This is a genomic window from Halomonas stenophila, assembly GCF_014192275.1.
Classification (GTDB): Bacteria; Pseudomonadota; Gammaproteobacteria; order Pseudomonadales; family Halomonadaceae; genus Halomonas; species Halomonas stenophila.
In genome coordinates, this window is the sequence record NZ_JACHXR010000017.1 from 1 (window position 1) to 49,391 (window position 49,391).

46 protein-coding genes, 2 tRNA genes and 1 other RNA gene are annotated in these 49,391 nt (G+C 67.1%); 32 read left to right on the plus strand and 17 right to left on the minus strand.

Annotated features, from left to right (window positions below):
• Positions 1-181, minus strand: a 181-nt coding sequence (locus tag FHR97_RS18720; RefSeq protein WP_246404131.1) for a pyruvate kinase, incomplete at its 3' end; no start/stop codon positions are given.
• Positions 182-567: 386 nt separating this feature from the next.
• On the opposite strand from FHR97_RS18720, the gene gap reads away from it, so the two are divergent.
• Positions 568-1,590: a type I glyceraldehyde-3-phosphate dehydrogenase gene (gap, locus tag FHR97_RS18725; protein ID WP_183385321.1), complete on the plus strand. Its 1,023-nt coding sequence runs from the start codon at positions 568-570 to the stop codon at positions 1,588-1,590.
• Positions 1,591-1,659: 69 nt separating this feature from the next.
• On the opposite strand, the gene FHR97_RS18730 is transcribed toward gap, so the two are convergent.
• On the minus strand, positions 1,660-2,427 hold the full coding sequence (locus FHR97_RS18730; RefSeq protein WP_183385322.1) for a M15 family metallopeptidase: 768 nt from the start codon (positions 2,425-2,427) through the stop codon (positions 1,660-1,662).
• Between the two features lie 704 nt (positions 2,428-3,131).
• Between FHR97_RS18730 and FHR97_RS18735 the strand changes: the two genes are divergently transcribed.
• From FHR97_RS18735 to FHR97_RS18745, 3 genes are all read left to right on the plus strand, one after another.
• On the plus strand, positions 3,132-3,989 hold the full coding sequence (locus FHR97_RS18735) for a hypothetical protein (protein WP_183385323.1): 858 nt from the start codon (positions 3,132-3,134) through the stop codon (positions 3,987-3,989).
• On the plus strand, positions 3,986-4,897 hold the full coding sequence (locus FHR97_RS18740) for a hypothetical protein (protein WP_183385324.1): 912 nt from the start codon (positions 3,986-3,988) through the stop codon (positions 4,895-4,897). Before FHR97_RS18735 ends, FHR97_RS18740 begins: the two co-directional genes overlap by 4 nt.
• Positions 4,898-5,133: 236 nt before the next feature.
• Complete coding sequence (locus FHR97_RS18745) at positions 5,134-5,865, plus strand: hypothetical protein (RefSeq protein WP_183385325.1); 732 nt, start codon at positions 5,134-5,136, stop codon at positions 5,863-5,865.
• Between the two features lie 32 nt (positions 5,866-5,897).
• On the opposite strand, the gene FHR97_RS18750 is transcribed toward FHR97_RS18745, so the two are convergent.
• The 6 genes from FHR97_RS18750 to smpB form a co-directional block, all read right to left on the minus strand.
• On the minus strand, positions 5,898-6,095 hold the full coding sequence (locus FHR97_RS18750) for a tyrosine-type recombinase/integrase (protein WP_343065635.1): 198 nt from the start codon (positions 6,093-6,095) through the stop codon (positions 5,898-5,900).
• Positions 6,096-6,245: 150 nt separating this feature from the next.
• Entirely contained in the window at positions 6,246-6,689 is a 444-nt protein-coding gene (locus tag FHR97_RS18755) for a hypothetical protein (protein ID WP_183385326.1), read from the minus strand.
• A gap of 9 nt (positions 6,690-6,698) precedes the next feature.
• Positions 6,699-7,598 (minus strand): DUF6731 family protein, encoded by a 900-nt coding sequence (locus FHR97_RS18760; RefSeq protein WP_183385327.1) that lies wholly within the window; start codon positions 7,596-7,598, stop codon positions 6,699-6,701.
• Between the two features lie 456 nt (positions 7,599-8,054).
• Positions 8,055-8,276 (minus strand): DUF1654 domain-containing protein, encoded by a 222-nt coding sequence (locus FHR97_RS18765; RefSeq protein ID WP_183385328.1) that lies wholly within the window; start codon positions 8,274-8,276, stop codon positions 8,055-8,057.
• Positions 8,277-8,432: 156 nt separating this feature from the next.
• Positions 8,433-8,812, minus strand: a transfer-messenger RNA (tmRNA) gene (gene ssrA / locus FHR97_RS18770).
• A gap of 42 nt (positions 8,813-8,854) precedes the next feature.
• A complete protein-coding gene (gene smpB / locus FHR97_RS18775; RefSeq protein ID WP_183385329.1) occupies positions 8,855-9,346 on the minus strand; it encodes an SsrA-binding protein SmpB in 492 nt (163 codons plus the stop codon).
• A gap of 128 nt (positions 9,347-9,474) precedes the next feature.
• Between smpB and FHR97_RS18780 the strand changes: the two genes are divergently transcribed.
• Complete coding sequence (locus tag FHR97_RS18780) at positions 9,475-9,909, plus strand: type II toxin-antitoxin system RatA family toxin (protein ID WP_183385330.1); 435 nt, start codon at positions 9,475-9,477, stop codon at positions 9,907-9,909.
• The gene (locus tag FHR97_RS18785) at positions 9,899-10,222 is read left to right on the plus strand and encodes an RnfH family protein (RefSeq protein ID WP_183385331.1); all 324 of its coding nucleotides are present in this window, start codon (positions 9,899-9,901) and stop codon (positions 10,220-10,222) included. Before FHR97_RS18780 ends, FHR97_RS18785 begins: the two co-directional genes overlap by 11 nt.
• Before the next feature lie 7 nt (positions 10,223-10,229).
• Here FHR97_RS18785 and FHR97_RS18790 read toward each other — a convergent pair whose 3' ends face one another.
• Entirely contained in the window at positions 10,230-10,652 is a 423-nt protein-coding gene (locus FHR97_RS18790) for an outer membrane protein assembly factor BamE (RefSeq protein WP_183385332.1), read from the minus strand.
• A 72-nt stretch (positions 10,653-10,724) separates the two neighbouring features.
• Between FHR97_RS18790 and fur the strand changes: the two genes are divergently transcribed.
• Entirely contained in the window at positions 10,725-11,171 is a 447-nt protein-coding gene (fur, locus tag FHR97_RS18795) for a ferric iron uptake transcriptional regulator (RefSeq protein WP_183385333.1), read from the plus strand.
• A gap of 80 nt (positions 11,172-11,251) precedes the next feature.
• Here the strand turns inward: fur and recN are convergent, their stop codons facing one another.
• Positions 11,252-12,925, minus strand: a complete 1,674-nt coding sequence (gene recN / locus FHR97_RS18800; protein WP_183385334.1) for a DNA repair protein RecN — start codon at positions 12,923-12,925, stop codon at positions 11,252-11,254.
• A 223-nt stretch (positions 12,926-13,148) separates the two neighbouring features.
• Here recN and grpE point away from each other — a divergent pair, with 223 nt between their 5' ends.
• The 3 genes from grpE to dnaJ all read left to right on the plus strand — a co-directional run bounded on the left by grpE (position 13,149) and on the right by dnaJ (position 17,060).
• Positions 13,149-13,769 carry a nucleotide exchange factor GrpE gene (gene grpE / locus FHR97_RS18805; RefSeq protein WP_183385335.1) on the plus strand — a complete coding sequence of 207 codons (621 nt, stop codon included), beginning with the start codon at positions 13,149-13,151 and terminating at the stop codon, positions 13,767-13,769.
• Between the two features lie 131 nt (positions 13,770-13,900).
• Positions 13,901-15,829 carry a molecular chaperone DnaK gene (gene dnaK, locus FHR97_RS18810; RefSeq protein ID WP_183385336.1) on the plus strand — a complete coding sequence of 643 codons (1,929 nt, stop codon included), beginning with the start codon at positions 13,901-13,903 and terminating at the stop codon, positions 15,827-15,829.
• 91 nt (positions 15,830-15,920) lie between these two features.
• On the plus strand, positions 15,921-17,060 hold the full coding sequence (gene dnaJ / locus FHR97_RS18815) for a molecular chaperone DnaJ (protein ID WP_183385337.1): 1,140 nt from the start codon (positions 15,921-15,923) through the stop codon (positions 17,058-17,060).
• Positions 17,061-17,126: 66 nt separating this feature from the next.
• On the opposite strand, the gene FHR97_RS18820 is transcribed toward dnaJ, so the two are convergent.
• Positions 17,127-18,068, minus strand: a complete 942-nt coding sequence (locus FHR97_RS18820; RefSeq protein ID WP_183385338.1) for an HNH endonuclease — start codon at positions 18,066-18,068, stop codon at positions 17,127-17,129.
• A gap of 371 nt (positions 18,069-18,439) precedes the next feature.
• On the opposite strand from FHR97_RS18820, the gene FHR97_RS18825 reads away from it, so the two are divergent.
• A complete protein-coding gene (locus FHR97_RS18825) occupies positions 18,440-19,342 on the plus strand; it encodes a DMT family transporter (RefSeq protein ID WP_183385339.1) in 903 nt (300 codons plus the stop codon).
• On the opposite strand, the gene FHR97_RS18830 is transcribed toward FHR97_RS18825, so the two are convergent.
• From FHR97_RS18830 to corA, 4 genes are all read right to left on the minus strand, one after another.
• On the minus strand, positions 19,320-20,069 hold the full coding sequence (locus FHR97_RS18830) for an ABC transporter ATP-binding protein (protein ID WP_183385340.1): 750 nt from the start codon (positions 20,067-20,069) through the stop codon (positions 19,320-19,322). The two genes, FHR97_RS18825 and FHR97_RS18830, sit on opposite strands and share 23 nt — an antisense overlap.
• Entirely contained in the window at positions 20,063-21,133 is a 1,071-nt protein-coding gene (locus FHR97_RS18835; protein ID WP_183385341.1) for a FecCD family ABC transporter permease, read from the minus strand. Before FHR97_RS18835 ends, FHR97_RS18830 begins: the two co-directional genes overlap by 7 nt.
• Positions 21,123-22,250 carry an ABC transporter substrate-binding protein gene (locus tag FHR97_RS18840; RefSeq protein WP_183385342.1) on the minus strand — a complete coding sequence of 376 codons (1,128 nt, stop codon included), beginning with the start codon at positions 22,248-22,250 and terminating at the stop codon, positions 21,123-21,125. Before FHR97_RS18840 ends, FHR97_RS18835 begins: the two co-directional genes overlap by 11 nt.
• A gap of 213 nt (positions 22,251-22,463) precedes the next feature.
• Positions 22,464-23,429, minus strand: a complete 966-nt coding sequence (gene corA / locus FHR97_RS18845) for a magnesium/cobalt transporter CorA (protein WP_183385343.1) — start codon at positions 23,427-23,429, stop codon at positions 22,464-22,466.
• A gap of 158 nt (positions 23,430-23,587) precedes the next feature.
• On the opposite strand from corA, the gene FHR97_RS18850 reads away from it, so the two are divergent.
• The gene (locus tag FHR97_RS18850) at positions 23,588-23,869 is read left to right on the plus strand and encodes a DUF2218 domain-containing protein (RefSeq protein WP_183385344.1); all 282 of its coding nucleotides are present in this window, start codon (positions 23,588-23,590) and stop codon (positions 23,867-23,869) included.
• Positions 23,866-24,774: a DMT family transporter gene (locus tag FHR97_RS18855; protein ID WP_246404132.1), complete on the plus strand. Its 909-nt coding sequence runs from the start codon at positions 23,866-23,868 to the stop codon at positions 24,772-24,774. Before FHR97_RS18850 ends, FHR97_RS18855 begins: the two co-directional genes overlap by 4 nt.
• Positions 24,775-24,780: 6 nt before the next feature.
• Here the strand turns inward: FHR97_RS18855 and FHR97_RS20185 are convergent, their stop codons facing one another.
• On the minus strand, positions 24,781-26,712 hold the full coding sequence (locus tag FHR97_RS20185; protein ID WP_221187873.1) for an MBL fold metallo-hydrolase: 1,932 nt from the start codon (positions 26,710-26,712) through the stop codon (positions 24,781-24,783).
• A gap of 132 nt (positions 26,713-26,844) precedes the next feature.
• Here FHR97_RS20185 and dapB point away from each other — a divergent pair, with 132 nt between their 5' ends.
• The 4 genes from dapB to greA all read left to right on the plus strand — a co-directional run bounded on the left by dapB (position 26,845) and on the right by greA (position 32,800).
• Entirely contained in the window at positions 26,845-27,648 is an 804-nt protein-coding gene (gene dapB, locus FHR97_RS18865; protein WP_183385345.1) for a 4-hydroxy-tetrahydrodipicolinate reductase, read from the plus strand.
• Between the two features lie 243 nt (positions 27,649-27,891).
• Positions 27,892-29,037: a glutamine-hydrolyzing carbamoyl-phosphate synthase small subunit gene (gene carA, locus FHR97_RS18870; RefSeq protein ID WP_183385346.1), complete on the plus strand. Its 1,146-nt coding sequence runs from the start codon at positions 27,892-27,894 to the stop codon at positions 29,035-29,037.
• 59 nt (positions 29,038-29,096) lie between these two features.
• Positions 29,097-32,327, plus strand: a complete 3,231-nt coding sequence (carB, locus tag FHR97_RS18875; protein ID WP_183385347.1) for a carbamoyl-phosphate synthase large subunit — start codon at positions 29,097-29,099, stop codon at positions 32,325-32,327.
• Positions 32,324-32,800: a transcription elongation factor GreA gene (gene greA, locus FHR97_RS18880; RefSeq protein ID WP_183385348.1), complete on the plus strand. Its 477-nt coding sequence runs from the start codon at positions 32,324-32,326 to the stop codon at positions 32,798-32,800. The genes carB and greA overlap by 4 nt, the downstream gene beginning before the upstream one ends.
• 114 nt (positions 32,801-32,914) lie before the next feature.
• On the opposite strand, the gene yhbY is transcribed toward greA, so the two are convergent.
• Positions 32,915-33,241, minus strand: coding sequence for a ribosome assembly RNA-binding protein YhbY (gene yhbY, locus FHR97_RS18885; protein WP_183385349.1), 327 nt, complete (start codon positions 33,239-33,241; stop codon positions 32,915-32,917).
• Between the two features lie 182 nt (positions 33,242-33,423).
• Between yhbY and rlmE the strand changes: the two genes are divergently transcribed.
• From rlmE to pnp, 15 genes are all read left to right on the plus strand, one after another.
• A complete protein-coding gene (gene rlmE / locus FHR97_RS18890) occupies positions 33,424-34,077 on the plus strand; it encodes a 23S rRNA (uridine(2552)-2'-O)-methyltransferase RlmE (RefSeq protein WP_183385350.1) in 654 nt (217 codons plus the stop codon).
• A gap of 220 nt (positions 34,078-34,297) precedes the next feature.
• On the plus strand, positions 34,298-36,277 hold the full coding sequence (ftsH, locus tag FHR97_RS18895) for an ATP-dependent zinc metalloprotease FtsH (RefSeq protein ID WP_183385351.1): 1,980 nt from the start codon (positions 34,298-34,300) through the stop codon (positions 36,275-36,277).
• A gap of 94 nt (positions 36,278-36,371) precedes the next feature.
• Positions 36,372-37,238 (plus strand): dihydropteroate synthase, encoded by an 867-nt coding sequence (folP, locus tag FHR97_RS18900; protein ID WP_425486107.1) that lies wholly within the window; start codon positions 36,372-36,374, stop codon positions 37,236-37,238.
• Positions 37,231-38,580, plus strand: coding sequence for a phosphoglucosamine mutase (gene glmM, locus FHR97_RS18905; protein WP_183385352.1), 1,350 nt, complete (start codon positions 37,231-37,233; stop codon positions 38,578-38,580). Before folP ends, glmM begins: the two co-directional genes overlap by 8 nt.
• 147 nt (positions 38,581-38,727) lie before the next feature.
• Positions 38,728-39,477, plus strand: coding sequence for a triose-phosphate isomerase (gene tpiA / locus FHR97_RS18910; protein WP_183385353.1), 750 nt, complete (start codon positions 38,728-38,730; stop codon positions 39,475-39,477).
• A gap of 4 nt (positions 39,478-39,481) precedes the next feature.
• Positions 39,482-39,844, plus strand: coding sequence for a preprotein translocase subunit SecG (gene secG, locus FHR97_RS18915; RefSeq protein ID WP_183385354.1), 363 nt, complete (start codon positions 39,482-39,484; stop codon positions 39,842-39,844).
• Between the two features lie 24 nt (positions 39,845-39,868).
• Positions 39,869-39,955, plus strand: a tRNA-Leu gene (locus tag FHR97_RS18920).
• Positions 39,956-40,075: 120 nt separating this feature from the next.
• Positions 40,076-40,152: transfer RNA gene (locus FHR97_RS18925), tRNA-Met, on the plus strand.
• A gap of 221 nt (positions 40,153-40,373) precedes the next feature.
• Positions 40,374-40,835, plus strand: a complete 462-nt coding sequence (rimP, locus tag FHR97_RS18930; RefSeq protein WP_183385355.1) for a ribosome maturation factor RimP — start codon at positions 40,374-40,376, stop codon at positions 40,833-40,835.
• A 40-nt stretch (positions 40,836-40,875) separates the two neighbouring features.
• Positions 40,876-42,369 (plus strand): transcription termination factor NusA, encoded by a 1,494-nt coding sequence (gene nusA / locus FHR97_RS18935; protein ID WP_183385356.1) that lies wholly within the window; start codon positions 40,876-40,878, stop codon positions 42,367-42,369.
• 28 nt (positions 42,370-42,397) lie between these two features.
• Positions 42,398-44,959: a translation initiation factor IF-2 gene (gene infB / locus FHR97_RS18940; protein WP_183385357.1), complete on the plus strand. Its 2,562-nt coding sequence runs from the start codon at positions 42,398-42,400 to the stop codon at positions 44,957-44,959.
• 18 nt (positions 44,960-44,977) lie between these two features.
• Complete coding sequence (gene rbfA / locus FHR97_RS18945) at positions 44,978-45,382, plus strand: 30S ribosome-binding factor RbfA (protein WP_183385358.1); 405 nt, start codon at positions 44,978-44,980, stop codon at positions 45,380-45,382.
• Entirely contained in the window at positions 45,382-46,311 is a 930-nt protein-coding gene (gene truB, locus FHR97_RS18950; protein ID WP_183385359.1) for a tRNA pseudouridine(55) synthase TruB, read from the plus strand. The genes rbfA and truB overlap by 1 nt, the downstream gene beginning before the upstream one ends.
• 88 nt (positions 46,312-46,399) lie before the next feature.
• Positions 46,400-46,669: a 30S ribosomal protein S15 gene (gene rpsO, locus FHR97_RS18955; protein WP_183385360.1), complete on the plus strand. Its 270-nt coding sequence runs from the start codon at positions 46,400-46,402 to the stop codon at positions 46,667-46,669.
• 331 nt (positions 46,670-47,000) lie between these two features.
• Positions 47,001-49,133, plus strand: coding sequence for a polyribonucleotide nucleotidyltransferase (gene pnp / locus FHR97_RS18960; protein ID WP_183385361.1), 2,133 nt, complete (start codon positions 47,001-47,003; stop codon positions 49,131-49,133).
• Positions 49,134-49,391 lie beyond the last annotated feature (258 nt).

Sequence of the window (49,391 nt, forward strand, 5' to 3'; positions counted from 1 at the left end):
CGATCTCGCGCACCGCGGCGAGCCGGCGGCGGTGGTCGTCCGCCGAGCCGTGGGAGAAGTTGAGGCGCACCACGTCGACGCCGGCGGCGATCATCTGCTCGAGCACGCCCTCCCGGTCGCTGGCGGGACCCAGGGTGGCGACGATCTTGGTGCGACGGACGGGGATGGGGCGATGAGTCATGCCGGGCTCTCCTGTGGAATGCGGGCTCGCGCGGGCGGCCGAGCGTGGCCGGTCGCGGGGCTGCCTGACAAGATACGCTATTGATCGTGATATTACTAAATTTCAGGGCTGAGACGAAGGTCTAGTGTCCCGGCGAAGAGACGGTGGTCCCGGCATATAACCCTTTTATGTCAGTATGATAGGCAATTCTTCCTGGCAGTGGGATCAATGAAAATGTTGTAAAATTACGAAATTCACCTTGTCTCCGGCGTCATCGTGGGCCACATTGTGGGGCAAATGAGCCGTCGGCCCGCCCCGCGGGCATGTCGGGACGCTTCGGTGCCCTGCCGTTCCTCGGCTCAGTCCATCCCACAAGACGGCAACGTCTGGATCGAGAGGAAGACATCATGACGCTCAAGATCGCCATCAACGGTTTCGGTCGCATCGGTCGCAACGTGTTCCGCGCCCTCTACGAGGGAGGCTACCGCGAGCGCGTGCAGGTCGTCGCCATCAACGATCTCGGCGACCCGGCGCTCAACGCCCACCTGCTGCGCCACGACACCGTCCACGGCCACTTCCCCTTCAAGGTGGACCACGACGAGCGCAGTCTCACCGTCGACGGCGACCGCATCGAGATCATCTCCGAGCGCGACCCCGCGCGGCTGCCCTGGAAGGACCTGGACGTGGACCTGGTGATGGAGTGCACCGGGCTGTTCACCAAGCGCGATGACGCCGCCAAGCATCTCGAGGCCGGTGCCGGCCGGGTGCTGATCTCCGCGCCCAGCCCCGATGCCGATGCCACCGTGGTCTATGGCGTCAACGAGGACGTGCTCAAGCCCGAGCACAAGGTGGTCTCCAATGCCTCCTGCACCACCAACTGCCTGGCGCCGGTGGCCAAGGCGCTGCACGAGACGGTGGGCATCGAGAACGGCCTGATGACCACGGTGCACGCCTACACCAACGACCAGAACCTCTCCGACGTCTACCACAAGGACCCCTACCGGGCCCGCAGCGCGACCCATTCGATGATCCCGACCAAGACCGGGGCCGCCGCCGCGGTGGGCCTGGTGCTGCCGGCGCTCGCCGGCCGCTTCGATGGCCTGGCGGTGCGCGTGCCGGTGATCAATGTCTCGCTGGTGGACCTGACCTTCAATGCCGGTCGCGAGACCAGCAAGGACGAGATCAATGCCATCGTCGCGGAGGCCGCCCAGGCGTCACCGGTGCTCTCGGTGAATGCCCAGCCGCTGGTCTCCATCGACTTCAACCATGACGCCAACTCCTCCACCTTCGATGCCAACCACACCCGGGTGAACGGCAAGCTGGTCAAGGTCATGGCCTGGTACGACAACGAGTGGGGCTTCTCCAACCGCATGCTGGATACCGCCCTGGCCATGCAGGCGGCCTGCGACGGCAAGCGCCACGCCGCCTGACGCGCCAGCCGCGTCTCGCCGGGAACGACGCCGGGCCACGCCAGTGGCCCGGCGTCGTCGTGTCGGGGGTCAGAGCTGGCGACGCCAGCGGCTCTCGATGGTGTCCAGCTCCGCCGGACCGTAGCGCGCCATGCCATGGCTGCCGTAGTGGGCCCACAGCTGGTCGCCGAGGTCGAAGTGCCACCACTCGCTGGGCAGGTTGGTGAAGCCCTGGGCCCGCATGGCGTGGTAGAGCCGGCGGCGGTTGTCGCGGGCCCGGCGCTGGGCCGCATCGGGGGCCTCCAGGGCTTCCAGGGCTTCCAGGGCTTCCAGGGCGGCGGTATGGGAGGCCGGCAGGGCCTCGTCGAACAGGGTGCCCATGTCCAGCGGCAGGCCGTCGGCATCACACAGGGTGACGTCCACGGCGCCGCCGGTGAGGTGGGGGCTGGGGCGGTCGGGGGCGCGGCTCGGCTCGGCCACGAACTCCCGAGTGCGGGCATCGAGCTCGCCCGGGGTGAGTTCGGGATGGTGCTCGTGGAGGATGTCCTGGAGCGTCTCGAACAGGTACTGCTGCACCCGCCAGGGACGCCAGCCGTCCAGCACCAGCAGGCTCAGGCCGTCGGGCAGCGCCCGGGCCACGGCGAGCAGGCGGTGATAGACGGTCTCGCGCACGTAGCACTCGTTCACCGCACCGGGAACGCCGAGGCGCGCATAGGCCGGATAGGCCTTGAGCGGTGGCGGTGCCAGGCCCACCGGCACCAGGGGCTCGTCGCTGCCGGCGATGGACAGCCGGCCGACCGCCGCCCAGTCGGGTTCGGCATGGCGGGGAATCGCGGGAAGGGGCGTGGCGCTGGACATGGGGCCTCGGCGTCTGGGTGGGCGACTGGGCTCATTATCGTGCCGGGAGCCACCGGATGGCCAATGGCAGGGTCCAGCGCTCCGCAACGGCTGGTGGGCTCGATGGCCGGGTGGGCGTGATCCCGTCGACCGTCGGATGGGGCCGGCGGGCATGGAACCCCTGAAGGTCGAGACAGTGCCGACACGGGGCGGCGAAGCGGTCCAGCACCAACGAAAGAAGCACCCCGCAGGGTGCTTCTCTCGTCGACTGTTTGGTGGAGGCGGCGTCTCGTGAAAACCCGCCACAGTGCGCTGATTAACAAGAGAACGTGAGTTTTCGATCTTCCGAGATACCCCCAAAAGCACCCCCGCCAGAACGTTTCTACCTCCTCAGCATGCCGTCACCGGGGGAGGCCGCGCAATCCCTACATCCCCTTGTGGTGCTCGCCGCTGCTGCCCTCTCGGCCGAGATAATCCACCACCTTGAACCTGCTGACTAATAGGGCGAATCTAGGCACATTGGCCGGGTGTCCTGTTGGGAGTCGTTCGACTGATGCCTACAGACAACGGCAACAGCCGGATCCTCGACTTCGCCGTGGAGGCCAAGACCAAGTTGTAAGTCCATTGCCGGGCCAAGGCGGCGGCGCGATGCACTGAGTAGCTACACTGACTACCAACCACATAAGAAAATCACACCAAGGGAACCGACAGCAGGGAAGATACTGATGACTATCACTGTACTAAGGGAGCACGACTATCGCGGTTCGGCACCGGGTGCCGTGGTGGCCGATGGGCAATCTGCCCACACCCACATCGCCCTACTGCAGGTGGCGTCTCATCTCCCTCCGCTTCAGGGCTATGTGAAGTTCTATCCTAACCTCCTGCCCAATGGTGCTCCGCATAGAGGATTGGTCAATGAGATTGTGGGCCATCTCATGTCGACCCGACTGGGTGTGAAGGTGCCGGACAGGGCCGGCCTGATCGTCCTCCCCGCGCGACACCTGGCCAGTCTGCCCAAGTGGATCGCCCACAACGACGCCGACCAGCCCCTGGTTGGGTGGTGGAGTCAGGATATGTCCTTTCCCTCGCTCAAGGGGTACTTCCGGCTCGATGGCGACACCAGAGCATGGACACCAAAGGAATGGGCACTGCTGGAGTCCGCCAGGCAGGAACTGGTCAACAGTGACCAGGTGCATGCGATCATCGCCCTTGATGACCTACTTGCTAATGTAGATCGCAACATCGGCAATCTGCTGCGCAAGGTGCAAGGTCAGTATCTGCTGATCGACAACGGCAAATGCTTGACCGGCGAGGAGTGGCACCCAACCCAGTTGGTGCCTGGCCAGTCATACGACAACAAGGTCGCCATCTTCACCCAGCCAGACTCGGCGCAATTGCCCTTCCGCCATGCTACGTTGAAAGCACACGATGAAATGGTGCAGCATCTCAACCCTGCGCTGCATGAGCTGATGCCTTGGCTGAACATGGCCGTTAAGCCGCCTGAGGCCAGCGCTATCGAGACATTCATTCGCCAACGCGCGGCGCCTGGCCGTTTCGCCCAAGAAATGGGGCTAGTGATATGAACACCGTCAATCGGCTACTCGAGCACCTGGATGACGCTCCCACGGCGTCACCAGCCGCCTTGACCCGAGGCCGCTGGTTCAACATTCGGCTGAAGCCGGACCTCATGTCAGGCGAGCAGTTCAACGTAGGGGTGGGTTTCATCGACCATACCGAGACCCTACATACCCGGTTTACCGACGACCTCTCTCGTCTGCGCTGCTTCTATGATGACCGGATCGACATAGATGATATGGGCCTGCTGGTCGAAATGGCCGCCTCTCAGTTCGACCGCGCCGTCTTCGAAACACAGCTTGCCGAAACCGTCAGTCCGCAACTCGCTTTCAGCTCACCAGGCTACGCTGCTGGCGCCAGCGTCGACGATATCCTGCAGACCTTCTTCGATCAAACGGTATCGTTGGTGCCGCCCCTTACTGAGCAGGCCCAGACAAAGCGACCCTACTTCCGGGGGCTGAATAACGATGCCGTGCGTCACAAACTGCGCGACTGGATGGTGCACCAGCACAGTGAGCTGGCTAAGCGTCTGTTCCCTGATGACGCAAGCATCACCGTTCGCGCCGATGATGGTGGCCGTACAGAAGAGCACATCATAGACTTGCCGCTCAGGGCTCCGGGCCAACTGGCCGGCAGCATTGTCTCCGCCTATTGCAGTAGCATTCAGACGGCCGAGCTGCGCTTGCTTCAGTCAGCCTTGTCTCTGAACACCGCAATGCGCCACCTCAAGAACGAGCGTTACGGGATGTTCGTGCTGCGTCCGGACAAGGACAGCGGGATCGACCACAAGGTACTGAGTCGTTTCGACGACATGATCGACGAAAGCGTCTGGAAGCTGCATGATGCCGGCGTTTACGTTGGCATTGAAAGCTCTATCCCTGACCTCGGTAACGACATCGTGAAGTGGGCTGCATAAACCAAGACGACAACGCCATCTCAGCGATTCGCCACCACCAAACCCGCCCACGGGTTGCTTGTATCTGCGGGCGCGGGTGCGTGCCTGGCGGCTGAAGATAGCCCCCAGGGTCAGGGGCTGGGGTCGGCGGTCCATGCCGGGTGTCGCCTCGCGCCAAATCATGAGCGTTTTGTATATAGCTGAGGTCGACACTAGAATTGATTATGACAAGAACATTGCATGGAAGCTGGGGGCTCATGAACCGCACGCTCTTCTTCGTGGCAATCGCCACCACGCTGATGACATCGGGACTATGGTTCTGGCTCTTCGAGGACACGCCGCCTGGCGAGCTGACGACCAAAGAGGTCGTGCCGTTCGCCACCTACTTCGGCGGGATCATGACCCCCATCATCGCCTTCCTCTCACTGATGGCCTTCCTGCGGACGCTTGGCCAGCAGCAAGAACTTATGGCCCAGCAGGAGGAGCATCTGAAACAACAGCAGTCCCAGCTCGTCGCTCTGGAAAATGGGGCGAAAAAGGCGGACCTGTTTCAGGTGATTGATCGGCTCGATCAGGACTTCGAGAAGCTGACCAAGGACAAGGTCATTCGGTTGAGCCGATTGCAAGGCGCTGATGTGGCGACGGTCTATGACTTGCTCAACGAAGTGGGGGAAACTAACTGGAAGGGGGCGATACCCGACCGCAGTAAGTTCGGCGAGTTCGGCGATAGAATCATGGGCTCCTTTGAAGAGTCGAAGCCAGATGTCCTCGAACCGCTGAGCATTTGGAGGGTGGCATACGTGGCTGCTTCGATGCTGATTCAGCTTCGCCTTTATCTCGATGAGCACGACAGGATTGCTGGCAGCACCGCGCTGACCGAATACTACATCAGCAAGTATCAGGTCGCCTATTACCATCTCGCGGACAAACACTATCTGGAAGTGGAGGATATGCCGGATGCGATTCAGAATGGGCCACATCTCCAGTGACAGTATCGTCTCGCGAGATCGCGCCGTAGGGGCTATTCGATCTGGCAACAGTCGAGTATAGAGGGTATCCAGTTCGCGTAGATCCGTGCAGTGGTGACGACGCTGGTGTGCCCCATCTGGCGCGAGACCCAGGCCAGGGGTTCGCCGGCGGAGACCATCATCGAGGCGTAGGTGTGCCGGGTCTGGTACGGCCGACGGTAGCGGTCGCCGGTCGCCGACGGCACCAGCACCCTGCAGCTCCCCGACGGCGGAACGCTCCGCGCTAGGGGGCAGGGTGTGGCCGTGGGTCTCAAGGCATTCGTGCAAGCCGGGAAGCTGCAGGGCGAAGCCCCGGCGCTGACGGATGTGACGGTGGAGGTGTGAAACCTCCCTAGTTTTCTTTATCCAGCTCGTTTTCTCTTGGGCTGCTTTAAAACTGCTGAAGATGCCATCGTCACGCGGCGAATCGCCAATAACGAGAAAACGAGCAAGCCGATGACTAGGGGGGTGAATATCATGGTGCTGGCTAGCGGCTTGAAGAAGCCTAAAAGTCCAGCAAGGCATAGAAAGAGGGAGCCATCTATAGCAATTGCAAGGTATCTCATGAAGTCATCATGATAGCCCGTCTCTTTCAAGCTTTGTATTTTTTCTTGGTTTGATAGTATGAGTGATTTTATTGTTACAGAGAACGCGGAGAATATGCCGCCAAGTGTAATGACGGCAGAGAAGAATGAGGTCTCTTTAGGAAGCGAGACTCCGTAGTAGGCTAAGCCGTATGCGCCTGCAAAGGCTAATACCCCCATTATATATGGGTGGCGTCTCTCCCATGTTAGCGACTGGAACATTGCTGCTCCCTACCTTGTGTAGCCATTTCGGTGCCAACTTGAATATACTCGAAAAAGAGCGTTCCAGCGGTCCTCAATATCCATTCGATAATCATCGGTGCTGACTGCTACGCCAATTTCTTTAGTTAGCTTTCCGCCTAAGAGATCTATGATCTCAGGCTTGTCACCATCGACAGGACCCTTGGTCTCCAGCTTTTTAATTGCTTCAGGTCGGCGTTGGCCAAGGTTCTTAACAAATTCTGCTACAGTTTTCGCAGTGCCGTTAAGTGCTGCACCACGACGGCGGCCGTCCACAGATATGTTGATGTCAAGTATTGTTCCATCGAGTTCTTCTGATGCACGGTAAGCATGTGTTAGTGCGGCATTACCTTCGAAGCTGTCTCTGGAGACTTGGGATGTGTCGATCTTTACCTCGACTCTCTGGAGGGACCTTTGTTCACGAAACTTTCGCTCAAAGTCTTCGTCAAGCTTCACGTTTAAGGTGTAACAGCCATTCGCTATGAAGTCATTCAAATATTCCTGGATTGCCGAATGGCGAGGACCATTTTGTGCGTATTGGATTGCCATGCAGCTTGTTGCTGGGTCGTACAGTACCGCCGTGTCTTCCCCTGGTGCTCCGCCATCATAGTCAATCCCGGTCAATGGGGAGTCTATATCTGCCTGTCCGGGACCATGGCCATCCCGGAAGTTCATCACGTTAAACAGCCTGATCTCTGGATTACTGTCCAGTCCTGGGATATCTCGCCCTAAGGCTAACCTCTCCAGACGAAACCTTCTCCCTCTCACCGGCCGGATTCTTTCCCGTAGGCCTTGACCGTCGATGCGTTCCAGCACCTCGGTTAGTTGATCAGCATCGTCACTGGGGACTATGCGGAAAAGGTGGACCTTGATGGTGTTTGTGCTTGGCAACTCAGTTCTCCCTGCGTGAGCGATTTATGCAATCCTGCCACCTCTTCTGGGTCGCTTCGTCGCCAGCCTAGCTGCAAATGTTAGAGATCGCTACCTTGGACCTGGCTTTATATCGCAGGGCGTTTATATGAGGCTGTTGATTCATAAGAACTTTCTGACGAGCTGGCCTGCGGGTGAGTCAGCCCGGCGAGCGAGTCTCCAAACGCCCTCAGATACGTCCTGCCCTCGCTCCAGCAGGTAGATGGGGCTGCCGGGATTCCAGTACCCGACATGCTCGTCGAGCGCATCCAGCCGAACCCTCCCGCTGATCAGTCGGCTTTGCCAGATGACGTGATACTCGATCATTCGGCTTCGGGGAGGCGAGCCTCGACGCAGCGATCGCCAGCCTCTCCGCTCGAGGCGTTTCCGCCAGGTGGTGATGCGGTACCGGGTCGCGTCGTCCATTCGACCAGCCCGTCATGCCTCGGAGGGTACCCAACTGACCAGCCAGCCCTCGTCGGTGCGAGTCACGTCCACATTTTCGTTCTCGCTGATCTCGCCGATGATGCGGTCCCAGGCGTCGAGGTTGTCGCCGTCGTCCGGCTTCAGGTGGACTTGGCGCTTCTGGCGACGGTTCGCCGCCACGATCTCGATCTGGATGCGGTGTGCGAGCAGGTCATAGCTGGATGTGACAGGCATGGGAACTCCGTTGACTGTATGTGCTTACAGTTCGGAAGGGAGAGGGTGGGGAGCAAGGCAGAGCTGAAAAGCTGACCACGCCATGCCCGAAACAGACCAAATCATGCCCATAAAAAGAAAACAGCCACTCGTAAGTGGCTGTTTTCTCTGCTTGAGTGGTGGAGGCGGCGGGAATTGAACCCGCGTCCGCCGACACTCGCCCATCGGCTCTACATGCTTAGTTCCGTCATTTGGTTTAACGTCTCTGGCTCCGACGGGCAGGATCCAGCGACGCGATTCCTCCAAGTTTTAACGGCTGACGCGAGGACGAAGCCAGCCGCGATCCCATCAGTCTTGGCTCGTATCCCCTCCGTGATGAATGGGCACATCACTTCGGGGCCGGGCTAGAAGCTAGCGGCGTTTAAGCTGCCAGCGCGCCCTGAGCGTAGTTGTCGTCGTTTGCGACTATTTAATCGTGATGTTGGATTTACGAGATACATCACGCTCTCGGCATGCACCTCAGGGGTTGTCATCGGCGTCGAAACCATGTCGCCCCCGTTACATCGCCATCTTATCAGGATGGCCGACCTTGTGACACCTCATGCCTTGTTTTGTTCACGCATGATCCGGCCCTTCTGCCGCTGCCAGTCGCGATCCTTCTCGGTGGCGCGCTTGTCGTGCAGCTTCTTGCCGGTCACCAGCGCCAGCTCGCACTTCACCAGGTTGCCCTTCCAGTAGATCTTGAGCGGCACGCAGGTGTGCCCCTTGTCCTGGGTGCGCGAGAAGATCCTGGCGATCTCCTTGCGGTGCAGCAGCAGCTTGCGGGTCCGGGTCGGGTCGGCCACCTCGTGGGTGCTGGCGGTGTTGAGTGGCGTGACATGGCTGCCGAGCAGCCAGGCCTCGCCGTTCTTGACCAGGATGTAGGTGTCGGTGAGCTGTGCCTTGCCGGCCCGCATGCTCTTCACCTCCCAGCCGGCCAGCGCCAGGCCGGCCTCGAAGGTCTCGTCGATGTGGTACTCGAAGCGAGCCTTCTTGTTCAGGGCGATGACGTTGTTGCCGGGACCCTTGCCCTTGCCTTTCTTGTTGGCCATGGAACCTCGTATTCTGTCTTGCCGGTGGCGGCCTGCCCCTCCGATATGGGGGGAAGCGTGATACCATTCAAGGCCGAAATAGCCGCTCATGATACGCCCTGGGCCCCTTGAAGTCAGCGGAGAGGTCAATGCCAACGGTCAATCGGTCCGCCTTGGTGCGGCACACCCCCCAGGAGATGTTCGATCTGGTCAACGATTTCGAACGCTACCCGGAGTTCCTGCCGGGCTGTCGGCGTGCCCGGCTGCTCGAGCGGGATTCGGCGCACCTGGTCGGCGAGATGACCCTCGGCCGGGCCGGCATCGAGCAGAGCTTCACCACTCGCAATGACCTCCACGAGCCCGAGCGCATCGAGTTGTCGCTGGTCAACGGCCCCTTCAAGCGCCTGCGCGGGCGCTGGCTGTTCCTGCCCATGGGCGAGGACGCCTGCAAGGTGAGCCTGGAGATGGAGTTCGAGTTCGCCAGCCGGCTGCTGGGCATGGCCTTCGGCAAGCTCTTCCAGCAGGTCGCCGGGCAGCTGGTGGATTCCTTCACCCGACGCGCCGACGAGCTCTATGGCCGCTGAGCCGTCGCCCCCCCTGCGGGTCGAGGTGGCCTTCGCCCTGCCGCACCGCCAGCGCATCGTCGCGCTGACGGTGCCCGAGGGCACCACGCCGCGTCAGGCGGTGGCCCTGGCTCGCCTCGAGGAGCACTTCCCCGAGGTGGCGCCGGCCACCTTCCGCGAGGCCGACCTGGGAATCTTCGGCAAGGCACTGCGCGACCCGGAGCGGCAGCCGCTGCGCGACGGCGATCGGGTGGAGGTCTACCGGCCGCTCAAGATCGACCCCAAGGCCGCGCGGGCCGCCAGGGCGGCCCGCGACGCCGGCAAGGGGCGCTGAGCGAGGGTCACTCGTCGTCCAGCGGGAGGGCCTCGAGGACGTTGCCGCGGGCGCCGCTGCCCCCGTTGGGGCCGATGCCGCGCTCGGAGATCAGCGATGGAGGACGCGAGAAGTCGCCCTGGCGCTCGATGTCCACCAGGCGGTTGCCCTCGAAGGTCAGGGTCAGGCGGCGCTGCTCGACGTCGCCGTAGGCCTCGTCGAGGCGATAGAGGTAGTCCCACTGGTTGGCGTCGAAGGGGGCCTGGAGCAGGGGGCTGCCCATCAGGTCGACGACCTGCTGGCGGGTCATGCCGGGGCGCAGTTGCTCGGTCATCGAGGGGGTCACCAGGTTGCCCTGGGCCAGGTCGCGCTTGTACACGCCGAAGTAGCTGCAGCCGCTGGTCAGGATCAGGGCGACGGAAAGGGTGACGATTCTGGTCAGCTTTTGCATTTGCGCCTGTTCTTCACTATCGTGGTTTTGGTCGATCATAACCGACCCTACCCGATACTGCGAAGAGCAACCATGGCCGACCAGAATCACGAACTCCGCAAGGCCGGTCTGAAAGTGACCCTGCCGCGCGTCAAGATCCTGCATATCCTCGAGAACGCCACCGGCCAGCATCACCTGAGTGCCGAGGATGTCTACAAGACCCTGCTGGATGCCGGCGAGGACGTGGGGCTGGCCACCGTCTATCGCGTGCTCACCCAGTTCGAGACCGCCGGCCTGGTGACCCGCCACAACTTCGATGGCGGTCATGCCGTCTTCGAGCTGACCCAGGAGGAGCACCACGACCACATGGTGTGCCTGGACAGCGGCGAGATCGTCGAGTTCTTCGATGACACCATCGAGCGTCGCCAGCAGGAGATCGCCGAGGAGCATGGCTTCGAGCTCGTCGACCATGCGCTGGTGCTCTATGTGCGACCCAAGGGCTCCCAGGTCACGCGCCAGGACGGTCCCGCCAAGAAGTGAGCGCCCATCGGGCGTGAACCACGAGGGCCCCGATCCATTGGATCGGGGCCCTCGTCGTCGTGGCGGGGGCGCCGACGGCGCTAGTGATGGGCGCGCTGGCTGGCGTCGAGCATCTCCCGGGCGTGGGCCAGGGTCTGGTCGGTGAGCGTCATCCCGCCCAGCATGCGGGCCAGCTCGCCCACCCGGCCGGCCTCGTCGAGCAGCGCCATGCGGGTGAGGGTGGTGTCCTGTTCGGCCTGCTTGGCGATATGCAGGTGCCGGTGGGCCTGGGCCGCCACCTGCGGGAGGTGGGTCACGGTCAGCACCTGGCCCTCGGCCCCCAGCCGGCGCAGCAGCTGGCCGACGATCTCGGCGGTGGCCCCGGAGACGCCCACGTCGACCTCGTCGAAGACCAGGCTGGGGATGGTGGAGTGCTGGGCCGCCACCACCTGGATGGCCAGGCTGATGCGCGAGAGCTCGCCGCCGGAGGCGACCTTGGCCAGCGGGCGGGCCGGCTGGCCGGGGTTGGCGCTGATCAGGAAGCGCACCCGCTCGAGCCCCTCCGGCGCCGGGGCCTCCCGGGCGGCCAGGTCCACCGCGAAGGTCGCCTTGCCCATGGCCAGGAAGGCCAGCTGCGCCTGGACGGCCTCGCCGAAGCGCCGGGCGGCCTCGCGGCGGGTGGCACTCACCGCCTCGGCCTGCTCCCGCCAGCGGGTCTCGAGGGCCTCGACCTCCGCGGACAGGGCCTCGAGGTCGCCGTCGCCGCCGTCCAGCTCGGCGAGCTCCTCGCCCAGGGCGCGATGCAGCGCCGGCAACTCGTCGGGCGGCACATGGTGCTTGCGGGCGATGCGATGCACCTCGCCGAGGCGCTCCTCCACCCAGGCCAGGCGCTCGGGGTCCAGCTCCACGCCGGCGGCGAAGTGGGTGAGCTCGCGGCCCGCCTCCTCGACCTGGATGCAGGCATCACCGAGCATGGACAGGGCCTCGGCCAGGGCGCCCCGGTCGCTGCCGGGCAGCGCCGAGAGGCGGCTCACCGCCTGGTTCAGCAGCGGCAGGGCGCCGCCCTGCTCGCCATCGCAGCACTCCACGGCGAACTGGGCCTCGCGCAGGCGCTCCTCGGCATGGGCCAGCGCCTCCTGTTCCGCCTCCAGCCCGCCGAGCTCGTCCTCGGCCAGGGCCAGCTGGTCGAGCTCCTCGACCTGGTAGCGCAGCAGCTGGCGGCGGGCACGCACCTCGTCGCCGTCCTCGGCCAGGCGCTTGAGGCGACGGCGGGCCTCGCGCCAGGCGCGGAAGGTCTCGGCCAGGCTCGCCACCGCCTCGCCGTGGCCGGCGAAGTCGTCGAGCAGCCGCAGGTGGGTCTCCTCGCCGAGCAGCGCCTGGTGGGCATGCTGGCCGTGGATCTCGATGAGGTGGCCGCCCAGTGCCTTGAGGTCGGCCACCGTGGCGGGCTGGCCGTTGATCCAGGCCCTGGAGCGGCCGGCGCGGGTCACCACCCGGCGCAGCAGGCAGTCGTCGGCGGGCAGATCGCGCTCGGCCAGCCAGGCCCGGGCGGCGGGCAGGGCCTTGATGTCGAAGCGCGCGCTGAGGTCGGCACGCTCGCGGCCGTGGCGCACGCTGGCGGCATCGGCGCGCTCGCCCAGGCACAGGCCCAGGGCGCCGAGCAGGATGGACTTGCCGGCCCCGGTCTCGCCGGTGATGGCGGTCATGCCCCCGGCGAGCTCGAGCTCCAGGTGGTCGACGATGGCGAAGTCACGAATGGCGAGCTCTGTCAGCATGATGCCTCCCCGGGGCCTGTCCGAATCTACTGGTTATTCATCCAATGCCTTGTGCGTTTATACAGTAGTTCAGGGGGCGCAACAACGCACGTGCCGAATCGCCGACATCGCATGCCTTGAGTTCGGCGCGGCCAGCCCCATATACCCCGCATCACCGATTCATCATCGACATTCAGTCCTGCAGGCGGCCCCGTGGCCGCCGGTTGCCATTCAGGAGAGACGCATGGCCAAAGACTCGCAGACCCCGCTGGACGACGAGCTCGCTCGTCAGCAAGAGGAGGCCGACGCCCAGGTCGAGCCGGAGACCGTCGAGGGTGAGGTGGAAGACGTCGCCGAGGGCGCCGAGGAAGCCGCCGAGGTCGCCGAGAACCCCGAGGCCGAGGTGCTAGCCGCCCGGGTCGAGGAGCTCGAGCAGACGCTGGCCGAGACCAAGGACCAGGCGATGCGCACCGCCGCCGAGGCCCAGAACGTGCGGCGCCGCGCCGAGCACGACGCCGAGAAGGCGCGCAAGTTCGCCCTGGAGAAGTTCGTCAAGGAGCTGCTGCCAGTGGTCGACAGCCTGGAGAAGGCCCTGGAGGCCATGGGCGAGGATGCCACCGAGGCGCATCGCGAGGGCGTGTCCATGACCCTGAAGATGCAGCGCGACGTGCTGGCCAAGTTCGGCGTCGAGGAGATCGAGCCCCAGGGCGAGCCCTTCGACCCGCAGTACCACGAGGCCATGGCGATGGTGCCCAACCCCGAGCTGGAGCCCAACACCGTCATGGAGGTGATGCAGAAGGGCTACCTGCTCAACGGTCGCCTGGTGCGCCCGGCCATGGTGGTGGTCAGCCAGGCCGCCGGCTGAGCCGCGCGCACTCTTTCGCACACAAAGGCGGCCCGGGGTCTTGAAAAGACGTCGCGGGCCCCCAGATAGACGGCAACCCCGCGGCAAACGCCGCATACGACGAATCTGCAACGCAATTTCGAGGATTTCCTATGGGACGCATCATCGGTATTGACCTGGGGACCACCAACTCCTGCGTGGCCGTGCTGGACGGCGACAGCGCCAAGGTGATCGAGAACGCCGAGGGCGCGCGTACCACCCCGTCCATCATCGCCTACACCGAGGATGGCGAGACGCTGGTGGGCCAGGCGGCCAAGCGCCAGGCGGTGACCAACCCCCAGAACACCCTGTACGCGATCAAGCGCCTGATCGGCCGTCGCTTCAAGGACGACGTCGTCCAGAAGGACATCAAGATGGTGCCCTACGCCATCACCGAGGCCGACAACGGCGACGCCTGGGTCGAGGTCAAGGGCAACAAGCTGGCACCGCCCCAGGTCAGCGCCGAAGTCCTGAAGAAGATGAAGAAGACCGCGGAAGACTACCTGGGTGAGACCGTCACCGAGGCGGTCATCACCGTGCCGGCCTACTTCAACGACAGCCAGCGCCAGGCCACCAAGGACGCCGGCCGCATCGCCGGCCTCGAGGTCAAGCGCATCATCAACGAGCCGACCGCGGCGGCGCTGGCCTATGGCATGGACAAGTCGCGCGGCGACAAGACCATCGCGGTCTACGACCTGGGCGGCGGTACCTTCGACATCTCCCTCATCGAGGTGGCCGACGTCGAGGGCGAGACCCAGTTCGAGGTGCTGGCCACCAACGGCGACACCTTCCTGGGCGGCGAAGACTTCGACATGCAGCTGATCAACTACCTCGTCGATCAGTTCAAGGCCGACAGCGGCATCGACCTGTCCGGCGACAACCTGGCCATGCAGCGCCTCAAGGAAGCCGCCGAGAAGGCCAAGATCGAGCTGTCCAGCGCGCAGCAGACCGAGGTCAACCTGCCCTACATCACCGCCGACAACACCGGGCCCAAGCACCTCAACGTCAAGGTGACCCGGGCCAAGCTGGAGTCGCTGGTGGAAGACCTGGTCAAGCGCTCCCTGGGGCCGTGCAAGACCGCGCTGGCCGACGCCGGCCTGTCAGCCGCCGAGGTCGACGACGTCATCCTGGTCGGCGGCCAGACCCGCATGCCGATGGTCCAGGCCAAGGTCGCCGAGTTCTTCGGCAAGGACGCCCGCAAGGACGTCAACCCGGACGAGGCCGTGGCCGTGGGCGCGGCGATCCAGGGCGGCGTGCTGGGCGGCGACGTCAAGGACGTGCTGCTGCTCGACGTCACCCCGCTGACGCTGGGCATCGAGACCCTGGGCGGCGTGATGACCCCGCTGATCGAGAAGAACACCACCATCCCGACCAAGAAGACCCAGACCTTCTCGACCGCGGATGACAACCAGACCGCCGTGACCATCCACGTGCTGCAGGGCGAGCGCAAGCAGTCCAGCGGCAACAAGTCGCTCGGCCGCTTCGACCTCAGCGATATCCCGCCGGCGCCGCGCGGCGTGCCGCAGATCGAGGTCGCCTTCGACCTGGACGCCAACGGCATCCTGCACGTGTCCGCCAAGGACAAGGCCACCGGCAAGGAACAGTCCATCGTCATCAAGGCCTCCAGCGGGCTGTCCGAGGAAGAGATCGAGCAGATGGTCCAGGACGCCGAGGCCCACGCCGACGAGGACAAGAAGTTCGAGGAGCTGGTACAGCTGCGTAACCAGGCCGACGGCATGGTCCATGCCGCCCGCAAGACCCTCGAGGAAGCCGGCGACAAGGCCAGCGACGACGAGAAGCAGGCCATCGAGAGCGCCGCGGCCGACCTCGAGGAAGCCCTCAAGGGCGACGACAAGGACGACATCCAGGCCAAGCTCGACACGCTGACCGAGGCCTCCGGCAACCTGGCGCAGAAGATGTACGCCGAGCAGGGCGAGGCCGCGCAGGGCGCCGAGGCCGGCAGCGAGGCCGGTGCCAAGCAGGAAGACGACGTGGTCGACGCCGAGTACGAGGAAGTCAACGACGACCAGAAGAAGCGGTAACCACGACGCCTGAATCACGGACGACGCCAGCGCGGGGGCACGACTCCCGCGTTGGTGTTTCCGCAGAGTCGCTACGGAGGCGGACAGACACATGTCCAAGCGTGACTACTACGAGGTACTGGGCGTCGAGCGCGGGGCCGACCAGAAGGACATCAAGAAGGCCTACCGACGCCTGGCCCAGAAATTCCATCCGGACCGCAATCCGGACGACGAGACCGCGGCCGAGAAGTTCCGCGAGGTCTCCGAGGCCTATGAGGTCCTGACCGACAGCGAGAAGCGCGCGGCCTACGACCAGTTCGGCCATGCCGGCGTCGACGGCCAGGCCGCCGGGGCCGGGGGCTTCGGTGGCGCCGGGGCCGGCGGCTTCAGCGATATCTTCGGGGATGTCTTCGGCGACATCTTCGGCGGCGGCGGGCGCCGTCACCCCAACGCCCCGCAGCGCGGCAGCGACCTGCGCTACAACCTCGAGCTCGACCTCGAGGACGCGGTGTCCGGCACCAGCGTCGACATCCGCGTGCCGCGGCATGTCGAGTGCGAGCGCTGCGACGGCAACGGCGCCGAGCCGGGCTCCAGCAAGGAGACCTGCCCGACCTGTGCCGGCCACGGCCAGGTGCGCATGCAGCAGGGCTTCTTCGCCGTGCAGCAGACCTGCCCGACCTGCCACGGCAGCGGCGAGCACATCAAGGTGCCGTGCCACAAGTGCCACGGCGAGGGCCGGGTGCGCGAGACCCGCACCCTCTCGGTGAAGATCCCGGCGGGCGTCGACACCGGCGACCGCATTCGCCTCAACGCCGAGGGCGAGGCGGGGATCAACGGCGGGCCGCCCGGGGACCTCTACGTCCAGGTGGCCATCAAGCCGCACCATATCTTCGAGCGCGAAGGCCGCCACCTGCAGTGCGAGGTGCCGATCAACTTCGTCGACGCCGCCCTGGGCGGCGAGCTCGAGGTGCCGACCCTGGACGGCCGGGTCAAGCTGAAGATCCCGCCCGAGACCCAGACCGGCAAGCTGTTCCGCCTCAAGGGCAAGGGCGTGAAGCCGGTACGCGGCGGCCCCCCGGGGGACCTGCTGTGTCGCGTGGTGGTCGAGACTCCGGTCAAGCTGGCCGAGGAGCAGAAGGAACTGCTGCGCCGCTTCCAGGAGAGCCTGGAGGGCAGCCACAGCCATCACTCGCCGAAGAAGACCAGCTTCTTCGACGGCGTGAAGCGGTTCTTCGAGGACATGAAGCCCTAGGGCTCGCCTCGTCGGCACGCAAGGGCCCCGCTCTTCGCAAGGAGGCGGGGCCTTGTCGTGTCCGGGTCAGCGTCGCAGGTGATCCATTCGCCAGGCCAGTGCCTCGGCGTCGGGGCACCAGCGCTGGTCTCCGGGCAGCACCAGTGGCTGGCTGTCGAGTCGGCAGAGCCAATCGTTGTCCGGCACCAGGCGGTCCACCGAGGGGCTGACATGCCAGCGATGGTCCGGGCCCGGGGCGATCAGGTGGTTGTCCATGGCCCAGTGCAGGTTGGGCGTGAGGGCCAGACCATTCATGGGGCGGTCGTCCTGACTGACGGCGAAGGGGATCAGGTGGGCGGCTTCCACCAGGTATCGAAAGTCGGGTGTGATATAGCGCAGCCGGCTGGCCGCACAGCGATAGTCATAGGCCTCCAGCACCAGGGTCCGGAAGGCGGCGGAGCGGGCGTATTGTGAGCCGGCTTCCGCGACGCCTGAAGCGAGTCGATCCGGGTGACGCTGGTAATCACCACTGACCAGCGCGGTCTCGAGATACTCCGTCAGACGTTCCAGCGTCAGTGCATCGACGTCAAGGTACTGGTGTGTCAGGAGTACGCAGGCCTGTCGAGCGATGATGCTATCCTGCAAGGCGGCAAACAGCTCGCCGTCGAGCCGGGCGGAAGAGAAGCGCTCCAGCAGCTTGTTCAGGGACTTCGGCTGGCCGAGCCGATCCGCGACAGGCGCCAATTCGGTGACATAATCCGGTAACCAGAGTGGCCCCGAAGGCCCCTGGTCGTTGCGCAGATGCCAGAGAGGAAGCCAGGGGTTGGCCTTCTGGCGCTCGCCGGTAACGATTTCATAGAGATCGTGATAGCGGGCAATCAGTCGAGTGTCGAGGGCGACGCGGGGCGAGACGACATGACCGCTCTGGATCTCGCAGAGGATCGCCAGTAACAGGCAGGGCTTGTTGAAAGGGCTTCCCGTTCGAAGATGCTTGAGGCATTCCAATCGTCCATCCAGCCACGTGTCCATCCGTTCTCCCTGTGCCTGCCGTGATGCGGGGACAAGGTAGCGTGCTCAGGCAGGTGCTGTCATTTCGGGCCGAGTTCGACACCGAATGATGGTCATGCCGGCCTGCTTCGATCACGCCGGGGATGGGAATCATTCCTGGTGGCCGTGTATCATGGCGCGTTCACCGTGCAGCCCGGGGCTCGAGCCCCGGTCTTGCCGCTCGCCCTCGGAAGCCCTGGCCCTCGAACTCGATGCCGGTCCCCGGCGTTGCGCCGAGCCGACGCTCGGCAACGGACGCCGCGGCGGTGTCAGTCGAGTCGGGTCGTGCCGTTGGCCTGCGTGCCGAGGGCGGCAACGCCCTTTTTTATTCGGATCTGTCGACAAGGAAATTCATGGACAACGTCACGGACCGGCCGCTGGCCGGCATCCTGCTCCGGCTGCTGTCGGGCGTGCTGTTCACCGGGATGATGGTGTGCGTCAAGGCGGTGAGCACGGAGGTGCCGCTGGGGCAGACCGTGTTCTTCCGCTCGGCCTTCGCGCTGCTGCCCATCGTGATCTTCATGACCTGGCGGCGGGAGTTTCCCCGGGCCCTGGCCACGCGGCGCCCGCTCGGGCACCTGCTGCGCTCGGGGCTGGGGGCGGCGGCGATGTTCGCCTCCTTCGCCGCGGTGGCCCGGCTGCCGGTGGCCGAGGCGACGCTGCTGGCGCAGCTGGCCCCGGTGGCCATGGCGGTGGGCGGCGTGCTGTTGCTGGGGGAGCGTTTCACCCGCCATCGCGCGGTGGCGTTCGCCCTGGTGCTGGGCGGTGTGGCGGCCCTGGTGCTGCCCGATCTGGGCAGTGGTCAGGACCAGGGACGCGTGCTGGGCTATGCGCTGGGCATCCTGGCCGCGCTGCTGACGGCGGGGGCGCTGGTCACGGTGCGGCGCATCTCCCGCACCGAGACGGCGGCGTCCATCGCCTTCTACTTCGTGCTGGTCACGGCGCTGGCGGGCCTGGCCACCCTGCCGCTGGGCTGGGTGGGGGTGTCGGGGCCGACCCTGGGGCTGCTGATCCTGGCTGGCCTGTTCGGCGGTGCCGCCCACATCTGCATGACCCTGGCGCTGCGCTTCGCCGAGGTCTCGCGCCTGGCGCCCTTCGAGTACGTGGCGTTGATCTGGCCGGTGCTGGCCGATCTGCTGATCTTCGGGCTGCCGCTGTCCAGCGGGTTCCTGCTGGCCCTGCCCCTCGTCCTGGGCGGGGCAGGCCTGGCGGCGCTCGAGGGACGGCGGGAGCTCAAACGGCCTCTTCGACAATGAGCTGGGGCCGGCCCTTCGAGCAGGGCTCGATGCGGGCGTCCACCCGGTAGACGCGACGCAGCAGCTCGGGGGTGACCACCTGCTCGGTCGGCCCGCAGGCCGCCAGCCGGCCGCTCTCGAGCACCATGGCCTGGTCGGTGAAGCGCAGCGCGTGGCCCAGGTCATGCAGGGCCGCGATGACCAGCATCTGCCGCTCGCGGGCCAGCCGTCGCAGGATCGACAGCAGGCTGAGCTGGCGATACAGGTCCAGCGCCGAGGTAGGCTCGTCGAGGAGCAGGATCTCGGGGGCCTGCACCAGCGCCTGCGCCGCACTCACCAGCTGTCGTTGCCCGCCGCTGAGATCGCCGATGTCGCGCTCGCCGAGCTCGGCGATTCCCAGGTCCCCCAGGGCGCGCTCGACCTCGGCCAGGTCCTCGTCGCGGACCTTCAGGCTGCGCCCCTGCATGCGCGCCAGCAGCACCGACTCGTAGACCGTCAGCACGGCGTTGGCGCCGGTGTCCTGGGGCATGTAGGCCACCGGGCGCTCGGCGGTGGCGCCGCCGATGCGGGCCTCGCCCTCGCCGTCGAGCAGCCCGAGGATGCGCCGGAAGAGGGTGGACTTGCCGGCGGCGTTGGGGCCGAGCAGGGCCACCACCTGGCCGCCCGCGAAGGCGGGCGTGGTGATCTCGGCGAGGATCCGGCGCCGGCCGTAGCGGGCCGAGAGGCGGTCGAGGGTGAGGGTTACCATGAGGCCTTCTTGTGACTGAGGACGAGGAACAGGAAGAAGGGGATCCCCACCAGCGAGGTGATGATGCCGATGGGGATGATGGTGCCGGGCAGGATGACCTTCGACAGCACCGAGCCGACGGAGAGGATCAGGGCTCCGCACAGCGCCGAGCCGGGCAGGAAGAAACGCTGATCCTCGCCCACCAGCAGGCGCGCGATATGCGGCCCGACCAGGCCGATGAAGCCGATGGTGCCGACGAAGGCCACGGCGATGGCGGCCAGCAGCGAGACCAGCACCAGCACCTCGAGGCGGAGCGCGCGCGGCTTCACGCCCAGGCTCTCGGCCTTGGCGTCGCCCAGGCGCATGGCGGTGAGGGCCCAGCCGTGGCGGGCGAGCAGCGGCAGGACGGCCACCAGCACCCCCAGGGCGATCCACAGCTTGGGCCAGGTCGCCTTGGTCAGGCTGCCCATGGTCCAGAACACCACCGCGGCCACGGCCTGCTGGCTGGCGAAGAACTGGATCAGCGCCATCAGCGCGTTGAAGATGAACACCATGGCGATGCCCAGCAGCACGATGGTCTCGATGGTCACCCCGCGCCGCATGCTCAGCGCATGGATGGCGAAGGCGGTCAGCATGGCCATGACGAAGGCGTTGATCGGGATGACGTAATCGACCGCCGCGGGGACGAGCACCACGCCGAAGGCCAGCGCCAGGGCGGCGCCGAAGCTCGCCCCGGCCGAGATGCCCAGCGTGAAGGGGCTGGCCAGGGGATTGCTGAGGATGGTCTGCATCTGGGCGCCGGCGATCGACAGGCTGGCGCCGACCACCAGCGCCATCAGCGCCACGGGCATGCGGATGTCCCACAGGATCACCCTGGCCTGCTGGCTCACCGCATCGGGGGTGACCAGCGCGGCGATCACCTCGCCCAGGCCGAAGCGCGCGGGCCCGAGCGCCAGGTCGACGCACAGGCTCAGCCCCAGCGCCAGCGTGAGGGCGGCGAGGATCAACTGGCGCCGGATCACCAGGGCGCGGTAGAAGCCGCGCTCCGGGGAGGCGGCGGGGCCGGCGGTCATCTCAGTGCTCATTCAGCGAGATCCAGTAGCCGGGCGCGTAGTCCACCGGCAGGAAGCGCTCGTGGAGCTCCTGCAGGGTAGCCTCGGGATCGAGATCGGCGAACAGCTCCGGGTGCAGCCACTTGGCCAGCCGCTGCACGGCGACGAAGTAGTAGGGGCTGTTGTAGAACTGGTGCCAGATGGCGTGGAAGTCGCCGGTCTCGACGGCCGTGATGCCGGTCATGGCGGTGCGCTCGGTCAGCGCCTGGAGCTTGGCACGGGCGGCGTCCATGTCGGCGCCCGGCCCCACGCCGACCCAGTCGCCGCCGGGCACGTAGGCCTCCCAGTTGCCCCCCGTGACCACCACGTGGTCGGGGTCGGCGGCGATGATCTGCTCGGGGTTCAGCGTGCCGAAGGTGTTCGGGATGATGCCATCGGCGATGTTGGTGCCCCCGGCGATCTCGACATATTCGCCGAAGTTGCCGGGCCCGAAGCTCATGCAGCAGTCCTCCGAGTAGCCGCCCGCCCGGTCCACGAAGACCTTCGGGCGCGCCGGGTCCGCGGCCGCGATCGTCTCGGTGACGCGAGCCATCTGGGCCTCGGAGAAGTCGATGAAGGCCTCGGCGTCCGCCTCCTCGCCCAGCAGCTCGCCCATCAGGCGCATGGACGGGACGGTGTGCGCGAGCGGGTCCTCGCGGAAGTCCACGTAGACGATCGGGATGCCGAGTTCGGCCAGCTTGTCGTCGTAGGCCGCCTCCTCGGTGGCGGCCCTGGCCTCGAGGTTCATCAGCACCACATCCGGCTGGAGGGCGGCGGCCTGCTCGACGTCGAAGGTGCCGTCCTTGAAGCCACCGAAGGTCGGGAGGTCCTTCAGCTCGGGGAACCTGGCGGCGTAGCGCGCATGGTTGTCCGGGTCGGCCTGGGCGAAGTCCTCGCGCCAGCCCACCACGTGGGCGAACGGGTCTTCCGGTTGCAGCGCGCCCAGCAGGTAGATCTGGCGGCCCTCGCCGAGGATCATGCGCTCCACGGGGGCATCGACGGTGACCTCGCGGCCGGCGACGTCGGTGACGGTGATCGGGTCGGCCTGGACGGCCGCGCAACCGAGGGCGATGGCCGTGCCACCGACGGCGTTGAGCAGGGATGTATGCATGGGCGGATGTCGTACTCGTTGTTGGGTCGCGTCGAAGTCCGGGCGCGCCTCGCAGCACAGCGGCCGTTGGCCGTGTCATGCGATGCGTGTGCCCGCGTCCGTTCCGGTGGCTTGCCGCAGGCGCAGCTTGCTGGCCGTTGCGTATCGTTCCTATTCGCAAGCGGCGGCCAGTATGGCCGAATCGTCGGGCCTCGTCGAGGTAGTGGTGAAGGGTTACAGCCAGCCGGTGCGCCGGAAGCGCCGGTACAGCCCGCCGCAGGCCAGCCCCATGATCAGCAGCGCCAGGGGATAGCCGAGTCGCCAGTCCAGTTCCGGCATATGCACGAAGTTCATGCCCCAGATGCCGGCCAGGATGGTGGCCACGGCGAAGATCGCCGCCCAGGCCGCCAGGCGCTTGTGGACCTCGCCCTCGTCGATCGCCACCATCGAGAGGTTGACCTGGATGGCGGTGATGATCATCTCGCGGATGGTGTCCACCGCCGCCTCGAGGCGGTGCAGGTGGTCATAGACGTCGCGGAAGTACTCGCGGGTCTTGCGGCACAGCGCCGGCACCCGGCCGCCGAACAGGTGGCTCACGGCATCGCCCAGGGGCATGGCGGCATGCTTGAGCTGCATGGTCTGGCGCTTGAGCTGGTAGAGCCGCTCCAGGCTCGCTCGAGCCGTATCCTTGACGAAGATCTGATCCTCGATGCTCTCCAGCTCCGCCTGCAGCGCCTCGACCACCGGGAAGTAGCGGTCGACGACGGCGTCCAGCAGGGCGTAGAGCACGAAGGCCGGGCCCTGCTTGAGCAGCTTCGGCTCGCGCTCGCAGCGCCGGCGCACCGCGGCGAAGCCCTGGCCCGAGTGCAGGCGCACCGAGAGCACGTAGCCGGGACCGGCGAACACCGCCACCTGGCCGGACTCCAGCCGATCGTCACGCATGGTGATCATGTGCATGATGACGAACAGCGTCTCGCCATACTCCTCGACCTTGGGGCGCTGCTCGCCGCGCAGGGCGTCCTCGACGGCCAGTTCGTGCAGGTCGAAGATCTCCTGGAAGGACGCCAGCTCCTCGGCGCCGGGGTCGTGCAGGGCCACCCACACGAAGCAGTGCGGCCGCGCCATGTGCTCGGCGACTTCCTCCGGCTGGATATCGCGCAGTCGGTGCCCCTGCTCGTAGGCCACGCAGTTGACGATCATCGCGGCGTCCCTCCTGGCGGGTGAACGGGTCCCTCAGGGATGAGCATAGCCCCACCGCCCGGCCGGGCTCGACTCGCGGCGCCAACGCGGCGCCCTGGCGCTCCCGGGGGCGCTCGTCATAGGCTGGAGACTCACCTTCAAGGAAAGCGGAGATCACCATGCCGATTTCACGTGCCGAGATCGCCACCGAGTCCGGCGAGAAGCTGCTCAAGCGGCTGTGCAAGCACTGGGCCCACAAGCTGGAAGTGGAGCAGCAGGGCGGCGAGGGGCGGGTCAGCTTCGAGGATGGCTCCTGCCTGTTGCGGGCCGAGCCGGACAAGCTGCAGGTGGCCGTCGAGGCCCTGGACGAGGAGGGGCTGGATCGCCTGGAGGGCGTGGTCGCCAGTCACCTGGAGCGCATGGCCGGCGACGAGGCCCTGCAGATCGTCTGGGAAAATTGAGCGGCGAGACGCCGACGGTCCGCACCGCCCATCTGGGCATGCTGCTGTGGGCGTCGCTGGTGGGGCTGTCGTTTCCCGCCGTGGGGCTGATGAGCGCGCTGCCGCCGTTCTCGCTCACCGCGCTGCGTTTCGCCATCGCCTGCCTGGGTCTGGGGTGGCTGGTCCGCCGGGTGCCGGGCGCCTGGCCGGGCTGGCGGGCGCTGCCGCTGTTCGCCGCCATGGGGCTGTGCCTGGCCGGCTTCTTCGGCGCCATGTTCTGGGCGGCCCACCATGCCACGGCGCTGTCCATGGCCACCCTCTACGTGACGGTACCGCTGCTCGCCTACGGCCTGGGCCTGGGGGCCGGCGTCGAGCGGCTGGCCTGGCGACTGCCGGCGATCCTCGCCCTGGGCGCGGCGGGGGCCCTGGGGCTGGCCTTCGCCGAGGCCCTGGAACGCGGGGGCGCGCTGCGCTTCGGGGTGGGCGAGGCGGTGTTCTTCCTCGGCTGCCTGTGCTCGGCCCTCTACCCCGTGCTCAGCAAGTGGGGCCTGACCCGGGGCGTGCTGCCCGCCTCGGCGGCGGTGCGCACCTTCTGGAGCCTGGGGCTCGGCGGGGCGCTGATCGGCCTGCTGGGCCTGGCGGTGGAGCCAGTGGGTCGGCTCGCCACCATGAGCTGGCGCGATGGCCTGCTGCTGGTCTACCTGGGGCTCTTCTCCAGCGCCCTGACCTTCTGGCTGATGCAGCGGGCCACCGCGGTGCTGACCCCCGGCGCCATCACCGCCTACGGCTACCTGGTGCCCTTCGTCTCGATGCTGCTGCTGTTCGTCGAGACGCCCTCGCGCCTCGGCTGGGCCTGGCTGCCGGGCAGCGTAATGGTGCTGCTGGCCATCGCCCTGCTGCTGCGCCATGACCCGACGGCCGGCTAAACCCGACTAGTCGTCCGCCGGCATCGCCAGGCCGGGGAAGTGGGGGTGGATCTCGGCGTAGAGCGGGCCCGGGTCGCCGGCATGGCGACGCGAGAAATGAAAGGGCACCAGGCGCGCCACGCCCGCCGCCGTGGCGATCTCGCCGCAGGCCCGGGCGGTCAGGTGGCCGGTGCGGCGGGCCTGGTCCGCCTCCGCCTCGAGGAAGGGGGCCTCGCAGACCAGGGTGTCGGTGTCCTTCGCCAGGGCCTGCAGGCGGCGCCGGTTGGCCGGGGTATCGCCCAGGTCGGTGGCATAGACCAGCCGCTGGCCGGGGCGCATCTCCAGCAGCTCCGCCGCCAGGGTCGCGGCGGGAAGGGGCGTGCCGCCGGGCGGCTGGATCGGGGCGTCGGCCTGGCCGGCCAGCATCCGCCGCTTGAGCTCGCCCAGCCAGGGGCCGGGCGGCCAGCCTCGCGCCGCCAGCCGCGCCTTGCGCACCCTGGCCTCGGCGTGGGGCTCGAAGGCGAAGGCCAGCACCGGGGTGCCGTGGTCGAGGCGCGTCGCCCGCACGCAAAAGCCGGGCTCCTCGAGGAGCAGGCCCGCCCTGGCGGGCCGTGACGGCAGTGCCTCGGGCTCGCGGCCGGCCACCAGGGCATAGCGCCGCAGCCGGTCGCCGTGCAGCTCCGCCACCTCGAAGCGTGGGGCCTTGTCGCCCACCCGGTCCCACAGCACGCCGCTCATCAGGCCCCGCACGTGCCCGGCGAGCCCCGGCGGGCCGTACAGCCGGCACGCCGGGTAGTCGCCGATGCGCGAGCGCAGCAGCCACGGGAAGCCACCGATATGGTCGAAGTGGGCGTGGCTGATGAAGACGTCGCTGACCTGGTGGGCGAGCCGCGCCGGCAGGCGCCCGGCGTCGCCGAGGTCGAACAGCAGGCTGCGTCGCTGGTGGCGCAGCCGCAGGTGCAGCAGGGGGTCGCCGAAGACGCCGTTGACCAGGGTGGCCACGGCCCGCTCGAGGCGCACCACCGGCCGCGGGCCGCCGTCGGCCGTCGCCGGCGGCAGGCACCGGGTCAACTCCGGGAGGGGCCCGGCCGGACGGGCCTGTCGATGGCGGGGGGCGGTCGCCAGCGTGCCGTCACGGTCGCGGTGGGCGTCGCGGATCACCACCGCGGCCACCGCGGCCGAGGGGGAGGCGGCGCGCACCCGCAGGCGGTCCGCCGTCAGCTCGAGTACCTCGCCCAGGGCCAGGGTCTCGCCCCGGGCGTCGAGCAGGCCGACCTGGCGGCCCCGCCAGGCCTGGGGGGCCGAGCGCGGCGGCGGGGTGCCGAGCACCGCGAGGCCGTCCAGCCTCAGGGTCAACTCACCGGCGCCGTCCAGCCAGGCCTGCCAGGCCGCGGTGCGGCGCTGCTTGCGCGCCAGCTTCCCCGGGTGGCGGGCCTCGGCGGCGGGGATGAGGCGACGGCTGGGCAGCCCCAGGGCGCGGCATTCGTCCGCGAGAGGCGCGGCGGCGCCCTCCGGCACCAGCAGGGCCAGCGCCCGGGCATCGCCGACCCCGGCCAGGGCCGGCAGCAGCTCGGCGGCCCCGGCGCCGCGCACCACGCCGGGGGCATCGATCAGCAGCGGGCCGGGCGGGCAGTAGGCGGCCAGCCGGCGCAGGGCGTCCACCAGCGGCAGGCGAAAGCGGGCGGCGTCGAGGCTGCACAGCGCGGCCAGCCGTTCCGGGTGCCAGCCCGCGCCTCGCCACACCCCGAGCGCCACGGCCCCCGGCGGGCCGAACCCGGGCAGGCCAGGGTCGACGCTCAGGCAGCGGCAGACCACGCCCCGGCGGACCAGGGTGGCGGCCGCCGCGGCGGCCAGGGTGGTCTTGCCGGTGCCCGGCGCGCCGGCCAGCAGCACCCGCTGGTGGCGGCGCAGCAGTTTCAGCAGCGGGTGGTCGGCGGGCAGCGGGGTCGGCTCCGGCATGGCGCGGGCTCTCCTGGGCGGATAGCTCCAGTGTGGGCGATATCGCGTCCCGGCCCCAAGGCGGCGGGCCCCGGCCGGGGCGGCCTCTGGTATACTCCGGGCACTTCATGCCATCGAACTTCAGGAGCCCGCATGACCCGTATCGCCATCGTCGGGGTCGCCGGCCGCATGGGCCGCACCCTGGTCAACGCCGTGCAGCAGGACGCCGAGGCCACCCTGGCCGGCGGCATCGTCGAGCCGGGCAGCTCGCTCGCCGGCGCCGATATCGGCGAGCTGGCCGGTATCGGCAAGCTGGGAGTGGCCGCCGCCGACTCCCTGGCCGCCATCGTCGACGACTTCGACGTGCTGATCGACTTCACCGCCCCGCAGGTGACCCTGGCCAACCTGGCCTTCTGCGCCGACCACGGCAAGCGCATCGTGATCGGCACCACCGGGCTCTCCGACGACGAGCTGGACGAGCTGGACGGCTACCGCGACCGCCTGGCCATGGTCTTCGCCCCGAACATGAGCGTCGGCGTCAACCTGACCCTGAAGCTGCTCGAGACCGCCGCCAGGGCGCTCGGCGACGAGGGCTACGACATCGAGGTGATCGAGTCCCACCATCGCCACAAGGTCGATGCCCCCTCCGGCACGGCGCTGAAGATGGGCGAGGTGGTCGCCGAATCCCTGGGCCGCAGCCTCAAGGAGCATGGCGTCTTCGAGCGGGTCGGCCAGTGCGGGCCGCGCACCGACAAGGAGATCGGTTTCGCCACCGTCAGGGCGGGCGACATCGTCGGCGAGCATACGGTGATGTTCGCCACCGAGGGCGAGCGCATCGAGATCACCCACAAGGCCTCCAGCCGCATGACCTTCGCCAAGGGCGCGGTGCGCGCCGCCCGCTGGGTGGCCGGCCAGGGCAACGGCCGCTACGCCATGCAGGATGTGCTGGGGCTTTGATTCCTCGGGGGTAGCCGTCGGGCGCGATTTCCTGTAATATCCCCAAAATTTTGGCCGGGCGCATGGGCGAGAGCCCCCTTCGCTGCGCTTGTTGCTTCGGCCCCGCATTCCGAGCGAATGACAACAAGCGGGATGAAACCGGTCTTCATCGGGTTTCGTCCCGCTTTTTTGCGGGCCGGTGAACCGCATTCACTTGACGAGCTGTCTCTTACGCCGTCTTTGACAACATGGGAGGACGTTGCATTGAACAGACCCGCGATACTGGCCTTGGAAGATGGCAGTGTGTTTCATGGCACCGCCATCGGCGCCGATGGGCAAACCAGCGGTGAGGTGGTGTTCAATACGGCCATGACGGGCTACCAGGAAATCCTTACCGACCCCTCCTATACCCGCCAGATCGTCACCCTGACCTACCCCCACATCGGCAACACCGGCGTCAACGCCGAGGACGTGGAGTCCGGGGCCATCGCCGCCGCCGGCCTGGTGATCCGCGACCTGCCGCTGCTGGCCAGCAACTTCCGCAGCGAACAGTCACTGTCCGACTACCTGGCCGGCCAGAACGTGCTGGGCATCGCCGACATCGATACCCGCCGCCTGACCCGCATCCTGCGCGACAAGGGCGCCCAGAACGGCGCCATCCTCGCCGGTGCCGAGGCCGAGGGCGAAGACGCCGTGGCGCGGGCCCTCGAGGCCGCGCGGGCCTTTCCGGGGCTCAAGGGCATGGACCTGGCCAAGGTCGTCTCCTGCCAGTCGCCCTACGCGTGGAGCGAGGGCGAGTGGACCCTGGGCCAGGGCTATGCCGACGCCGCCGAGGCCGAGCGTCCCTACCACGTGGTCGCCTACGACTACGGGGTGAAGCGCAATATCCTGCGCATGCTGGCCTCCCGCGGCTGCCGCCTGACCGTGGTGCCGGCCCAGACCCCGGCCAGCGAGGTCATGGCGCTGAACCCGGATGGCATCTTCCTCTCCAACGGCCCCGGCGACCCGGAGCCCTGCGAGTACGCCATCGCCGCCATCCGCGAGCTGCTCGAGACCGGGGTGCCGATCTTCGGCATCTGCCTGGGGCACCAGCTGCTGGCGCTGGCCAGCGGGGCGAGCTCGGTGAAGATGAAGTTCGGCCACCACGGCGCCAACCACCCGGTGCAGGACCTCGACAGCGGCCAGGTGATGATCACCAGCCAGAACCACGGTTTCGCGGCCGAGGAGTCGACGCTGCCCGAGACCCTGCGGGCCACCCACCGCTCGCTGTTCGACGGCACCCTGCAGGGCATCGAGCGCACCGACCGGCCGGCCTTCAGCTTCCAGGGCCACCCGGAGGCGAGCCCCGGCCCGCGGGATGTCGCGCCGCTGTTCGACCGCTTTATCTCCATGATGAAGGAACGCCGCTAAGCGTTGATCCTCAGTCACCATCGAGTCCGTCTTTACACCGATTAGCCGCGGGAACCGTCATGCCCAAACGTACCGACATCCAGAGCATCCTGATCATCGGCGCCGGCCCCATCGTCATCGGCCAGGCCTGCGAGTTCGACTATTCCGGCGCCCAGGCCTGCAAGGCGCTGCGCGAGGAGGGCTACCGGGTCATCCTGGTCAACTCCAACCCGGCCACCATCATGACCGACCCGGTGATGGCCGACGCCACCTACATCGAGCCGATCACCTGGCAGGCGGTGGAGAAGATCATCGAGGCCGAGAAGCCCGATGCCGTGCTGCCCACCATGGGCGGCCAGACCGCGCTGAACTGCGCCCTGGACCTGGACAAGCACGGCGTGCTGGAGAAGCACGGCGTGGAGATGATCGGCGCCAACGCCGACGCCATCAACAAGGCCGAGGATCGCGACCTGTTCGACCAGGCGATGAAGCGCATCGGCCTGGAGTGCCCCAAGGCCAAGGTGGCCCACACCATGGACGAGGCCTGGGAGATCCAGGGCGAGCTCGGCTTCCCGGTGATCATCCGCCCCTCCTACACCATGGGCGGCTCCGGCGGCGGCGTGGCCTACAACAAGGAGGAGTTCGAGGAGATCTGCACCCGCGGCTTCGAGCTCTCCAACAACCACGAGCTGCTGATCGACGAGTCGCTGCTGGGCTGGAAGGAGTACGAGATGGAGGTCGTTCGCGACAAGAACGACAACTGCATCATCGTCTGCGCCATCGAGAACTTCGACCCCATGGGGGTGCACACCGGCGACTCCATCACCGTGGCCCCGGCCCAGACGCTGACCGACAAGGAATACCAGATCATGCGCGACGCCTCCCTGGCGGTGCTGCGCGAGATCGGCGTCGAGACCGGCGGCTCCAACGTCCAGTTCGGCATGGATCCGCAGACCGGGCGCATGGTGGTCATCGAGATGAACCCGCGGGTGTCGCGCAGCTCGGCGCTGGCCTCCAAGGCCACCGGCTTCCCGATCGCCAAGATCGCCGCCAAGCTGGCCGTCGGCTACACCCTGGACGAGCTGCAGAACGACATCACCGGCGGTCGCACCCCGGCCTCCTTCGAGCCGTCCATCGACTACGTGGTCACCAAGATCCCGCGTTTCACCTTCGAGAAGTTCCCCCAGGCCAACGACCGCCTGACCACCCAGATGAAGTCGGTGGGCGAGGTGATGGCCATCGGTCGCACCTTCCAGGAGTCGTTGCAGAAGGCGCTGCGCGGCCTGGAGACCGGCAACGACGGCCTCGACCCCAAGGTCACTCGCTTCACCGGCGAGACCCTGGCCCACATCAAGGGCGAACTGCAGGCCGCCGGCGCCGAGCGCATCTTCTATGTCGCCGACGCCATGCGTGCCGGCATGAGCCGCGACGAGGTCTTCCGCCTGACCAGGATCGACCCCTGGTTCCTGGTCCAGCTCGAGGACCTGATCCGGACCGAGGCCGAGGTGGCCAGGCGCTCGCTCTCCGAGCTGGACGCCCGCGAGCTGCTGCGCCTCAAGCGCAAGGGCTTCAGCGACGCCCGCCTGGCGACGCTGCTCGGCGTCGCCGAGAAGGAGTTCCGCAAGACCCGCCAGAAGGAAGGCATCCGCCCCGTCTACAAGCGGGTGGACACCTGTGCGGCGGAGTTCGCCTCCGACACCGCCTACATGTATTCCACCTACGAGGAGGAGTGCGAGGCCGAGGTCTCGGATCGCCAGAAGATCATGGTACTCGGCGGTGGGCCCAACCGCATCGGCCAGGGCATCGAGTTCGACTACTGCTGCGTCCACGCCGCGCTGGCCATGCGCGACGACGGTTATGAGACCATCATGGTCAACTGCAACCCGGAGACCGTCTCCACCGACTACGACACCTCGGACCGCCTCTACTTCGAGCCGGTGACCCTCGAGGACGTGCTGGAGATCGCCGACAAGGAGCGGCCCGCCGGGGTGATCGTGCAGTTCGGCGGCCAGACCCCGCTCAAGCTGGCCCGCGAGCTCGAGGCCGCCGGCGTGCCGATCATCGGCACCACCCCGGATGCCATCGACCGCGCCGAGGACCGCGAGCGCTTCCAGCAGATGATCGACAAGCTGGGCCTCAAGCAGCCGCCCAATGCCACCGCGCGCAGCTTCGACGAGGCCTTCGCCAAGGCCGAGGCGATCGGCTACCCGCTGGTGGTGCGTCCCTCCTACGTGCTCGGCGGCCGGGCCATGGAGATCGTCTACGATGCCTCCGAGCTCGAGAACTACATGACCCACGCGGTCAAGGTCTCCAACGACTCGCCGGTGCTGCTGGACCACTTCCTCAACGCGGCCGTCGAGATCGATATCGATGCCGTCTCCGACGGTCAGCAGGTGGTGATCGGCGGCATCATGCAGCATATCGAGCAGGCCGGCGTGCACTCCGGCGACTCCGCCTGTGCGCTGCCGCCCTACTCGCTGCCCGCGGACGTGCAGGACGAGATGCGCGACCAGGTCAAGCGCATGGCCGTGGAACTCGGCGTCAAGGGCCTGATGAACGTGCAGCTGGCCTGGCAGGACGGCGAGATCTACGTCATCGAGGTCAACCCGCGGGCCTCGCGCACCGTGCCCTTCGTCTCCAAGTGCATCGGCACCTCCCTGGCCCAGATCGCCGCGCGCTGCATGGCCGGCACCACCCTGGCCGACCAGGGCTTCGAGAGCGAGCGGGTGCCGCACTTCTACAGCGTCAAGGAAGCGGTCTTCCCGTTCGCCAAGTTCCCCGGCGTGGATCCCATCCTGTCGCCGGAGATGAAGTCCACCGGCGAGGTGATGGGCTCCGGCGAGACCTTCGCCGAGGCCTTCTACAAGGCCCAGCTGGGCGCCGGCGAGGCGATTCCGGGGCTCGATGGCGAGCGCAAGGCGTTCCTCTCGGTGCGCGATCCGGACAAGGCGGGTGTTATCGAGGTGGCCCGTTCTCTGTTAAAATTGGGGTTCACCCTATGCGCGACCCGTGGCACGGCATCGGCCCTCGAGGCGGCCGACCTGCCGGTGGAGATCGTCAACAAGGTATATGAGGGTCGTCCGCATATCGTCGATCTGCTCAAGAACGACGAGGTCGCCTATATCGTCAACACCACCGAGGGCCGCCAGGCCATCAATGATTCCTCGGTGATCCGTCGCACCGCACTCGCCCGCAAGGTTCCCTATGCCACCACCCTGGCCGGGGCCAATGCCGTTTGTCTGGCACTCGAATACGGCAATGCCGTCACCGTGCGGCGGTTACAGGAACTGCATGCAGGAGTCAGTCAATGAACAAGGTCCCGATGACCGTCGTCGGTGAGCAGCGCCTTCGCAAGGAGCTCGAGGAGCTCAAGAGCGAGGCGCGCCCCAGCGTGATCGCCGCGATCGCCGAGGCCCGCGAGCACGGCGACCTCAAGGAGAACGCCGAGTACCATGCGGCCCGCGAGCAGCAGGGCTTCATCGAGGGGCGGATCCAGGAGATCGAGGGCAAGCTCTCCAATGCGCAGGTCATCGACGTGACCAAGCTGCCCAAGACCGGCAAGGTGATCTTCGGCGTGACCGTGGAGCTGATCAACCTGGAGACCGACGATGAGGTGACCTACCGCATCGTCGGCGAGGACGAGGCCGACATCAAGGCGGGCCAGATCTCCGTCACCTCGCCCATCGCCCGCGCCTTGATCGGCAAGGAGGAGGGCGACGTGGTGCTGGTGCGCACCCCGGGGGGCGACGTCGAGTACGAGATCGGAAGCGTCGAACACCTGTAAGTCGGAAGCTCGAAGAGTGAAGAAGAAAGAGGCCGCCCGGTTGGGCGGCCTCTTTCGTAGGGTAGAGGTGCTCTCTTCCCTCTTATCTCTTCCTTCTTCCCTCTCTGCTCCGCGTCAGCGCCGGCCGTGATGCTCCTCGAAGCGCTTGATGTTGGAGAGCTTCGGGTTGCCCCTGGGGTTGTGGCGGTAGAGCAGGGCGACCTTGCCGATCTTCTGCACCAGCTCGCCGCCGCTCTCGGCGACCAGTTCGTCGAGCATGGCGGCGCGGTCGTCGCGCTCGGGCAGTGCCAGCTTGACCTTGACCAGTTCGTGGTCGGAGAGGGCCCGGTCCAGCTCGGCGATCACGCCCTCGGAGAGGCCGTTTTCGGACACCGTGACCACGGGGTCGAGGTGGTGCCCGATGCTGCGGAATGCTTTCTTTTGTGCCTGTGACAAGCTCATGGTATCTTGATTCTTCCCGGTTGGCGCGCAGCGCACATGGTACGGTGAATCGCGCCGCGGCGAAAGCGCGGCCAGCCTCGCCGGCCGCCCGTCACCCCGGGCCCGCAGGTCAGCACCCCTCCCAGGTCTATTCCGGAAACCGCTCGACCGCCTGTCATCCAGGATCATTCACAGGTGATGCCGTGGCACGTTCCCAAGATTCCCGCCCCAAGCGGCGCGGCGCCAGCAAGAGCAGCGCCGGCTGGCTGAAGGAGCACTTCGACGACCGTTATGTACAGCAGAGCTGGCAGGACGGCTATCGCAGCCGCGCCAGCTACAAGCTGCTGGCCCTGGACGAGAAGGACAAGCTGCTGCGCCCCGGCATGACGGTGATCGACCTCGGCGCCGCTCCCGGCGGCTGGAGCCAGGTGGCCGCCGAGCGGGTCGGCGACGCCGGCCTGGTCATCGCCTCCGACCTCCTCGAGATGGATGCCCTGGCCGATGTCGACTTCGTCCAGGGGGATTTCACCGAGGAGAGCGTGCTCGAGGCGATCCTCGCTCGGCTCGATGATCGGCCGGTGGACCTTGTGATGTCGGACATGGCCCCCAACATGAGTGGCATGGCCGCCATCGACCAGCCCCAGGCGATGTACCTGGTGGAGCTGGCCCTGGATCTGGCGCGCCAGACCCTGTCCCCCGGCGGCGCCTTCCTGGCCAAGGTCTTCCAGGGAGAAGGTTTCGACCCCTACCTGAAGGAGTTGCGCAGCGACTTCACGCGGGTGGTGACCCGCAAGCCGGAGGCCTCCCGTGCCCGGTCCCGGGAGGTCTACCTGCTGGCGGAGGGGTTTCGCGGCTGAGCCGGTGGCCCGGCGCGGTCGCCGGGACTGCCCCGTCGGCCCGATAGTCACAGGCTAACGATTGGATGGCCGGACACGACGGCGTGTCTGTGTCACAGTGAAGGCCATAGCCACGGGTGGGCCCGGCTCGCCCCCATGCTGGCTGAACATGTGCTGCTGATGTAGTGTCGAAGGCATCAGGCGTGTTCGGCCGACAGATTCTTGCAATGAGGGTAGTCCCTTGAACGACATGGCGAAGAACCTGATTCTGTGGTTGGTCATCGCGGCAGTGCTGCTGACGGTGTTCAACAACTTCAGCGTCGAGAACGCACCCCAGACGATGAACTACTCCCAGTTCGTCGAGCAGGTGCAGAACCAGCAGGTCGAGAGCGTGACCATCGATGGCTACACCATCAGCGGGGAACGCACCGATGGCTCCCAGTTCCAGACCATCCGGCCGGCGGCGGAAGACCCCAAGCTGATGGATGACCTGCTCGCCCACAACGTGACCGTGGTCGGCAAGAAGCCCGAGGAGCAGAGCCTGTGGACGCGGCTGCTGATCGCCAGTTTCCCGATCCTGCTGATCCTGGCCATCTTCATGTTCTTCATGCGCCAGATGCAGGGCGGTGGCGCCGGCAAGGGCGGCCCGATGAGCTTCGGCAAGTCCAAGGCCAAGCTGCTCTCCCAGGACCAGATCAAGACCACCTTCGCCGACGTGGCCGGCTGTGACGAGGCCAAGGAGGAGGTCGAGGAACTGGTCGACTTCCTGCGCGACCCGACCAAGTTCCAGCGCCTGGGTGGCACCATCCCCCGCGGCGTGCTGATGGTGGGCCCGCCCGGCACCGGCAAGACGCTGCTCGCCAAGTCCATCGCCGGTGAGGCCAAGGTGCCCTTCTTCTCGATCTCCGGCTCCGACTTCGTCGAGATGTTCGTGGGCGTCGGCGCCTCCCGGGTGCGCGACATGTTCGAGCAGGCCAAGAAGCAGGCGCCCTGCATCATCTTCATCGACGAGATCGACGCCGTGGGCCGCTCCCGCGGGGCCGGCATGGGCGGCGGCAACGACGAGCGCGAGCAGACCCTGAACCAGCTGCTGGTGGAGATGGACGGCTTCGAGGCCAACGAGGGCATCATCGTCATCGCCGCCACCAACCGCCCCGACGTGCTCGACCCGGCGCTGCTGCGCCCGGGCCGCTTCGACCGCCAGGTGGTGGTGCCGCTGCCCGATATCCGCGGCCGCGAGCACATCCTCAACGTCCACCTGCGCAAGGTGCCGCTGGCCGACGACGTCAAGCCGTCGCTGATCGCCCGCGGCACCCCGGGCTTCTCCGGCGCCGACCTGGCCAACCTGGTCAACGAGGCCGCGCTCTTCGCGGCCCGCGGCAACAAGCGCCTGGTGGGCATGGACGAGCTGGAGATGGCCAAGGACAAGATCATGATGGGCGCCGAGCGCCGCTCCATGGTCATGACCGAGAAGGACAAGCTTAATACCGCCTACCACGAGTCCGGCCACGCCATCATCGGCCTGGTGATGCCGGAGCATGACCCGGTCTACAAGGTGACCATCATCCCGCGTGGCCGGGCGCTGGGCGTGACCATGTTCCTCCCCGAGGAGGATCGCTACAGCCTGTCGCGTCAGCAGATCATCAGCCAGATCTGCTCGCTGTTCGGCGGCCGCATCGCCGAGGAGATGACGCTGGGGCCGAACGGCGTGACCACCGGCGCTTCCAACGACATCAAGCGCGCCACCGAGCTGGCCCACAACATGGTCGCCAAGTGGGGCCTGTCCGACGAGATGGGGCCGATCATGTACGACGAGGACGAGTCCCACCAGTTCCTCGGCGGCCCCGGCCAGGGCGGCAAGCTCAAGTCCGGCGAGACCACCACCCGGCTCGACAAGGAGGTCCGCCGGATCATCGACGAGTGCTACGCTCAGGCCAAGCAGATCCTCGAGGACAATCGCGACAAGCTGGATGCCATGGCCGAGGCGCTGGTGCAGTACGAGACCATCGACGCCGACCAGCTCAGGGACATCATGGAAGGCCGCAACCCGCGTCCGCCGAAGGACTGGGAGGATGGCAGCCCCGGCGGCGGGTCGCCGATCACCGGCCGGCCCGAGAGCGAGCCCTCGCCCTCGGGTGTCGCCGAGGACGGCGACGGCGAGGATGGGGAGAAGCCGCGCCGTCGGCCCTCCGATCCCCTCGGGGGGCCGGCGGGCAGCTGATCCGCCGCGACGTGACCATCGGGCGCCCTGCGGGGCGCCTTCGCCGTGGAGAGGGCTGCCCGGCCCTCGCCCCGCTCACGACACCTTCAGGACGATGATGCACACCACACCCGCGACACCGCTGCCCTGTGGCCGGCACCGGCTCGATCTCTCCTTTCCCCGCGTGATGGGGATCCTCAACGTCACCCCCGACTCCTTCTCCGACGGCGGCCGCCATGTGGCCCTCGACGACGCCGTGCGCCGTGCCGAGCAGATGCTGGCCGAGGGCGCCGCCATCATCGACGTGGGGGGCGAGTCCACGCGGCCCGGCGCCGCACCGGTCTCGGCCGACCAGGAGCTGGATCGGGTGGTGCCGGTGGTGGAGGCCCTGGTGCGCGAGCTCGATGCCCTCGTCTCGGTGGATACCAGCACCCCCGAGGTGATGCGGGAGGCCTCGCTCAAGGGGGCGGGGATGATCAACGACGTGCGCAACCTGCGCCGCGACGGCGCCATGAAGGCGGCCGCCACCAGTGGCCTGCCGGTGTGCCTGATGCACATGCTCGGCGAGCCGGGCGACATGCAGGATGCGCCCCGCTATGATCGCCCCGTGGAGGAGGCCGTGGCCGACTTCCTGGCGCAGCGCATCGCCGACTGCGAGGCCTCGGGGCTGCGTCGCGAGCGCCTGCTCCTCGACCCGGGCTTCGGTTTCGCCAAGACCGTGGAGCACAACCTGCGCCTGCTCCATCATATGCATCACCTGGAGCGCTTCGGCCTGCCGCTGCTGGTGGGCATGTCCCGCAAGAGCATGATCGGCAAGGTGCTGGACCGGCCGGTGGAGGAACGCCTCTCCGGCGGCCTGGCGCTTTCCGCGATGGCGGTGGAGCGGGGCGCACGAATCCTGCGCGTCCACGACGTGGGCCCCCACGTGGACGCGGTGAACATGACCTGGGCCGTCCTCAAGGAAGGATGTGAGAATGAGTAGACGCTATTTCGGTACCGACGGGATCCGCGGCACGGTGGGCGAGGCGCCCATCACCCCCGACTTCATGCTCAAGCTGGGCTGGGCCACCGGTCGGGTGCTGGCCCGTGAGTCGGGGCAGGCCCGGGTGTTGATCGGCAAGGACACGCGGATCTCCGGCTACATGTTCGAGTCGGCCCTGGAGGCCGGCCTGTCCGCCGCCGGCGTCGACGTCATCCTGCTCGGCCCCATGCCCACCCCGGCGATCGCCTACCTGACCCGGACCTTCCGGGCCGACGCCGGCATCGTCATCTCGGCCTCCCACAACCCCTTCGCCGACAACGGCATCAAGTTCTTCTCCGCCGAGGGGGTCAAGCTGGCCGATGCCGTCGAGGCCGACATCGAGTCGATGCTCGACGAGCCGCTGACCACCGTGGCACCGGATGCCCTGGGCAAGGCCAAGCGGGTGGACGACGCCGCCGGCCGCTACATCGAGTTCTGCAAGTCGACCCTCCCCGAGCGGGTCAGCCTGCACGGCCTGAAGATGGTCATCGACTGCGCCCACGGCGCCACCTATCACATCGCGCCCAGCGTGTTCCGCGAGCTGGGTGCCCAGGTCAGCGTGATCGGCGCCGCGCCGGATGGCCTCAATATCAACCATGAGGTGGGCTCCACCCATCCCGCCGCGCTGCGCGCCGCGGTCATCCAGCAGGGCGCCGACCTGGGGGTGGCCTTCGACGGCGACGGCGACCGGGTGTTGATGGTCGACGCCGACGGCCGCGAGATCGACGGTGACGACATCCTCTACCTGATCGCCCGGGACCGCCACGGCCGGGGCGACCTCGGCGGCGGGGTGGTCGGCACCCTGATGAGCAACTTCGGCCTGGCCGCCGCGCTGGAGGCCATGGCGATCCCCTTCGAGCGGGCCAGGGTCGGCGACCGCTACGTCATGGAGCGCCTGGCGGCCAACGGCTGGCAGCTCGGCGGCGAGTCCTCCGGGCATATCGTCTGTGGCCATGTACAGACCACCGGCGACGGCATCGTCTCCGCGCTGCAGGTGCTGTCGATCATGGTGCGCGAGGGGCGGCCGCTGGGCGAACTGCTGGTCGGCCTGGAGAAGGCGCCGCAGATGCTGGTCAATGTGCGCCTGAGCCCGGGGGCCGACGCCCGGTCGCTGATGGAAGCCGCGGCGCTGAAGTCCGCCGTGGCGGCGGTCGAGGCCGAGCTGGGCGACCAGGGGCGGGTGCTGCTGCGGCCCTCCGGCACCGAGCCGCTGATCCGGGTGATGGTCGAGGGGCGTCCCCACCTGGACGTGGGCGGCCTGGCCCGTCGTCTGGCCGATGACGTCCAGGGTCTGTTGTCCTGACCATAGGAGCCCGTCGGACTTGACGCTGATCTGCGGCGACACTCGGGCTTTCGGCCCATTTCATTCGATCTGATTGCTCCTGGGCCCTGGTTGTCTTGACAGGGCCGCTCCTATACCATTTCGCTCCACCTTGAAAGAGGACCCCCCATGTCGACGCCGCTGATCGCCGGTAACTGGAAGATGAACGGCTCCTTGTCCCTGGTCGAGGATTTCGCCCGGGGCTTCGCCGATGCCACCCTGCCTGAGTGCGTCGACGTGGCGCTGATGGTGCCCTTCCCCTATCTGGAGGCCGCGGGGCGGGCCTGGGGCGACACGCCGCTGGTCGTCGGCGCCCAGACCCTCAGCGACCGGCCCGCCGGGGCCTTTACCGGCGAGGTCAGCGGCGAGATGCTCAAGGAGTTGGGGGCGCGCCTGGTGCTGGTGGGGCACTCCGAGCGGCGGATCCTGTTCGGCGAGGACGATGCCGCCGTGCTGGCCCGGGTGCGGGCCGCCCTGGCCTGTGAACTCACCCCGGTGCTGTGCCTCGGCGAAACCCTCGAGGAGCGGGACGCCGGCCGCACCGAGGCCGTGGTGCTCGGCCAGCTCGAGGCCGTCCTCGAGGGCCTGGGCGTCGGCGAGCGGCCCCGCCTGGTGCTCGCCTACGAGCCGGTCTGGGCGATCGGCACCGGGCGCACGGCCTCGCCCGAGCAGGCCCAGGCGGTGCACGGCGCGATCCGCGCACGCCTGACTGATTACTGTGCCTCCCTGGCCGAGGACATGCGGATCCTCTACGGCGGCAGCATGAAGGCCGCCAATGCCGCCGAGCTGCTCGCCCAGCCGGACATCGACGGCGGCCTGGTGGGCGGTGCTTCCCTTCAGGTCGACGATTTCCTAGCCATTTGTCAGTCAGCAGGTTGAATCCATGCAAGTTGCCATTCTCATGATCCACGTGGCGATCGCCATCGCCCTGGTCGTCCTGATCCTGCTGCAGCAGGGCAAGGGCGCCGATGCCGGTGCCTCCTTCGGTGGCGGCGCCTCCCAGACCGTGTTCGGTTCCCGGGGCAGCGGCAGCTTCCTGTCGCGCGCCACCGGCGTGCTGGCCGCGGCCTTCTTCGCCACCTCCCTGACCCTGGCCTACTTCGCCTCCCAGGCCGGCCAGGCACCGGAGGAAGCGGGCATCCCCGATGCCGAACTGATCGAGCAACAGAACGCCGTGCCGACCCTTGACGACGAGGGCAGCGGTGTGGATAATGCAGCGCCAGTGCTGGAGGAAAGCGGCAACTGAGTCGCGGATCCGGCCTCCCCTGATGCCGAAGTGGTGGAATTGGTAGACACGCTATCTTGAGGGGGTAGTGACCTTACGGTCGTGCGGGTTCAAGTCCCGCCTTCGGCACCATTTGAAGCCGGCACGGTGATGCTCACCAGGCGCCGGACCTTCAACAGCAGGATTGGCGGAGCGGTGCTTTGTCACTTGACGCAAGAGTCAGGCAGGCATACAATCACCGACCTAGATTGATGCGGGGTGGAGCAGTCTGGTAGCTCGTCGGGCTCATAACCCGAAGGTCATCGGTTCAAATCCGGTCCCCGCTACCATCTTCGAGGCAGGCATGCAGGTGTTTTCGGGGCATGTCAGAGAGCCGAAGTGGTATACAGGTTTCTTGTAAAAGCCCCTTCCTGTGAAGGGGCTTTTTGTTAGCGGCCAGCACGCCGGTCGATACCGGCGACGCTGTTCCGGGCAACGCCAATCAGCCACCTGACTTTCCTGTTCACTCCCGGCCAGGTGCCTGATGCAACGGCTGTAGGAGCTTTCTTCCGTGGCAATCAAGGATGCTGCGCTACATGCGCTGATCGAACCGGTGGTCTCGGCCATGGGCTTCGAGCTGTGGGGCATCGATTACCTGTCCCAGGGTAAACATTCCCGCCTGGTGATCTATATCGATCACGAGGACGGGGTGAGCGTGGAGGATTGCGCCGATGTCAGCCGCCAGGTCAGTGCGGTGTTCGATGTCGAGGACCCCATCACCGGCGAGTACCGGCTCGAGGTCTCCTCCCCGGGCATGGACCGGCCGCTGTTCACTCTCGAGCAGTTCGAACGCTACGCCGGTCATGTGGTGGCCGTGAAGCTACGCGTGCCCTTCGACGGGCGGCGCAAGTTCCAGGGCCTGCTGGCCGGCATCGAGGGCGACGAGGTGCTGCTGCAGCTCGACGGCGAGGAATATTGCTTTCCCATCGAGAGCATCGACCAGGCGCGGGTCGTTCCGCAGTTCGGTCAGTGAGGTCGGTGCTAAAGGACGGGTTTTCTGGTGAGGCTAAGGCATGAGTAAAGAGATTCTGGCGGTCGTCGACGCGATCTCCAACGAGAAGGGGGTCCCCCGCGAGGTGATCTTCGAGGCCGTCGAGGCGGCCCTGGCCAGTGCATCGCGCAAGCGCTTCGAGGACGAGGAAGCCAGCGTGCGGGTGCACATCGACCGGCAAACCGGCGACTACGAGACCTTCCGGCGCTGGGAGGTCGTGGAGGATGACGACTTCGACGGCCCCGATGCCCAGATCAAGCTCTCCTTCGCCGAGCGACGCGACCCGCCCCTGGGGCTGGGCGACGTGGTCGAGGAGCAGATCGAGAACGCTTCCTTCGGCCGCATCGCCGCCCAGACCGCCAAGCAGGTCATCGTGCAGAAGGTCCGCGAGGCCGAGCGCGCCGAGGTGGTGCGGCTCTACGCCGACCGCGAGGGCGAGCTGGTCGCCGGCATCGTCAAGAAGACGACCCGCGACGGCCTGATCATCGACCTGGGCGAGAACGCCGAGGCCTTCCTGCCGCGCGGCGAGATGATCCCCGGCGAGCGCTACCGCATGAACGAGCGCGTCCGCGCCCTGTTGACCAAGGTCGACCCCGAGGCCCGCGGTGCCCAGCTGATCCTGTCGCGGACCTGTCCGGAACTGATCATCGAGCTGTTCAAGATCGAGGTGCCGGAGATCGCCGAGCAGCTCATCGAGATCAAGGGCGCGGCCCGGGATCCGGGCTCGCGCGCCAAGATCGCGGTCAAGACCAATGACCGCCGCATCGACCCGGTGGGCGCCTGCGTGGGCATGCGCGGCTCGCGGGTCCAGGCGGTGTCCTCGGAGCTGCAGAACGAGCGCGTGGACATCGTGTTGTGGGACGACAACCCCGCCCAGCTGGTGATCAATGCCATGGCGCCGGCGGATGTCGCCTCCATCCTCGTCGACGAGGACGCCCACGCCATGGACGTGGCCGTCGCCGAGGACAACCTGGCCCAGGCCATCGGCCGTAGCGGCCAGAACGTGCGCCTGGCCTCCGAGCTCACCGGCTGGCGTCTCAACGTCATGACCGAGGACGAGGCCGAGGCCAAGCGCGATCAGGAAATCGACAGCCTGGTCGAGCACTTCATCCAGCACCTGGACATCGACGAGGACGTGGCGCGCCTGCTGGTCGAGGAAGGCTTCACCTCCCTGGAGGAGGTCGCCTATGTCCCGGTGGAGGAAATGCTGGAAATCGAGGAGTTCGACGAGGATCTCATCGAAGAGCTGCGCGCTCGCGCCAAGGACGAATTGTTGAACCTGGCCATCGCCTCCGAGGAGGAACTCGATGGTGCCCAGCCGGCCGACGACCTGCTGGAGATGGACGGTATGGAGCGTCACCTGGCCTTCATTCTGGCCAGTCGAGGCATCGTCACCATGGAGGACCTCGCCGAGCAGTCCGTCGATGACCTGACGGACATCGAGGGGCTGGACGAGGAGCGCGCCGCGGCACTGATCATGACTGCCCGTGCGCCATGGTTCGAGAGCGAACAGTAAAACGGGTCACGGGCTGAGGAGGGTCGTAATGTCAGAAATGACCGTTAAGGATTTTGCAGTGAAGGTGGGGCGCGACGTTCCCCGCCTCCTGGAACAGATGAAAGAAGCCGGGCTCGGCCAGAAGGCCGAGAATGACGCCGTGTCCGAGGAGGACAAGCGGCAGCTGCTCGACTATCTCACCAAGAGCCATGGCGGCAGCGCCGGTGCCGGGGCGAAGAATCGCATCACCCTGACCCGCAAGACGCGCAGCCGCATCAAGTCCGGCGAGCGCGGCAAGAGCATCGAGGTGCAGGTGCGCAAGAAGCGCACCTACGTCAAGCGCGAGGAAGAGCAGCCCGCCGAGGAGCCCAAGGCCGAGGATCACGGCCCGCGCCAGTTGGTCGGCGACATGGCCTCGGCCCAGGCCAAGCGCGAGGCCGAGGCCGCCGAGGCCGCCGAGGAGGCCAAGCGTCGCGCCGCCGAGGAGTCCGCGCGCCAGGCGGCCGAGAAGGTCGAGGCCGAGAAGGCCAAGGCCGTGCCGAGCGAGGCCGAGAAGGCCAAAGCCGTGCCGAGCGAGCCCGAGATCCCGGTGCCGGAACTCGAGACCGCCGCGCCGAGCCCCGAGGAGGCGCCCGCGCCGCCCAAGGAAGGCCGTGCCGAACCGCGTCGCGCCGCGGTCAAGAAGGCCAGCGGCAAGGCCGGCAAAAAGGGCCGCGACGATCGCGACGACGATCGTGGCGACCGCGAGGAGCGGCGTCGCGGCGGCAAGAAGGCCAAGCGCGCCGAGCGTCGCGGCGGTCGCCGCGGGGGCAGCCAGGGCGGCGGCAAGCACGGCTTCCAGAAGCCGACCCAGCCGATCGTCCGCGAGGTCTCGATCCCCGAGTCGATCAGCGTCGCCGACCTGGCCGACAAGATGTCGATCAAGGCCAACGAGGTCATCAAGGCGATGTTCACCATGGGCGCGGCGGTGACCATCAACCAGACCATCGACCAGGACACCGCGGCCATCGTGGTCGAGGAGATGGGTCACAAGCCCAAGCTGGTCAAGGACGATGCCCTGGAGACCGAGGTCCTCGAGGCCATCTCCTACGAGGGCGATGAGATCAGCCGTTCGCCGGTCGTGACCGTCATGGGCCACGTCGACCACGGCAAGACCTCGCTGCTCGACTATATCCGCCGGGCCAAGGTGGCTACCGGCGAGGCCGGCGGCATCACCCAGCACATCGGTGCCTATCACGTCGAGGACGACCATGGCGGCGTGACCTTCCTGGACACCCCCGGCCACGCGGCGTTCACCGCCATGCGGGCTCGCGGTGCCAAGGCCACCGACGTGGTGGTCCTGGTGGTCGCCGCCGATGACGGCGTCATGCCCCAGACCATCGAGGCCGTGGAGCACTCCAAGGCCGCCGGCGTACCGATGGTGGTCGCGGTCAACAAGATCGACAAGTCGGGCGCCGACCCGGATCGCGTCAAGAACGAGCTGTCGCAGCACGGCGTGATCTCCGAGGAGTGGGGCGGCGACACCCAGTTCGTCCACGTCTCCGCCAAGTCCGGCGAGGGCATCGAGACGCTGCTGGAAGCCATCCAGCTGGTCTCCGAGGTGCTCGAGCTCAAAGCCGTCCCCGAGGCACCCGGCAAGGGCGTGGTGGTCGAGTCGCGCCTCGACAAGGGCCGCGGCCCGGTGGCCACCGTGCTGGTCCAGAACGGCACCCTGAAGAAGGGCGACATCGTGCTCGCCGGCCTGCACTATGGCCGCGTCCGCGCCCTGACCAACGAGCTGGGCCAGCAGGTCGACGAGGCCGGCCCGGCCATGCCGGTGGAGATCCAGGGCCTGGACGGCACCCCCGAGGCCGGTGACGACTTCATGGTCCTGGCCGACGAGAAGAAGGCCCGCGAGGTCGCCAACTTCCGTCAGGGCAAGTACCGCGAGGTGCGCCTGGCCCGCCAGCAGAAGGCCAAGCTGGAGAACATGTTCAGCCAGATGGGCCAGGAAGAGGCGGCCAAGCTCAACATCGTGCTCAAGGCCGACGTCCAGGGTTCCCTGGAGGCCATCAAGGGCGCGCTGGAAGAGCTCTCCACCAACGAGGTGCAGGTCTCCGTGGTGTCCTCCGGCGTGGGCGGCATCACCGGCACCGACGCCAACCTGGCGCTGGCCTCCGAGGCCATCGTGGTCGGCTTCAACGTGCGTGCCGACGCCGCGGCTCGCGAGATCATCGAGCGTGAAGGCCTGGAGCTGCGCTACTACAGCGTCATCTACCAGCTGATCGACGAGGTCAAGCAGGCCATGAGCGGCATGCTCGAGCCGGAGTGGAAGGAAGAGATCGTCGGCGTGGCCGAGGTCCGCGACGTCTTCCGCGCGCCCAAGATCGGCGCCGTCGCCGGCTGCATGGTGGTCGAGGGGACCGTCCATCGCCACAAGAAGATCCGCGTGCTGCGCGAGAACGTGGTCATCTACGAGGGCGAGCTCGAGTCGCTGCGCCGCTTCAAGGACGACGTCCAGGAAGTGCGCAACGGCATGGAGTGCGGCATCGGCGTGAAGAACTACAACGACGTCCAGGTCGGCGACAAGATCGAGGTCTTCGACCAGGTCAAGGTCGAGCGGACGCTCTAACCGCTCGAGGAGCCGATCATGCGCGAGTTCAAGCGTACCGACCGGGTGGCCGACCAGCTCCAGAAGGAGCTGGCGGTGCTCATCCAGCGCGAGATCAAGGATCCGCGCCTGGGCATGGTCACCGTCAGCGGGGTCACGGTCAGCCGTGACCTCGGCTATGCCGACGTCCACGTGACCCTGCTGGGCGAGCAGGACGCCGAGCGTATCAAGGAGAACCTGACGGTGCTCAAGCGCGCCGCCGGCTTCCTGCGCAGCCAGATCGCCCGGCGCATCAAGCTGCGCCACGTTCCGGAGCTGCGCTTCCACTTCGACGAGAGCGTGGTCCGCGGCCAGCGCCTGTCCTCGCTGATCGACGAGGCGGTGGCCCGCGACCGCGACCGTCACGGCGATGACGCCGAGGACGACGAGGGAGAGCGCGACTGATGGCGCGTCGGCGTCGCGGACTGCCGGTGGACGGCGTGCTGCTGCTGGACAAGCCCCGGGGCGTGTCCAGCAATCACGCTTTGCAGCGGGCCCGGCGCCTGTTCCAGGCGCAGAAGGCCGGCCATACCGGCACCCTCGATCCCATGGCCACCGGCCTGCTGCCGGTGCTGTTCGGCGAGGCGACCAAGTTCTCCGCCTACCTGCTGGAGGCCGACAAGGTCTACCGCACCCGGGTCGAGCTGGGCGTGCTCACCGACAGCGGTGACGCCGAGGGCGAGGTGCTCGAGCGCCGCTCGATACCCGCGCTGTCCGCGGCGGACCTCGAGGGCGTGCTCGCGCGTTTCACCGGCGAGATCGACCAGGTGCCGCCGATGCACTCGGCGCTCAAGCACCAGGGCCGCAAGCTCTACGAGCTGGCCCGCGAGGGCAAGACGGTGACGCGTGCAGCGCGCCGTGTGACGGTGTATGATGCGCGCCTCCTGGCGTTCGAGGGCACCGCCTTCGAGATGGAGGTGCACGTCAGCAAGGGCACCTACATCCGCACCCTGGCCGAGGACATCGGCCTGGCGCTGGGCTGCGGCGCCCATATCAGCGCCCTGCGGCGGCTCAAGACCGGCCCCTTCGAGGGCGCGGGCATGGTCACGCCCGAGGCGCTCGAGGCCCTGCCGGACCAGGCGGCCCTCGAGGCCATGCTGCTGCCGGTGGACGTGCTGGTGGCGGGACTGCCGCGACTGGCGCTGGATGCCCAGGCGGCGGGCCGCCTGCGGCATGGCCAGACCGCCAGGCTCGACACGGGCGAACTGCCCGTCGACGGCCTGGCGCGACTCTACCACGACGAGGCCTTCCTGGGACTCGGCGTGGTGCGAGCGGCGGGGGAAATCGCGCCCCGCCGCCTACTGAGCACCGCCGTGGCGGCGGGCTCGGCATAGAACCCGCCCATCGGGCAGGCGTGGAGACTGCAAATATGCGTGGTCTCCGACATTCATCATTCAGGCATATTGCTTACTGGAGAGACAGATGGCACTGACCGCTGAACAGAAGTCCGAAATCGTCAAGGAATACGGCCGTGGCGATGACGACACCGGTTCCCCCGAAGTGCAGGTGGCCCTGCTGACCGCGAACATCGACGGCCTGCAGGATCACTTCAAGACCAACAAGCAGGATCACCACTCCCGTCGTGGCCTGATCCGCATGGTCAACCAGCGTCGCAAGCTGCTGGACTACCTGAAGCGCAAGGACTTCGAGCGCTATCAGTCGCTGATCCAGCGTCTGGGTCTGCGTCGCTAAGCGACGGCAGTCAGGACGCCGTGAAACGGGCAGCCCCTCGGGGCTGCCCGTTTTGCATTGCAGGGGAAGGGCCTGCGTTTGATGTCGCCTTCCGGGGGCGACGCCGGCGGCAGGTCTGTAGGTCGGATAAGCCGAAGGCGCATCCGACGTTGCGGAGACGCTGCAGGTCTGGTCTGTCGGGTGCGCTCGCAAGCTCGCTTACCCGACCTACGTGACTGCCCGTTTTGCATTGGCGGGCCGCATAACCGGTAGCCCTCGCGGGCGTCAACCCCTAAAATGGGGCCGAGTCGAAACGACCCGAACATGAATCGAAAAGTTGAAGGAAGTCGCCGTGAACCCGGTCAAGAAAACGTTTGAGTACGGTCGCAGTACCGTCACCCTGGAAACCGGGCGCATCGCCCGCCAGGCCACCGGTGCCGTGATGGTCACCATGGACGACACCGTGGTGCTGTGCACCGTGGTGGCGAAGAAGGAGGCGAATCCCGCCCAGCCCTTCTTCCCGCTGTCCGTCCACTACCAGGAGAAGACCTACGCGGTCGGCAAGATCCCCGGCGGCTTCTTCAAGCGCGAGGGGCGTCCCACCGAGAAGGAGACCCTCACCTCGCGGCTGATCGATCGCCCCATCCGCCCGCTGTTCCCCAAGGGCTTCATGAACGAGGTCCAGGTGATCTGCTCGGTGCTGTCCACCGACCGCAACCATGACCCGGACATCGCCGCCATGATCGGCACCTCCGCGGCCCTGGCCGTCTCCGGCGTGCCGTTCAACGGGCCGATCGGCGCCGCGCGGGTCGGCTTCAACGAGGACAAGGGCTACTTCCTCAACCCCACCGTCGAGGAGCTCACCACCTCCGAGCTGAACATGGTCGTCGCCGGCACCGAGAAGGCCGTGCTGATGGTCGAGTCCGAGGCGAGCGAGCTGCTCGAGGACGAGATGCTCGGCGCCGTGCTCTACGGCCACCAGGAGATGCAGGTCGCCGTTCGGGCCATCAACGAGCTGGCCGCCGAGGCCGGCAAGCCCAAGTGGGACTGGCAGGCCCCCGCCGAGAACACCGCCCTCAAGGACGCCGTGGCGAGCGGCTTCGAGGCCAAGGTGGGCGAGGCCTACCGCATCACCGACAAGATGGCCCGCCAGGACGCCCTGTCCGCGCTCAAGGCCGAGGCGGTCGAGTCGCTGGCCGGTGAGGAAGAGGGCCGCTTCGACGCCGACGACGTCAAGGGCGCCTTCGCCGGGCTCGAGAAGCGCGTGGTGCGCTCCCGGGTGGTCAAGGGCGAGCCGCGCATCGACGGCCGCGACCTCAAGACCGTGCGGCCGCTGTCGATCGAGGTCGGCAGCCTGCCCAAGACCCACGGCTCGGCGATCTTCACCCGTGGCGAGACCCAAGCGATCGTCATCGCCACCCTGGGCACCCTGCGCGACGCCCAGCTGATCGAGTCGCTGGAAGGCGAGCGCAAGGACCGCTTCCTGCTGCACTACAACTTCCCGCCCTACAGCGTGGGCGAGGCCGGCTTCATGGGCGGCCCCAAGCGTCGCGAGATCGGCCACGGTCGCCTGGCGCGTCGCGGCGTCCAGGCCATGCTGCCCGCCGAGGACGACTTCCCCTACACCATCCGCGTGGTCTCCGAGATCACCGAGTCCAACGGCTCCAGCTCCATGGCCTCCGTGTGCGGCTCCTCACTGGCCCTGATGGATGCCGGCGTGCCCATGAAGGCGCCGGTGGCAGGCATCGCCATGGGCCTGGTCAAGGACGAGGACGGCTTCGCGGTGCTGACCGATATCCTCGGCGATGAGGATCATCTGGGCGATATGGACTTCAAGGTCGCCGGCTCCTCCGAGGGCGTCACCGCCCTGCAGATGGACATCAAGATCGAGGGCATCAACGAGGAGATCATGGAGCAGGCGCTGCAGCAGGCCCACGAGGCCCGCCTGCATATCCTCGAGCAGATGAACGCGGTGATCGGCCAGAGCCGTGCCGAGGTCTCCGACAACGCGCCCTCCATGGCCACCATCAAGATCGACCCGGAGAAGATCCGCGACGTCATCGGCAAGGGCGGCGCCACCATCCGCAAGATCTGCGAAGACACCGGCGCCTCCATCGACCTGGACGACGACGGTACCGTGCGCATCTATGCCGAGGACAAGTCCGCGGCCAAGGCGGCCATCGACACCGTGCTGGCGATCACCGCCGAGCCGGAGATCGGCAAGCTGTACCGTGGCAAGGTGGTGCGCATCGCCGACTTCGGGGCCTTCGTCAACATCATGCCGGGCACCGACGGCCTGGTGCACATCTCGCAGATCGTGCCCGAGCGGGTCAACGACGTGCGCGACTACCTCAACGAGGGCGACGAGATCGTGGTCAAGGTGCTCGACATCGACAACCGCAATCGCGTCAAGCTGACCATCAAGGAGATGACCGCCGAGGAGAAGGCGGCGTTCGAGGCCGAGGAGGCCGAGACCGCCCTCTGATCGCAGGGTCATGCGTCGAACGCCCCCGTGGCTCACGCCACGGGGGCGTTCTCGTCTGGGGCCCGGGACGGGCCCGTGAACGGGCAGGGAAGGGATATGGCACAGACACTACCCAGCGAGCCGACACCGGCCGCCAAGGCCACCACCGCACGCCGCGACTGGCGTAACGGGCCGGTGAACCCATCTACCCTCAAGGCTCGGCTTCTGTGACGGTAGGTGCCCATCTATTAATACGTGGGCACCTATTCATGACTACGC

What these genes read in the sequence shown, in the direction of transcription:
- gap (WP_183385321.1), top strand. Translation starts at nt 568, where the DNA reads ATGACGCTCAAGATCGCCATCAACGGTTTCGGTCGCATCGGTCGCAAC.
- FHR97_RS18730 (WP_183385322.1), bottom strand. Translation starts at nt 2,427, where the DNA reads ATGTCCAGCGCCACGCCCCTTCCCGCGATTCCCCGCCATGCCGAACCC.
- FHR97_RS18735 (WP_183385323.1), top strand. Translation starts at nt 3,132, where the DNA reads ATGACTATCACTGTACTAAGGGAGCACGACTATCGCGGTTCGGCACCG.
- FHR97_RS18740 (WP_183385324.1), top strand. Translation starts at nt 3,986, where the DNA reads ATGAACACCGTCAATCGGCTACTCGAGCACCTGGATGACGCTCCCACG.
- FHR97_RS18745 (WP_183385325.1), top strand. Translation starts at nt 5,134, where the DNA reads ATGAACCGCACGCTCTTCTTCGTGGCAATCGCCACCACGCTGATGACA.
- FHR97_RS18755 (WP_183385326.1), bottom strand. Translation starts at nt 6,689, where the DNA reads ATGTTCCAGTCGCTAACATGGGAGAGACGCCACCCATATATAATGGGG.
- FHR97_RS18765 (WP_183385328.1), bottom strand. Translation starts at nt 8,276, where the DNA reads ATGCCTGTCACATCCAGCTATGACCTGCTCGCACACCGCATCCAGATC.
- smpB (WP_183385329.1), bottom strand. Translation starts at nt 9,346, where the DNA reads ATGGCCAACAAGAAAGGCAAGGGCAAGGGTCCCGGCAACAACGTCATC.
- FHR97_RS18780 (WP_183385330.1), top strand. Translation starts at nt 9,475, where the DNA reads ATGCCAACGGTCAATCGGTCCGCCTTGGTGCGGCACACCCCCCAGGAG.
- FHR97_RS18785 (WP_183385331.1), top strand. Translation starts at nt 9,899, where the DNA reads ATGGCCGCTGAGCCGTCGCCCCCCCTGCGGGTCGAGGTGGCCTTCGCC.
- FHR97_RS18790 (WP_183385332.1), bottom strand. Translation starts at nt 10,652, where the DNA reads ATGCAAAAGCTGACCAGAATCGTCACCCTTTCCGTCGCCCTGATCCTG.
- fur (WP_183385333.1), top strand. Translation starts at nt 10,725, where the DNA reads ATGGCCGACCAGAATCACGAACTCCGCAAGGCCGGTCTGAAAGTGACC.
- recN (WP_183385334.1), bottom strand. Translation starts at nt 12,925, where the DNA reads ATGCTGACAGAGCTCGCCATTCGTGACTTCGCCATCGTCGACCACCTG.
- grpE (WP_183385335.1), top strand. Translation starts at nt 13,149, where the DNA reads ATGGCCAAAGACTCGCAGACCCCGCTGGACGACGAGCTCGCTCGTCAG.
- dnaK (WP_183385336.1), top strand. Translation starts at nt 13,901, where the DNA reads ATGGGACGCATCATCGGTATTGACCTGGGGACCACCAACTCCTGCGTG.
- dnaJ (WP_183385337.1), top strand. Translation starts at nt 15,921, where the DNA reads ATGTCCAAGCGTGACTACTACGAGGTACTGGGCGTCGAGCGCGGGGCC.
- FHR97_RS18820 (WP_183385338.1), bottom strand. Translation starts at nt 18,068, where the DNA reads ATGGACACGTGGCTGGATGGACGATTGGAATGCCTCAAGCATCTTCGA.
- FHR97_RS18825 (WP_183385339.1), top strand. Translation starts at nt 18,440, where the DNA reads ATGGACAACGTCACGGACCGGCCGCTGGCCGGCATCCTGCTCCGGCTG.
- FHR97_RS18830 (WP_183385340.1), bottom strand. Translation starts at nt 20,069, where the DNA reads ATGGTAACCCTCACCCTCGACCGCCTCTCGGCCCGCTACGGCCGGCGC.
- FHR97_RS18835 (WP_183385341.1), bottom strand. Translation starts at nt 21,133, where the DNA reads ATGAGCACTGAGATGACCGCCGGCCCCGCCGCCTCCCCGGAGCGCGGC.
- FHR97_RS18840 (WP_183385342.1), bottom strand. Translation starts at nt 22,250, where the DNA reads ATGCATACATCCCTGCTCAACGCCGTCGGTGGCACGGCCATCGCCCTC.
- corA (WP_183385343.1), bottom strand. Translation starts at nt 23,429, where the DNA reads ATGATCGTCAACTGCGTGGCCTACGAGCAGGGGCACCGACTGCGCGAT.
- FHR97_RS18850 (WP_183385344.1), top strand. Translation starts at nt 23,588, where the DNA reads ATGCCGATTTCACGTGCCGAGATCGCCACCGAGTCCGGCGAGAAGCTG.
- FHR97_RS20185 (WP_221187873.1), bottom strand. Translation starts at nt 26,712, where the DNA reads ATGCCGGAGCCGACCCCGCTGCCCGCCGACCACCCGCTGCTGAAACTG.
- dapB (WP_183385345.1), top strand. Translation starts at nt 26,845, where the DNA reads ATGACCCGTATCGCCATCGTCGGGGTCGCCGGCCGCATGGGCCGCACC.
- carB (WP_183385347.1), top strand. Translation starts at nt 29,097, where the DNA reads ATGCCCAAACGTACCGACATCCAGAGCATCCTGATCATCGGCGCCGGC.
- greA (WP_183385348.1), top strand. Translation starts at nt 32,324, where the DNA reads ATGAACAAGGTCCCGATGACCGTCGTCGGTGAGCAGCGCCTTCGCAAG.
- yhbY (WP_183385349.1), bottom strand. Translation starts at nt 33,241, where the DNA reads ATGAGCTTGTCACAGGCACAAAAGAAAGCATTCCGCAGCATCGGGCAC.
- folP (WP_425486107.1), top strand. Translation starts at nt 36,372, where the DNA reads ATGATGCACACCACACCCGCGACACCGCTGCCCTGTGGCCGGCACCGG.
- glmM (WP_183385352.1), top strand. Translation starts at nt 37,231, where the DNA reads ATGAGTAGACGCTATTTCGGTACCGACGGGATCCGCGGCACGGTGGGC.
- tpiA (WP_183385353.1), top strand. Translation starts at nt 38,728, where the DNA reads ATGTCGACGCCGCTGATCGCCGGTAACTGGAAGATGAACGGCTCCTTG.
- secG (WP_183385354.1), top strand. Translation starts at nt 39,482, where the DNA reads ATGCAAGTTGCCATTCTCATGATCCACGTGGCGATCGCCATCGCCCTG.
- nusA (WP_183385356.1), top strand. Translation starts at nt 40,876, where the DNA reads ATGAGTAAAGAGATTCTGGCGGTCGTCGACGCGATCTCCAACGAGAAG.
- infB (WP_183385357.1), top strand. Translation starts at nt 42,398, where the DNA reads ATGTCAGAAATGACCGTTAAGGATTTTGCAGTGAAGGTGGGGCGCGAC.
- rbfA (WP_183385358.1), top strand. Translation starts at nt 44,978, where the DNA reads ATGCGCGAGTTCAAGCGTACCGACCGGGTGGCCGACCAGCTCCAGAAG.
- truB (WP_183385359.1), top strand. Translation starts at nt 45,382, where the DNA reads ATGGCGCGTCGGCGTCGCGGACTGCCGGTGGACGGCGTGCTGCTGCTG.
- rpsO (WP_183385360.1), top strand. Translation starts at nt 46,400, where the DNA reads ATGGCACTGACCGCTGAACAGAAGTCCGAAATCGTCAAGGAATACGGC.